The organism is Bradyrhizobium sp. CCBAU 11357 (assembly GCF_028128865.1).
Lineage (GTDB): Bacteria > Pseudomonadota > Alphaproteobacteria > Rhizobiales > Xanthobacteraceae > Bradyrhizobium.
Window position 1 is genome coordinate 339,281 of the sequence record NZ_LBJW01000111.1, and the last position, 56,788, is coordinate 396,068.

A 56,788-nucleotide genomic window follows, 5' to 3' on the forward strand; every position below is an offset into this window, starting at 1 on the left:
TTGTAGAGGCGGTCGGAATTGAGCGAACGCGTCAGCGTCTTGCCGCCCTTCTCGAAATCGGCCGACAGCGTGCCGTTCATCAGGCCGAGCGTGTTGCGGTAGACCAGCACCTTGTCCTCGGCATCGACCGCGGCGACCGAGTCCTCCATGTCCAGAATGGTGGAGACCGCGGCCTCCATGATCATGTCGGCGACGCCGGCGGGATCGTCCTTGCCGATCGCGCTGCTGCGGTCGATCTTCACCTCGATATGCAGGCCGTTGTTGACGAGCAGCACGGCGCTCGGCGCGGCGGCATCGCCCTGGAAGCCGGCGAATTGTGCGGCGTGCTTCAGCGCGGTGGCGTTGCCGCTCTTCAGCTTCACTGCGAGCTGGCCGGCGACGACGCTATAGCCAGTGACGTCGGTGTGGCTGCCGGTCGCGAGCGGCACGGCGTTATCGAGGAACGCCTTGGCCTTGGCGATCACCTTGTCGCCGCGCGCCTTGTTGTAGCCCTTGCCGCTCTCGGATGGGTCGTGCGGGATTGCATCGGTGCCGTAGAAGGCGTCATAGAGCGAGCCCCAGCGCGCATTCGCCGCGTTCAGCGCGTAGCGCGCATTGGTGAGCGGCACGACGAGCTGCGGGCCGCAGATCTTGCCGATCTCCTCGTCGACATTGGCGGTCTCGACCTTCTGCGTCGCCGGCTCCGGCACGAGATAGCCGATCTCCTTCAGGAAGGCGGTGTAGGCATCGAGGTCGAACGCCTTGCCCTTGTTGGCGCGGTGCCAGTCGTCGATCTTGGCCTGCAGATTGTCGCGAAACGCGAGCAGCTCGCGGTTCTTCGGTCCCAGCTCCTTGATGATGCCGGCAAGCCCGGCCCAGAACGCATCCGGCGCGATCCCCGTTTTCGGGGCGGCTTCCTTGGCGATGAAGTCAAACAGAACAGGGGCGATCTTCAATCCGTGGGCGTCGACGCGTTTCATGATGGGCTTTCTTGTTGGAAATGGCTGTTTTTGGCTGCTTTTGACCCGACAGCAGCAAAATGCGCCCACGCGGGGCGGCTTTCCGGACCTATTAGCCCCAAAATCAGGGCGGTGAGAAGACCCCCGGGAGCTTGTCAAAATGTCAAGAGGAAGTGGGAGAAGCCCCACGCACCGGTGTCATTCCCCGCGAAAGCGGGGAATCCAGTACGCCGCGGCTTCTCCGTATCCCAACGCTGTCTCTGGAATACTGGGTCGCCCGGTCCCGGCTTCGCCAAGGATACGCCGAGACCTGCACGGACACTCGGCACTCCGAAGCGTAGCGAAGGCGGCAAGCCGGGCGACGACAGCGGGGACTAGGCCGGCCTCAAATATTCGCAGCGAGGTCCACGAGTTCGTCGAACAGCACGCCTGATGTCTTCAGCATCTGCTCGATCTCGTCAGCCGCCTCGGCCACGGTCCGCTTCGACGTGTCGATCACGAGCTCGGCAGCCTCAGGCTTCTCGTAATCGTTGCCAATGCCGGTGAACGAGGCGAGCGCGCCGGCGCGGGCTTTCTTGTAATGGCCCTTGGGATCGCGCTCCTCGCACACTTCGGCCGGCGTCGCGACATGGATCTCGCGGAACGCGGTATCGGCGATGCGGCGCGCGGCGGCGCGATCTTCGCGCGCGGGCGAGACCGCCGCGACGATCGCGATGTGGCCGTTGCGGGCGAGATGCGTCGCGACCTCGGCGAGGCGGCGAATGTTCTCGCTGCGATCGGTGGCGGAGAAGCCGAGATCGCTGTTGAGCCCGGCGCGCAGCGTGTCGCCGTCGAGCAGGATCGGCGAGCCGCCATTGGTGAAGAGACGCCGCTCCAGCGCCCGCGCCAGCGTCGACTTGCCGGAGGCGGGCAGGCCGGTGAGCCAGACCACGGCACCGTTATGGCGGTAGCGCGCCGAGCGCTCGTCGCTGCGGAGCGCCGATTCCACCGGCACGATGTCGACCGGCACGGCACGCTGGCCGGCATCGACCGACAGCACCAGGCCGCCGCCGGCGATGCGTCCGGACACCTCGATCACGAGGCGGCCGGTGCGCGGATTTTCGGTGTAGGGATCGGTCGCGATCGCATTGGACAGGGAGATGTCGATCTCGCCGACATGGTTGCGGCCGATCGCCTTGTTCTCGCTGCTCGAGAGCTCACCGGGATCGACCGCCTTCTCGATCGCGACAACGGTGGCGCGGCTTTCCTTCGGTCCGCAGCGCACCAAAAGCTGGTCGCCCTTGGCGAGCGGCTTGTCGTGCAGCCAGAAAATGCGCGCGCGCAGCCGCCGCGTCTCGCGCGGGGCGCTGCCTACATGCGCGATGATGTCGCCGCGCTCGATGAACAATTCGCGGTCGAGCGTGATGCCGACCGAGCGGCCGGCGCCTTGCCGGCTGGCGACCGGCGTCACCGGCCAGCTCTCGACCGTCTTGATCTTCGCGATCTTGCCCGCGGGCATGATCACGATCTCGTCGCCGGCAATCAGGCTGCCGGATTCGATGCGGCCGGCGACGATGCGACGGTCGTCGAACTTGTAGATCGCCTGCACCGGCAGCCGCAGCGCCAGCGCTTCCAGCGGACGCGCCGGCTCGAGGCGATCGAGCGCCTCGACCACGGTCGGTCCCTTGTACCAGCCGATGCGGTCGGTACGCTCGGCGACGCCGTCGCCATCGCGCGCGGAAATCGGGATTACGGCCGTGGGCGTCACGCCGAGGCCGTTCAGATGCGCGGAAATCTCGTCGCTGATGTCCTTGAAGCGTGCGGCGGAGAAATCGACGCGGTCCATCTTGTTGACGACGACGGCGACCTGCTTCACGCCGAGCAGATGCAGGAGATAGCCGTGCCGCCTGGTCTGGTCACGCACGCCCTCCAGCGCGTCGATGATCAGCACCGCACCGTCGGCCTGCGAGGCGCCGGTGATCATGTTGCGCAGGAATTCGGCGTGGCCGGGCGCGTCGATCAGCACGATGTCGCGCGAGTTGGTGCGGAAGCGGATCTGCGTGGTGTCGATGGTGATGCCCTGGTCGCGCTCGGTCTGCAGCGCGTCGAGCAGGAACGACCATTCGAACGGCATGCCGCGCCGCGCGCTGACGGCTTTGAGCATTTCGAGCTTGCCGTCGGGCAGGCTGCCGGTTTCATGCAGGAGGCGGCCGACCAGCGTCGACTTGCCGTGGTCGACATGGCCGACGATGACGATGCGCACTTGCGGACGCGTGGTGCCGTTCGGGGTCGCAGGCGAAGCGGGAGTGACGATCATGTTCATAGCCGCAAAGCGTCCTTGATCAGAGATAGCCGGCGACGCGCAGACGCTCGAAGGCGTCCTCGGTCTCGTGGTCGAGCGCGCGCCCGGCGCGCTCCGGCACCTTGGTCTGCTCGAGCTCGATCAGGATCTCGTCGATGCTGGACGCCGTCGAATTCACGGGGTTGGTGATGTCCTGATCGCCGAGCGAGCGATAGCGCTTGCCGTCCTTGGCGAGGTACAGGGGGATGATCGGAATGTTCTCGCGCTTGGTGTAGGCCCAGATATCGGCCTCGGTCCAATGCAGGATCGGATGGATGCGCAAATGCGCGCCTTGCGGCGGCGAGGCGTTGAAATGATCCCAGAACTCCGGCGGCTGGTCGCGCACGTCCCAGTTGCCTTCGACCCCGCGCGGCGAGAACACGCGCTCCTTGGCGCGGGTCGCTTCCTCGTCGCGACGGATGCCGGCGATCAGGCCGTCGAAGCCATACTTCGCGAGCGCCATCTTGAGGCCCTCGGTCTTGCGCGCGGCGGAACGGGCGGCCGGCGGCAGCGTCGGGTCGACCGCATCGATCGGCGGGCAGGGCTCGACGCGCAGATCGAGATCCCATTCCTTCCCGTAATGATCGCGGAAGCGATACATCTCCGGAAACTTCTTGCCGGTGTCGACGTGAAGGGCCGGGAACGGCATCTTGCCGAAGAAGGCTTTCCGCGCCAGCCAGATCATGACGTTGGAGTCCTTGCCGAGGGACCACAACAGGGCAATCTTCTTCAGCCGGGCAAAGGCCTCACGGAAGATGTAGATACTCTGCGCTTCGAGCTGGTCGAGATGATCCATGCTCGGGGCGGTCAGCCCGACTGGAATTTGCTCGGAAATGGGCGCGCGAAAGTTCTGCCCATCTGCACCGGAATCCGTCCTGAGAAGATGCATCTCTGCCACTTTGCGTTTGGAGGCGAAAATTCTATAGTTGCGGTGCAGAAGAGAAGAAAAAAATTTCTCTTTGCGCGCTCGAAACGAGACATATATAGAAAATAATTCCAGTCAACCCCGTTTGTGGGGAAGCGAGTATCGCATGCGGTTCTTGCCGGTGTTTCTCGATCTCAAGGCCGGCCCGGTGGTTCTCATCGGCGCGGGCGAGCTTTTGCGTGCCAAGCTGCGCGTGCTCGCCGCTGCCGGCGCGCGGCTGCGCGTGCATGCGATCGACGGCAATCATGACCTCGGCCTGGACACCGAAGATGCGGCGCGCATCGAGATCGCGGCGAGCGATCCGCTCACGGCCGATCTTTCAGGCGTCATCGCTGTCGTCTGCGCGGGTGCGGGCGATGTCGGTGTGGCCATGTCGGCTCGCGCCAAGTCGCTCGGCCTTCCCGTCAACGTCATGGACGACCTCGAGCATTCCAGCTTCATCTTTCCGGCCATCGTCGATCGCGGCGATGTCGTGGTCGCGGTCGGCACCGGCGGCTCCTCCCCGGTGGTGGCGCGGCGCGTGCGCGAGAAGATCGAGGCGCTGCTGCCGGCCCGCATCGGCGAACTCGCCGAGTTCATCGGCACCTTCCGCAAGTCCATCAACGAGCGCATCGCCGAGTTTCCGCTGCGCCGCCGCTTCTGGGAGCGCGTCATCGACGGTCCGATCGGCGCTGCCGTACTCGCCGGCCGCAAGAGCGAAGCGGACGCATCGCTCAAGGCGATCTCCGATCCCGCCGCATTTGCCCGCGCCGACAAGCCGGAAGGCTCGGTCGCGCTGGTCGGCGCCGGCCCCGGCGATCCGGATCTGCTCACCATCAAGGCGCTGCGCGCGCTGCAGGACGCCGACATCGTCTTCCATGACGAACTGGTCTCGCCCGAGATTCTCGATCGCATTCGCCGCGACACCACGCGCGTTGCGGTCGGCCGCCGCGTCGGCAAGCCCGGCATCGGCCAGGACGCCATCAACAGGCGCATGATCGAGGCCGCGCAATCGGGCCAGCGCGTCGTGCGGCTGAAGGGCGGCGATCCCTTCGTGTTCGGCCGCGGCGGCGAAGAAGTGGAAGCGCTGCGCGCCGCCGGCGTCGCCTATTCGATCATTCCCGGCATCACTGCAGGCCTAGGCGCCGCCGCCGATTTCGAGGTGCCGCTCACCTACCGTCACGAAGCGACCCGCATCACCTTTCTCACCGCGCACAAGTCGCGCGATGCCGAGAACGTCGATTGGTCGACGCTGACCGACACGAAGATGACCGTCGTGGTCTACATGGGCGTGACCGCAGCGCACGCCGTGCGCGCCGGCCTGTTCGCGGCCGGTCGCTCGCCGGAGACGCCGGTCGGCGTGTTCGCCCGCGTCACGCGGGCCGATGCGCAAGGCGCGATCGGCACGCTGCGCGACCTGCCGGAACTGGTGCGGCGGATCCATGGCGGTCCCGCCATCCTCATCATCGGCGACGTGGTCCGGCATGCCGGCTCGCTTCGCCGCCAGACTCCCAAGCAAATCATCTCTGACCTATTGGATGCAGCTGAATGACCTCCCCGCTCGAACAGAAGAAGATCAAGATCGCCGGCCCCTCGGTCGTGACCGCCAACCGCACCTGGGACGGCATCGTGGTCTACCGTACCGCCGCCAAGAGCTGGTCCGCCGAGCTGTCGGAAGCCGCCATCGTGCGCAACTCCGACGAGGCCAAGGCGTTGCTTGCGGAAGCCGTGGCCGATGACGTCGGCGCCATCGGCCCCTATATCGCGCCGGTGGAGATCGGCGACGATGGCAAGGTCCTGCCCGGCAATCTGCGCGAACAGATTCGCCGCACCGGCGTCACAATCGGACAGCCGGCCCAGGTTTAAGGCACGCACTTATGTATGCTTACGACGAAATCGACCGCACGCTCGTCAACGAGCGCGTCTCGGAGTTCCGCGACCAGGTGAAGCGGCGCCTGTCCGGCGAGCTCACCGAGGACGAGTTCAAGATCCTGCGGCTCCAGAACGGCGTCTATCTGCAGCTGCACGCCTACATGTTCCGCGTCGCGATTCCCTACGGCACGCTGGCGACGAACCAGATGCGGGCGCTCGCCCACGTCGCGCGCAAATACGACCGCGGTTATGGCCACTTCACCACGCGGCAGAACATCCAGTTCAACTGGATCAAGCTCGCCGAGCTGCCGGACGCGCTCGAAGACCTCGCCAAGGTCGGCATCCATGCGATGCAGACCTCCGGCAACAACATGCGCAACGTCACCTCGGATCAGTGGGCCGGCGTCGCGCCGGGCGAGATCGAGGACCCGCGCATCTGGTCTGAGCTGATCCGCCAGCACACCACGCTGCATCCGGAATTCTCGTTCCTGCCGCGCAAGTTCAAGATCGCGATCACCGCCTCGGACCACGACCGCGCCGCGGTCAAGATCCACGACATCGGCCTCCGCCTGATCAAGAACGAGAAGGGCGAGACCGGCTTCGAGGTGCTGGTCGGCGGCGGTCTCGGCCGCACGCCGTTCATCGCCAAGACCATCAAGCACTTCGTGCACGGACGCGACATCCTCAGCTACATCGAGGCGATCTTGCGCGTCTACAACCAGTACGGCCGCCGCGACAACATCTACAAGGCGCGCATCAAGATCCTGGTGCACGAGCTCGGCATCGAGAAATTCTCGCGCGAGGTCGAGGACGAGTGGCAGCACATTCGCAACTCCTCGCTCCAGATCGACGACGAGGTGATCGAGGACATCCGCTCGCGCTTCACCTATCCTCCTTACGAGAAGCTGCCGCACATGCCGGACGAGCTGCGCCAGGCCGCGGCCGATCCGGACTTCGAGGCGTGGCGCAAGAACTCGGTGGCGCCGCACAAGGTGCAGGGCTATTCGATCGTCACGATCTCGCTGAAGCCGACCGGCGGGCCTCCGGGCGATGCCACGGCCGAGCAGATGGATGCGCTGGCCGATCTCGCCGACAAATATTCCTTCGGCGAGATCCGCGTCGGCCATGAGCAGAACCTGGCGCTGCCGCACGTCGCCAAGCGCGATTTGCCGGCGCTGTGGAAGGCGCTCGACAAGCTCGGGCTCGCGACGCCCAACGTCAATCTGATCACCGACATCATCGCCTGCCCGGGGCTCGATTATTGCTCGCTGGCGAATGCGCGCTCGATCCCGATCGCGCAGGAGCTGACGCGGCGCTTCGCCAATCACGAGCTGGCCAACCTGATCGGCCGTCTCCACATCAACATCTCCGGCTGCATCAATGCCTGCGGCCATCACCATGTCGGCCATATCGGCATTCTCGGCGTCGAGAAGAACGGCGAGGAGGTTTACCAGATCACCATCGGCGGCCGTGCGGACGAGAATGCCGCGCTCGGCACCCTGATCGGTCCCGGCGTGAAGTTCGACGAGGTCGCCGACGTGGTCGAGGACATCGTGGAAGCTTATCTCGCGCTGCGCGAGCGGCCGGAAGAGCTGTTCATGGACACGGTAAAGCGCCTCGGCGTCGAACCCTTCAAGGAGCGCGTCTATGCCACTCGTTAACGGCGGAAAGATCGTCGATGACAGCTTTCTCAAGCTCGCCGTCGACACGCCGCTGCCCGAGGGTGGCGACATCCTGGTGCCCGCCGAGCGCTTCCTTGGCGAGGCCGAAGGCTTGCTCAAGCGTTCCGGGAAGGTCGGCGTGATCTGGCCCAACAGTCGCGACATCGCCGAGCTCGTGCCGTATCTCGGCAAGATCGCCGCCGTCGCGCTGGTGTTCCCGACCTTCCGTGACGGACGGGCCTACAGCCAGGCGCGGCTGCTGCGCGAACGCTACAATTACCGCGGCGAATTGCGCGCGACCGGTCAGGTGCTGCGCGACCAGTTCGTGTTCATGCTGCGGGCCGGCTTCGATGCCTTCGAGGTCAAGAAGCAGGCCGACGCCGAAGCCTTCATGCAGACCGCCAAGCGCTATTCGGTGTTCTACCAGCCGACCGGCGATGGCCGCATCACCGCGCTCCACCGGCGCATGCAGCTGCGCCACTCCGAAGGGGTTGGCACGTGAACGCGATCGCGCCACAGGTTTCGCCCGTGTCTGCGCTGCCTTCGGCGGACGAGCTCGATCGCGCCCTGCGCGATGCCTCGCCCGCGGAGGTCATTGCCGCGGCGCTGAAAACGGTCGGGCGCGAGAAGCTTGCGCTGGTGTCCTCCTTCGGCACGGAATCGGCGACGCTGTTGAAGGTGATGGCGGACGTCGATCCGGCGATCCCCGTGATCTTTCTCGACACCGGCTGGCTGTTCGAGGAGACGCTGGCCTATCGCGATACGCTGATTGCGACGCTGGGCCTGACGGACGTTCGCTCGATCAAGCCCGCCGAGGAGACGCTGTCGCGCGACGATCCCGACCGCGACCTCTGGTTCTCCGATCCCGACGCCTGCTGCCGCATCCGCAAGGTCGAGCCGCTGGCGCGTGCGCTGAAACCGTTCGACGCCTGGCTCAACGGCCGCAAGCGCTTCCAGGGCAATGCGCGCGCCGACATTCCGGTCGTGGAGGACGACGGCGCGCGGCTGAAGTTCAATCCCTTCGCCAACGTCTCGCGCGAGGAGATCGAGGCGATCTTCTCCCGCGCCAAATTGCCGCGACATCCTCTGGCTGCGTCAGGATTCCTGTCGGTTGGGTGTATGCCTTGCACCAGCCGAACGGCCGAGGGCGAGGATGCACGCGCCGGTCGCTGGCGTGGCAGGGCCAAGACGGAATGCGGCATCCACACGATGAAGACTTCGTAGCACAGTCACGCTGCCACGCTGCGAACAAGAAAATCAGGTTCCGTTGACACAAGAGCGTTTCGCCACGAGTTATGCCTGCCGGTCGATGACGCCGATGTCGTCGAGGTGAATGGAGATGGACATGATGCGCCGTATCGTTCCGCTCGCCGCGGGATTGCTCGCGACGGGGTTCTGGGCAGGCTCGGCTCTGGCCGCTGACATCAATTTGCTGAACGTGTCGTACGATCCGACGCGTGAGCTCTATGTCGAGTTCAACAAGGCGTTCGCGACCGCCTATCAGAAGGAAACCGGCAAGAGCGTCGAGATCAAGCAGTCGCACGGCGGCAGCGGCTCGCAGGCACGCGCGGTGATCGACGGCTTGCAGGCCGATGTGGTGACGCTTGCGCTCGCCTATGACATCGACGCGATCGCGAACAAGGGTCTCACCGCGGCGGATTGGCAGAAGCGGCTGCCGCAGAATTCATCACCCTATACCTCGACCATCGTCTTCCTGGTGCGCAAGGGCAATCCCAAGGGCATCAAGGACTGGGACGATCTGCTCAAGCCGGGCGTTGCCGTCATCACGCCGAACCCGAAGACATCGGGAGGCGCGCGCTGGAATTATCTGGCCGCCTGGGGCTTTGCGCAGAAGAAGTACGGCTCGACCGACAAGGCCAAGGACTTCATTGGAAAGCTCTACCAGCAGGTGCCGGTCCTGGATACCGGCGCGCGGGGCGCCACTGTGACCTTTGTCGAGCGCGGCGTCGGCGACGTGCTGCTCGCTTGGGAGAACGAGGCTTATCTTGCGCTCAAGGAGTTTGGGCCCGAAAAATTCCAGATCATCGCACCGCCGCAGTCGATCCTCGCGGAGCCGCCTGTGGCGATCGTGGACAAGGTTGCCGACAAAAAGGGCACCCGCAACGCGGCCGACGCCTACCTTCAATACTGGTACACCAAGGAAGGGCAGGAGATCGCCGCGCGCAATTTCTACCGTCCGCGCGATGCCGAGACCGCCAAAAAGTACGAAAATTCCTTCGCCAAGGTCGAGCTGTTCACGATCGACGACGTCTTCGGCGGCTGGACCAAGGCACAGAAGGAACATTTTGCAGACGGCGGCGTTTTCGATCAGATTTACAAGAACTGATCGGGCGCTGTCGTAGAGGCTTTAGCAGGGGGCCTGGTGAGCGCACTCGCAGCACGACGCCGGACATTGCCGGGCTTCGGTCTCACCATGGGACTGACGCTTTCCTGGCTGTCCGTGATCATCCTGATTCCGCTCGCCGGCCTGTTCCTGAGATCGCTCGAGCTCAGCCCCGAGCAGTTCTGGAACATCCTCTCCAGCCGCCGCACCCTGAACGCGCTCCGCGTTTCGTTCGGCCTCGCCTTTGCGGCGGCCTGCGTCAATCTGGTGATGGGCAGCATCATCGTCTGGGCACTGGTGCGCTACCGCTTCCCCGGCCGTCGCATCTTCGATGCCATCGTCGACGTGCCGTTTGCGCTGCCGACGGCGGTGGCCGGCGTCGCGCTGACGGCGCTGTTCGCCGAGAAAGGTTGGCTGGGAGCGCCGCTCGCCGCGCTCGGTATCAAGGTGGCGTTCACGCCGGTCGGCATCTTCGTCGCCATGATCTTCATCGGCATTCCGTTCGTGGTCCGCACCGTGCAGCCGGTGCTCCAGGATCTCGATCCAGAAATCGAGGAGGCTGCGGGCAGCTTGGGGGCCAGCCGCTGGCAGACCATCGTCCGCGTGATCCTGCCCTCGCTCGCGCCGGCGCTGCTCACGGGCCTCGCGCTCGCGTTCGCCCGCGCGGTCGGTGAATACGGCTCGGTGATCTTCATCGCCGGCAATCTGCCCAACGTCTCCGAGATCGCGCCGCTCTTGATCGTGATACGCCTGTCCGAATTCCGCTACGCCGATGCGACCGCGATCGCGGTGGTCATGCTGGTCGTCTCCTTCGTCATCATCTTCACGGTCAATCGGCTCCAGCGCTGGGCGCGGAGCCGGATTCCGGCGCGCTGAGGGCGGATCATGACGATGCAGATCGCAGATTCCGTGTCGCTCTCGGCCTCCGACTCGAAGGCACGCGCTCACGCGGCGGCAGCGCGGAACAATTTGCGCACCGAGCCGCGCGCCGTCCGTATCGCCATCATCACGCTGGCGGTGCTGTTTCTCACCGTCTTCGTCGTGCTGCCGCTCGTCGTCGTGTTCGCGCAGGCGTTTTCCCGGGGCATCCTCGCCTATTTCGCCGCGCTCGCCGAGCCGGAGGCGATGGCGGCGATCAAGCTGACGTTGATCGTCGCGGCGATTTCCGTCGGACTCAATCTGGTGTTCGGCCTCGTCGCCGCCTGGGCGATTGCGAAATTCGAGTTCCCGGGCAAGACCTTCCTGATCACGCTGATCGACCTGCCGTTCTCGGTCAGCCCGGTGATCTCGGGCCTCGTCTTCGTGCTGCTGTTCGGCGCGCAAGGCTTTTTCGGCAGCTGGCTGCGCGAGCACGACATCCAGATCCTGTTCGCCGTGCCGGGCATCGCGCTCGCCACCACCTTCGTGACCTTCCCCTTCGTGGCGCGCGCGCTGATTCCCCTGATGCAGGAGCAGGGCACGCAGGAGGAGGAGGCGGCGATCTCGCTCGGGGCCTCCGGCCTGCAGACCTTCTTCCGCGTCACCCTGCCCAACATCAAATGGGGCGTGCTCTACGGCGTCCTGCTCTGCAACGCGCGCGCGATGGGCGAGTTCGGTGCGGTCTCCGTCGTCTCCGGCCACATCCGCGGCGAGACCAACACCATGCCGCTTTTGGTCGAGATCCTCTACAACGAATACCAGTTCGTCGCCGCTTTCGCGATCGCCTCGCTGCTCGCAATGCTTGCGCTGATCACGCTCATCGCAAAAACAATTCTCGAACGTCATCTCGACGAAGGACAAGACGCCAGTGACGATTGAAGTCAGGAATCTCGTCAAGAAATTCGGCAGCTTTGCCGCTCTCGACGGCGTCGACCTCAAGGTCGACAACGGCGAATTGCTGGCTCTGCTCGGCCCCTCCGGATCCGGCAAGACCACCTTGCTGCGGATCATCGCCGGCCTCGACTGGCCGGACTCGGGTGAAGTCTTCTTCAACGGTGAGGACGCGCTGGCGCAAGGCGCCCGCGAGCGCCACGTCGGCTTCGTCTTCCAGCACTATGCGCTGTTCCGCCACATGACGGTGTTCGAGAACGTTGCCTTCGGCCTCCGCGTGCAGCCGCGCGCGGTCCGGAAGGACGAGGCTGCGATCCGCTCGCGGGTCAAGGAACTGCTCGATCTGGTGCAGCTCGATTGGCTCGCCGATCGCTATCCCAGCCAGCTCTCCGGCGGCCAGCGCCAGCGCATCGCGCTCGCCCGCGCGCTCGCGATCGAGCCGCGCATCCTCCTGCTCGACGAGCCCTTTGGCGCGCTGGATGCCAAGGTCCGGAAAGAGCTGCGCAAATGGTTGCGCTCGCTGCATCACGAGATCAACGTCACCTCGATCTTCGTCACCCACGACCAGGAGGAGGCGCTGGAAGTCGCCAACCGCGTCGTGGTGATGGACAAGGGCCGGATCGAGCAGGTCGGCTCACCTGACGATGTCTACGAAACGCCGGCGAGCGCCTTCGTTCACGGCTTCATCGGCGAGTCCATCGAGTTGCCGGTCCAGGTCGAGGGCGGCGTGATCAGGCTTGGCGACCGGCCGCTTCAGCTCGCCGCGGAGGGCCTGACGCCTGGCGCGTCAAAGCTGTTCGTACGGCGACATGACATGCTGGTCGGCCCGCCCGGCAGCGGGGCCTTCGAGGGCGCGGTCCAGCATGTCCGCAATTTCGGCCCGGTGCAGCGGGCGGAGGTGGCCCTGTCCGGCGGCGAGACCATCGAGATCGACGCCCCCCGCGACAAGGAACTGCGCGCCGGCGACACGATCGGTCTCAATCCGCGTCGCTACCGGATATTTGCGGGCTAGGTCTACCGTCATTCCCCCCCGGAATGACGGCTCAAATTCTCTTCAATATTCACCTTTCAGCCATTGTTGGTATGCAACAACGGCCCCTCATTTGGGGGCCCCGATTCATGCGCGCTGCGGCCGCAATTCTCATCATGTTGCTGCTCGCCGGCTGCGCCGGCAACGAAGCACCGGTCCAGCAGCCGTCGATGTATGCCGACATGGCGGTCCCGGGCTCGAAGCTCGACGTCCAGGCGGCTGCGATCATGATCTCGCAATACCGCCAGAACAACGGGCTCGGCACGGTCGTGGTCGACCCGGATTTGACCAGGCTCGCCGAATCCCAGTCGGGCGCCATGGCGGCGGCCAACAAGATGGACCACGACGTCCGCGCGCCGCTGGCCAAGCGTCTGGCCTCTGGCGCCTATCCTGCCACCGTGGCGGTCGAGAACATTTCGGCCGGCTATCATACGCTGGCGGAAGCGTTTTCCGGCTGGCGCGACTCGCCTCCGCACCGCGCCAACATGCTCAAGGGCGGTGTCACAAAATTAGGCATCGCGGCGAGCTATGCTCCAGGCACCAAGTACAAGGTGTTCTGGACCATGATCCTGGCCTCGACGGAGCCGCGATAAGCCAGACTTGATCCCGGGATGCATTGACGCCGCGGCGGAGTGTCGCCACGGTGGCCAGCCTTTTGCTATTGTTCCCATATGACCGATCATAGCCCGGAATCCGCCAGCGTCCCCGCGAATGCACAACGCGTCCTGGTCCTCCAGGGCGGCGGCGCGCTCGGCTCCTACCAGGCCGGCGCCTTTCAGGCGCTGTGCGGCTACGGCTTCGATCCGGAATGGGTGGCCGGCATCTCGATCGGCGCGGTCAACGCCGCCATCATCGCCGGCAACGAGGGTCGCACCCGCGTCGAGCGGCTCAAGGAATTCTGGGAAATGGTGTCGGCCCCGGTGCCGTGGAAGCCGGTCGGCAAGAGCGACCACAGCCGCGAGCTGTTCAATTCGACCAGTGCTGCGCTGATCGCGACGTTCGGCGTCCCCGGCTTCTTCACGCCGCGCATTCCGCCGGCGCCGCTGTGGCCGCCGGGGCATCCCGAAGCCGAAAGCTATTACGACACCGCGCCGCTGAAGAAGACGCTGGAGCGTCTCGTCGATTTCGACCGCATCAACGATCTGAAGTCACGCCTTTCGGTCGGCGCGGTCGGCGTCACCTCGGGCAATTTCAAATATTTCGACAATTACGAGTTCAAGAAGCTCGGCAAGAAGATCGGCCCCGAGCACATCATGGCCTCCGGCGCGCTGCCGCCGGGCTTTCCCTCCGTCGTCATCGACGGCGAGCATTATTGGGACGGCGGCATCGCCTCCAACACCCCGCTCGACTATGTGCTCGATGCCGAGGTCGCACGCGACATGCTGATCTTCCAGGTCGATTTGTTTTCCGCGCGCGGCGACCTGCCGAACTCGCTGCTGGAGGCCGCCGAGCGCGAGAAGGACATCCGCTATTCCAGCCGCACGCGGATGAACACCGACAAGAACAAGCAGCTGCACAACGCCCGGAGGGCCGTGCGCGATCTGATCGGCAAATTGCCGGACTATCTCAAGAACGATCCTTCCGTCGAATTCCTGGCGAAAGTGTCGCGCGAAAGCACCGTCACCGTGGTGCATCTGATCTATCGCAGCAAGAACTACGAATCCTCGTCCAAGGACTACGATTTCTCGCACGTCGCCATGGTCGAGCATTGGGAAGCCGGCGTGCGCGACGTGCACCTGTCGATGCGCCACAAGGATTGGCTGGAGCGGCCGCAGTCCGGCGAGACCATGGTGACCTACGATCTCACGGGGGACGTCACCGCGCCCCCGGCAAAAAGGAGTGAATAGAATGGGTACTCTGTCAGGCAAGAACGCCGTCGTGACCGGATCGACCAGCGGCATCGGGCTCGCTTACGCACGCGCCTTCGCCGCCGCCGGTGCCAATGTCGTCATCAATGGTTTCGGCGCGCCGGAGGACATCGAGAAGGAGCGCGCCAAGATCGAGTCCGATTTCGGCGTGAAGGCGGTCTACTCGCCCGCCGACATGACCAAGCCCGCCGAGATCGCCGGCATGATCGCGCTCGGCGAGAAGACGTTCGGCTCCGTCGACATCCTCGTCAACAATGCCGGCATCCAGTTCGTCTCGCCGATCGAGGAATTCCCGCCGGAGAAGTGGGACCAGATCATCGCGATCAATCTGTCCTCGGCCTTCCACGCCATCCGCGCCGCGGTGCCCGGCATGAAGAAGAAGGGTTGGGGCCGCATCATCAACACGGCGTCGGCGCACTCGCTGGTCGCCTCGCCGTTCAAGTCGGCTTACGTCTCGGCCAAGCACGGCATCGCCGGCCTCACCAAGACCGTGGCGCTGGAAGTGGCGACCCACAAGATCACCTGCAACTGCATTAGTCCGGGCTATGTCTGGACCCCGCTGGTCGAGAAGCAGATCCCCGACACCATGAAGGCGCGCAATCTGACGCGCGAGCAGGTCATCAACGATGTCCTGCTCGATGCACAGCCGACCAAGGAGTTCGTCACCTCCGAGCAGGTCGCCGCGCTCGCGCTGTTCCTGTGCAGCGACGACGCCGCCCAGATCACCGGCACCAACCTCTCGATCGACGGCGGCTGGACCGCGGAGTAAGAGGCGAGGCCGTAGGGTGGGCAAAGGCGCGTAAGCGCCGTGCCCACCATCCTCCGCAATCGAGAGAAGTGGTGGGCATACTTGCACTTTGCCCACCCTGCGAGAGCGAGTCGGCAGCCTCCGCTCAATGCGTCCAGACCAGCGCCGCGAATGCCGACGAGAGGTTCAGCTCCGCGAACATGATTTTGCCGATGCCCGCGACCAGCGTCAGCGGCACTGGTGTTTCACCTTCTTCCCGCGCTACTGCGAAACAACCGTTCTCAGGTCCGAGGCGAAGTATATTGCCTTCTCGGCTCGTTCAGTCCCGCGAGGGGCCGCCGTGACGTGTGGCGGATATGGATGATATGAATGACCTCGCCACTGACGCGGTAAAATATCCGAAGGGGATAGCGGACGACCGTTACCGCGCGGACCTGGGAACGTTGTGTCACCCGTGGCGATGAGAAAGGCGCACCCCGGACGCGCTCGATGACGTCAGCGAATCTTCGTCCGATGGCGTCGGCGACCGCTGGGCTGGCGTTGCTTGCGTAATAGGTTGCAATATCTTCGAGGTCAGCAAGCGCCTCTCGGGTCCAGACGACCTTCATCCGCGCTTGAATTTCGCGAAGACCTCTGCGACCTCGGCATCCGTAGCGAACTCGCCGCGATCTATGGAGGCTAACGCAGCGTCGATGCTTCGCAGTTCTTCCTGTGTCGCCACATATTCGCCGCCGAGCAGTTCGCTCTCGATTTCGCTGGCAATCGCAACCAACTCGTTCTGGGCCTCTTCGGGCCAAGTCTGGGCACGTTCCAGAAGATCTCGCAGATCGCTTGCAGCCATGCCCGACTATATCAGGTGCCGAAGAGCTTTCCAATCATCTATAGCCGATGGCTAGCGTCCGAACGCCAGCACGTGCAGCCCCAGCCGCTGCCGGACGATCCAGAACAGCAGCACGGTCTCGAAGCTCAGTGAGATCGAGGTCGCAGCCGCCGCGCCGTGGCCGCCGTAGCGCGGCACCAGCGCGATGCAGAGCACGACATTCATCACGAAGGCCAGCGCGTAGGCCAGCGCGCAGATCCTCTGCTGGCCGAGCATGTTGAGCAGCCGCTCCACCGGGCCGATGGCGGCGCGGACCACGAGGCCGATCGCGGCCACGAACATGATGTCGTAGCCGATCATGAATTGCGGTCCGAACAGCCACAGCAGCGGCTTACCGAGCGCGAGCAGCACGATGGTCGCGGCCAGCGACGGCCAGAACGTCCAGTTGATGGCGTGCGCGACGTAAGCCGACAGGCGCGCCTTGTCGCCGCTGGCATTGTATTCGGCGAAACGATGCGCCGTCGTCGCCGACATCGCGTAATGGATGAACGAGACCAGCGCCAGCGTCTTCACCACGGCGAAATAGACGCCGACCTCGTCCGAGGGACGGAATTGCTGCAGCACCAGCACGTCGGTGTAGGACAGCAGCAGGTAGAAGCTCTCGACCAGCAGGATCGGCAGCGAGACGGCGAGCCAGCCCTTGACGTCATAGACCTTCGGTCCCGGTGTGATGTGATCGGCGAGCTTGCGGTTCAGCACCGCCATCTGCCCGGCCATCGCGATCCACACCGCGCCCAGGCTCGCCAACATCGCGGCGACCGCGCCGAGGTGATAGCCGAGCAGAAAGGCGAGCGCTGTGATGCCGATGATCAGTGCCTGGCGGATGATGAATTGCGGCATCAGGCCGAGTTGCATCCAGTCGTGCGAGCGCGCGATGCCGTCCTGGGTGTTGGCGACGACGAAGGCGGGAAGCGTCATGCAGCCGATATAGAGCGGCAGCACCTCGGCCGGATCGATCCAGGGCGACAGCAATTTGACGATGCCGGCAAGGCCGAGCGACACCAGCGTGGACACGGCAAAGGTCAGCCAGCGGCTGCCGGAGAGGAAACCGCGCAGCAGCGCCTGCGCGCCGCTGGCGCGGTACTCCGGAATGATTTTTTGCGCCGAGGCCGAGATGCCGAAATCCATCATGCTGCCGAGCAGCAGCACCCAGGTCCAGACATAGACGTAGATGCCGTAATCGGACGTACCCATCCAGCGCGCGAGCAGCACCTGCGAGACATAAGCGAGGCCGGCGCTGATGACGCGGATGACGAAGATGGTGCCGGCGAGCTGCCGCGTCAGCGACGCCTCGCTCGATCCGCCCGCGAGCTTGGCGCGCAGCCGCGCAATCAGGCCGGCCGGTCCGGTCGTTGCGGGTGGTGCATCCATCACGGCCAATTCGAAGAATCCCCAGGGCGACCTGCAGCGGCAGGTGAGGGATTAGCAACCATTCGTTAAGATTCGGTTGGGCGGGGTGCCGTAACCCCAAACGCGGTGTCGTTCGCGGACAAGCGCGCCTCAAGCGCGCGCCGATCTGGGACCCATAACCCCAGGGAGAAGTTGTTGCGTGCTGGCAACTCCGAATCTTCGCCAAACCACTCCCTGTGGTGATGGGTCCCGGGCTCGCGCTTCGCGCGCCCCGGGACGACAGCTGAATGTGGAACGCCAGCAGAGCAACGTACTCGCGTTGACCGGGCCTCACTCCAAATTCGTATTGAACTCGTACGCCTTCTCCGGCCCGACCAGCGTGAACTTCAGCGCGGCGCCCTCGGGCTTGGCGCCCGGCGGCAGTCCGTCGAGCTCGAACGAGAAGCGCATCACCCCCGGCGGGCTATGCGGTGCCGGCGCCGGAATCGGCAGCGCCCAATCGGGTGTCGGGCCTTCCACGAACAGATTGACCTTGCGGCTGTCGGGCGTCACCACGTCGACCACCACGTTCTTGGGCCCGTCACGCTTGACGTCGCGAATGGTGAGCGGATTGGGATCGCCGATATTGGCGGGCTTCGGCACGGTGTCGAGCGCGGCACGCAAGTTCGCATCCTCGGTCGAGGCGACGCTGTTGAAGCCGAGCTCGGCGCTGGCCTCCACCGGAATGCAGAGCTTCTCGCACACCGCGTAGTTGATCTCCGCGCGCAAGGTCACCGGCTTGTCCGCAGCCTTGGCGACGATGCGCAGGGGCAGCACGACCTGGTCGCGATAGCCGATCGAATGGCCGCCCGCGCCGTCGTCGAATTTCAGCGGTGCCGGCCACATCACCGTCACCGCTTCGACATTATCGGACTTCGAGAAGTCGAACCGGGGTGGAACGCCGGAATCGCCGGGCGACCGCCAGTAGGTCTTCCAGCCGGGCTGGAGCTGGAAGGCAATACCGCCGAGCAAAACCGCGCCGCTGCGCGATCCCGCCAGCAGCCGCACCGCGGAATGTCCGTCGCGCTGCCAAGGCGAGGCGTCATCGGCACGGGCGGCGATGGCCAACGCCGACGCGAGCAGGGTTGTTGCGACGCCAATCGCCGCACGCAGGGGAACTCTCGTAAGCATAGCACGTCTTTACAGGGTGGCCCCGGGCCAAACCATTGAATTGCGTGTGATGGATGCACTTGAATCAAGTCGCCGCAAGCCTTGATTTGACAGCCGCCCGGCCCGACATCAGGATAGGAATTGAAACCGGAGTGCTTGAGCGATGGCTCCCACAGGCAAGAGGACGGGCGAAAGCACCCGCAGCTCGGGCGCCGCGTTGCCCAGTTCCGGCTATCTCGACGGCCGGCTCCTGATCGCAATGCCCGTGATGGGCGATTCCCGCTTCGAGCGCTCGGTGATCTATCTCTGCGCCCATTCGGCGGAAGGTGCGATGGGCATCATCGTGAACCATCCCGCCGGCAGCATCGATTTCCCCGAGCTCTTGCAGCAGCTCGGCATCATCAAGAAGGGCGAGCACATCAAGCTGCCGGAGAACGCCGAAAGCATGAAGGTGCTGCGCGGCGGCCCGGTCGACACCGGCCGTGGCTTCGTGCTGCATTCCAGCGACTTCTACATCGAGAACGCGACGCTGCGGATCGATGACGGCGTCTGCCTGACCGCGACGGTCGACATCCTGCGCGCCATCGCCAACGGCTCCGGCCCCAAGCACGCCATCCTCGCGCTCGGCTATGCCGGCTGGGCGCCGGGCCAGCTCGAGACGGAGATCCAGAGCAACGGCTGGCTGCATTGCGATGCGGATGCGGATCTGATCTTCGGCGACGACGTCGACGACAAGTACAACCGCGCCCTGCAGAAGATCGGCATCGATCCCGGCATGCTCTCGAACGAGGCCGGGCACGCGTAGCTGGTGGAGTGCTTCGCACAGCTCTCACCCATCGTCATTGCGAGCGAAGCGAAGCAATCCAGAATTCTCCACGGAGGCAGTCTGGATTGCTTCGTCGCTTCGCTCCTCGCAATGACGACAGCGCCTACTCCGCCGCCTGCTGCTGCACCGTCGGCTCGGTGCCCGCCACCGTCGCGCGGCGCATGTCGCGGGGCTGGGACTGGTCGTAGCGGCGGACGCGGTGCATGGTCTGGCGGTTGTCCCACATCACGAGGTCATGCAGCTTCCATTTGTGCACGTAGACGAACTCAGGCTGCGTGGCGTGCTCGTTCAGATCGCGCAGCAACAGCCGCCCCTCGGGCACGCTCATGCCGACGATCTTGCCGGCATGCGATGACAGATACAGCGACTTGCGGCGATGCACGGGATGCGTGCGCACCAGCCGCTGCAGCACCGGCTTGAACATATGCTTCTCTTCGTCGGTGTATTCGGTGAAGCCGAGCGATCCCCGCGAATACATCAGCGAATGCTCGCAGACGAGGTCCTCGATCTCCGCCTTGGTCTCGTCGTCGAGCGCGTCATAGGCCGCGCGCATGTCGGCGAATTCGGTGTTGCCGCCCTTCGGGTTCACCACGCGCGCCGACAGCAGCGAGAACTTTGCGGGGATGGGGCGGAAGGAGCTGTCGGAGTGCCACAGGCAATTGCCGAGGTTGAACAGATTGGCGCGGCTGTCCTTCGGCAGCGGCTTGCCGTCCTTGCCGAGGTTGGAGACGTCGTTCAGGCCCGAGGTGAGGCGGTGTTCATCCGCCTTGGTGATGTTGCCGCCGCGCGCTTCCTCGCGCTGGCCGAAGTTCAGCGCGAACGCCATCTGCTGCTCGTCGGTGATGTCCTGATCGTGGAAGACGAGCACGGCGTACTTGTCCATGGCGGCCTCGATCTCGCGCGCCTCATCCGGCGTGAGCGGCTTGCGCAGATCGAGGCCGGATACCTCGCCGACGAAATGTTTCTGAAGCTGCCGGATGGCGATGGTCATGGCGTTCCTCCCGCATCGACGAGCGGTTTCCCCGCTCTGTTGTGGAAAAAATGACTCCCGCATCCGGCGATGTCAACGCGCCGCGCGCATGGCTCTCACGCGTTCCGCGCCATCAGCCCGCCGTCGACCGGGATCACCGCGCCGGTGAGGAAGGACGCCGCGGGCAGGCACAGGCTCAGCGTCATATGCGCGACCTCTTCAGGGTCGCCGTAACGGCCGAGTGCGGTGCGGCGCTTGGCGTAGATGGTCTTGTGCTCCTCCGGGATGCGGTCCGTGATTCCCGTGCGGATCGGTCCGGGACAGATGCAGTTGACGGTGATGCCCTCGCGGCCGAGCTCCACCGCCAGCGAGCGGGTGAGGCTCACAACGCCACCCTTCGCGGCCGAGTACGGGCTGTGCAAGGCGGTGGCGCCGAGCGCCTCGGTCGAGGCGATGTTGACGATGCGCGGGCTCTTCGACTTGCGCAAGTGGGGCAGCGCCGCGCGGATGATGCGTGGATGCGCCGTCAGCATCACGGCGATCCCCTTCGCCCAGGCGTCCTCGTAGGCCTCATCGTCGATCGCGACACGCACCGAGATGCCGGCATTGTTGACGACGATGTCGAGCCCGCCGAAATGCGCGGCGACATCGCCGACCACACGCTTGATCTCGTCGCCGTCGGCGACATCGAGCTTCCACGCCCGTGCCGCGCCACCGCTCGCCGCAATCTCCCTGGCGACGTCCTGCGCGCCATGCTCGGCGAAATCCGAGACGGCGACATTCGCACCTTCGCTAGCGAATACGCGCGCGGTGGCGCGCCCCATGCCGCTGGCCGCGCCGGTGACGAGCACGGTGAGGCCCTTCACGGACCGGCTGAGCTCCCTGAAGTCGGACATGCTGTTTCCTCGCGCCGAGCTGGTTCTTGTTATGATTGACAAGGCTGGCATCGATCCGCAGACAGGTCAAACAAGCAGACAACAACAGGGGAGGCCGAGAATGGCAAACGAGCTCGATTTCTCAGGCAAGCAGGTGCTGGTGGTCGGCGGTTCCAGCGGCATCGGCAACGGCATCGCGCAGGCCTTTCGCGCCAAGGGCGCTTCTGTCGCGGTCTGCGGCACGCGTGCTCACGCAGCGGAATATTCAGCCGAGGAAGGCTCCGATCTCGAAGGTCTTGCTTACGCGCAGCTCGATGTCGGCAATCCCAATGCGATCGAAGCATTCAAGCCATCGTTCGAACGTCTCGACATCCTGGTGCTCGCGCAGGGCGCGGTGATCTACCGCCGCGGCGAATTCGAGATGGCGGGTTTCCGCAAGGTCGTCGAGGTCAATCTGATGAGCCTGATGGCCTGTGCGACGCGCTTTCATTCCATGTTGCGGGACGCGAAGGGCGCGCTGATCATCGTGTCCTCGACCGCGGCCTATCATTCCACCATGGGCAATCCCGCCTACAATGCCTCGAAGACCGGTGCGGTCGGATTGACGCGGACGCTTGGCGAGGCCTGGGCCGAGGACGGCATCCGCGTCAACGGCATCGCGCCAGGGCTCGTCGACACCAAGATGACGAAGGTGACGACCGACAATCCGAAGCGGCTGGAAGGCGCGCTCGCCCGCATCCCGCTGCGGCGATTGGGCACGCCGGCCGACATGGCGGGCGCGGCGCTGTTCCTGGCCTCGCCGCTGTCGTCCTACATCATCGGCCAGACGCTGGTCGTCGATGGCGGCCTGATTCTGTAGGAGAGCCTAAGGAACCGCGCTGCGTCTGATCGGTTACTTCGGCTGACCACCGAGGAGGATCATCATGGACACGGATCGGATTGTTGGATCGGCGAAGGAATATGCCGGACGCGCGGAAGGCGCGATCGGCGACATGGCAGGCGATGCCAAGACTCAGGCATCGGGCAAGGCGCGGGAAGCCGCGGGCACGGTGCAAAATCTCTACGGCCAGGCCAAGGATGCCGTGCGCGAGGCCACGGACACTGCCGCGGGCTATGCCAAGGATGCCTATGAGAACAGTGGCGAGACTTTCCGCGACGGCTCGAAGGCCATCGCGCAGAAGGTGCAGGACAACCCGCTCGGCGCGCTGCTGGTTGCCGGCGGCATCGGCTTCGCGCTGGCGCTTCTGATGTCGCGTCCCGCCCGTCGCCCGCCGTCACGCTGGCGCTATTACGGCTGATTGTCGTGCGTCATTCCGGGGCGCGCCTCTTGGCGCGAGCCCGGAATCCATTCATCAACATTGCCGGTGGCACGATGGATTCCGGGTTCGCGCTATGCGCGCCCCGGAATGACATCTGAAATCGTCAGAGACGATTACCGGAACATCTCGGCCGAGCGGCCAACGTTGCCCGGCGGACGCGGGACCCCAGGATTGGGATTCGGATTGCGCGGTCCGGGCGCAGGCGCCAGCTGGCGTGGGGCCGGCGGGGGCTGCGGCGAGCCGAAGCCGAAGAAATCCCGGAATGAGGGCGTTGCCTGGGCCGGCTGTTGTGGCGGGAGCTGCGGCTTCTTCGGCGCGAGCTTTGGTGGCGTGATCGCGACGGCCGCGCCCGGTGCGCCCTGAGCCGCCCCGCCGTCCGGCGTCGTTGCCGCCATCGGCGTATCGCCCTTGGCCTGCTCGCGGCCGACTTCCCGGCGCGGCCAGGCATAATCGTCGGCACGGCCGGCGGGAGCTGCCAGCGGTTCACCCTTCACCATGGTCTTTGCCGCGAGCGCATCGACGGCGGCGGGACGCGTGCCTGGTCCGCCCAGCAATTGATCGGTCGAGATCGAGGCTGCAACCAGCGGCACGATCGGCCCGGCCAGCGGCCTCGGCGCGGGCTTGCCCGGCTCGGCGCTGGTGTCGGGCGTCGCAGGCTCGCTCGGCAGCGCGATCGGGCCGGAGCGTCCGGCAAGCAGGCGCGTGATCTCGCGCTCGACATAATGCGCGAGTTTTCGTGCGCCCGGCTTCGTGAAGTAGACGCCGTCGGAGCTGCGGAGCTGGCGGATCTGGCCTTCGAAGTCCGGGCCCTTCTGCAGGAAGCGGCCGGCCTCGTCGACGAAGCCGTCCCAGACGTCGACATAGGTGATGCCGGCCTTGGCGGCGCCCTCACGGTAGAGCGAATCCAGGAACAGCGTATCCGCGGTGCCCTTCGGTCCGCGAACTGCGGGCAGGCCGACCCAGAGCACGGGCACGCCCTTGGCCTTGAGCACGCCCGCGAGCTCCTCGATCTTCTTGCCGTAGAGCTCGACCCAGCGCTCGTCGCGGAATTCATAGAGGCCGTTCGGGTTGCGCGCGGTCTTTTCCGGCGCGGCCGCCGGCGTGTCGGCGTTGTCGGCGTCGTCCTGCGGCAGGTCGGCATCGGCAGGCTTGTCGTCCGGCTTGGCGGCGGTGTCGGGCTTGGCATCGCCGGGCTTCGCCGGTGGCTTGGCGCGCGCACCCTTGTCGTTCTTCTTGTCCTTGTCTTTTTCCGCGGCTGCCTTGTCGGATTTGTCGGCGGCCGGCTCGCGGATCGCGACGCGGTCGTTGAGGCCGAGCATGACGACGATCACGTCGGGCTTCTCGGTCTCGAGAATGCCCTTGGCCGCCGCGGCCCAGTCCGCGGGCTCGCCCTTGGGCTGGTACTTGATCAGGCCGGACGTGGTCTTGTGCTTGCGGATAACGCCCATGTCGGGCTGCTCGGCGTAGGCGTCTTCGAGGCCATAGGCGAGCCAGTCGGCCATGGCATCACCGATCACCAGCACGTTCTTCTCAGGAATGGTGTCGCGCTTGGCCGGTGCCGGCGCGCGCGAAAAATCCTGGCGCGGCGCTTGCTGCGGCTGCTGCTGGAATGGTGCGAAGAAGTCGCCGCCGAACCAGCCGCCACCTCCGCCGCCCCGGGGTGGCGGTGGTGGGGCCGAACGCTGCGGCGGGCCGCCGAAGCCGGGGAAGTTGAAGAACTGTGCCGAAGCCGGTGCAGCCACCGATACCAGGATCGCAAGCGCCGTCCCCAGCGCGATCAGCGGGCCGGTCTCGGTCAGCGCCTTGAACAGGGACTTCTTCGACATGCGATCTCGGGCACGCGCAATGGGGGATCGGAGCTAGCTCGATATAATAACGGAATCAGGCGCCAAACGGGCAAATTCCATCGCAGATTCTTGTCCATAGACCGGGGAACACCAGTCCCGGTCAAGGTTATCAGCCAAAATCCGCCTTCAAGGTTACTTCAGGCGCGATTTTTACCGCCCGCGCAGCCGGTCCAGCACGTCGGACGAGGCAAAACCGTCGGCGGGGGCCCCGATCGAGGCCTGGAAGTTGCGCAAGGCCTCCCTGGTCATGCCGCCGAACTGGCCGTCCGGGGTGCCCTTGTAGAAGCCGCGCTGGGCCAGCAGTTGCTGCAGCTCCAGCCGCTCGGTCCGTGACAGCTCGCGCTCCTGGCGCGGCCAGGGCTGCACGAAAGGCTGTCCCCCGCGCAGCCGGTCGGCGAAATGGCCGATCGCCAGGGCATAGGCTTCGGCCGGGTTGTACTTCATGATGACGCGGTAATTCTGCAGCATCAGAAAGCCCGGTCCCTGCGCGCCGGCCGGCGCCAGCAGGTAAGCTTTCTCCGCCGGCTGCGGAAAGGGCTGGTTGTTCGGACGCTTGAGCCCGAGCTTCTCCCATTGCGCGATCGGCATCGCCTTGGCGCGGTCGGCCAGCATATAGTTGAAGCCTTGCGGCACCACGACCTCAAAGCCCCAGGTCTGGCCGGGCTGCCAGCCGTCCTTCTTCAGATTGTTGGCGGTCGACGCAATCAGGTCCGTTGGATTGTCGACGACGTCGCGCCGGCCGTCGCCGTCTCCGTCCACCGCGAAGCGCTTGAACGCGGTCGGCATGAACTGGGTCGGGCCGAAGGCGCCGGCCCAGGAGCCGCGCAGCTGCTCCGGACGCAGATCGCCGCGGTTGAGGATCTCCAGCGCGGAGAGGAATTCGTCCTTGAAATAGGCCTGGCGGCGGCCGATGCAGGCGAGCGTCGCGGTCGATTGCAGCACGCTGCGGTCGCCCATCTGCGTCGAGTAATTGGACTCGATGCCCCAGATCGAGGCGATGATGGTGCGGTCGACACCGGTGGCTTTCTCAGTCGCGTCGAACTGCGCCTTGTATTTGGCGAGGACCTCGCGGCCTTTGGCGAGGCGGTTGTCGTTCACCAGGATGTCGAGATAGTCCCAGATCGACTTGGTGAATTCCGGCTGCGAGTCCATGAGGTCCATGATGCGCAGGTCGGGCGAGAGTCCGGCGGTGAAGCGCTGAAAGTTCTCCTGCGTGACGCCGCGCCGTGCAGCATCGGGCCACATCGCAGCGACGCAATTGTTGAAGTTGCCGGCGGCCTCGCGGATCGCGGCGGCCGTCATCAAGGGATGGCCGGAGGCGCCGTCCTCGCCGCTCCAGGGCAATGCTCCCGTCGGCGCGCCGCTCGGGCCAGGTGTGGGTTGCGCCGGTGCCGGGTTCGATCCCGAGAAGATGCCGCCGAACAGGTTGGACAGGCCGTTCTGCGCCTGCGCGTCCGCGCCGGCCGGCAGCAGCAAAGCGGCCGCAACGACTGCGCCGCCAGCCCGTCTCGCCAGTCCTGCCATTGATTGCATCATATCCCACCCGTCGGCCTGAAAACCCGCCACAGGAGGCCTGGTTAGCGTTGCCAATAGCTTAACAAAGGTGAAATTTTGGTGACGGCCTTTTTCTTAACTCTGTCGGGGCGAGGCCCCACATCCGCCTTTGTTGGCGGCTGCAAACAGGCTAGCAAGAATGCCATTGCTCCCGTCCCATGTGCCCCAAGGTATTCGATCGATCCCATGAAGATTCGCAAAGCTGTATTCCCCGTCGCCGGCCTCGGCACCCGCGTTCTGCCTGCCACCAAGGCAATGCCGAAGGAAATGCTGACCATCGTCGACAAGCCGCTGATCCAGTACGTCTATGACGAGGCGAAGGAAGCCGGCATCGAGCACTTCGTCTTCGTCACCGGCCGCAACAAGGCTGTCATCGAGGATCATTTCGACCGGATGTTCGAGCTCGACGCGACGCTGGCCGCACGCGGCAAGAAAGCCGAGCAGGACATCCTGGCGCAGAACCAGCCGGAAGCCGGCGCGGTCAGCTTCACCCGGCAGCAGGCGCCGCTCGGCCTCGGCCACGCGGTCTGGTGCGCGCGCGACATCGTCGGCAACGAGCCGTTCGCCGTGGTGCTGCCGGACGAACTCGTGCTCAACACGCCCGGCTGCCTGAAGCAGATGATCGAGATGGCGTCCTCGCTCGGCGAAAAATCCAATCTGGTCGCGGTCGAGGCGGTGCCCGATCATCTGACCCACCAATACGGCATCTGCGGCGTCGGCAAGCGCAACGGCAAGATGTTCGAGGTCGACGGCATGGTCGAGAAGCCGGCCAAGGGCACGGCGCCGTCCAACCTCTCGATCACCGGCCGCTACATCCTGCAGCCGGAGATCTTCAAGATCCTGGAGACCCAGGAGCGCGGCGCCGGCGGCGAGATCCAGCTCACCGACGCCATGATCGGGCTTGCCAAGACGCAGAAATTCTACGGCGTCGAGTTCGAGGGCGAGCGCCATGATTGCGGCTCCAAGCCCGGCTTCCTGCGCGCCAACATCGCCTACGGCTTGAAGCGCCCGGAATTGCGCGACGGCCTGATCGCGGAGATGAAGAAGTATCTGGGGCAGTAGTTCCCGGCGTCATCTCTCTGCTCGTCATTGCGAGGAGCGAAGCGACGAAGCAATCCAGACTGTCTCCGCGGAGGGATTCTGGATTGCTTCGCTTCGCTCGCAATGACGACGGCGAGGGAGTTTCTCACGCCACCAGCGACAGCTGCGGGAGGCTCGCGACCACCGACTGGTTGCGCCCGCCGGCCTTGGCGGCGTAGAGCGCCTTGTCGGCGGCGGCAACCAGCAGCGCCCAGTCCATGCCGGCGGCGGGGACGAGGCTGGCGATGCCGCAGGACACCGTCGACATCGCCTGATCGTCGGACCAGCCCTGCACCTTGTGGCGGATCGTCTCCGCCACCTTGAAGGCATCGGCGGCCGAGGTGTTCGGCAGCAGCACGGCGAATTCCTCGCCGCCATAGCGCGCCGCGCAGTCGCCGGCGCGGCTCACCGAATCGGAAATGCAGATGGCGATGCCGACCAGCACCTGGTCGCCGGCCTGGTGGCCGAAGGTGTCGTTGTAGGCCTTGAAGTGATCGGCATCGATCATGAGCAGCGCGATCGGCGCCTTCTGGCGCATGGCGCGCCGCCATTCGACGTCGATGACGGAATCGAACTTGCGGCGGTTCTTCAGGCCCGTGAGCGCGTCCGTCGTCGCCAACTCCTCGAGCTTGCGCTCGGCCTCGGCGCGCCGGCCGATCTCGCGCGCCAGCACGAGCGTCGATCCCAGCACGAACAGCGCGAGCGCCAGCACCACGGCGCCGATGCGGATCGCCTCCTTCTGCCAGAGCGCGAACACCGCGGCCAAAGGCTTGCCGGCGACCACGAACAGCGGACCATTGTTCTTGCTGCGGACATAGAGTCGCGGCGTCGGATCGACCGGGCCCTGTCCCGAATAGGAGGCGCCGACCCTGAGATTGTCGGCCTTCCAGTTCTGGCGGTCGTTCAGGTTCGTGCCGATGACGTCGAGATCGAATGGCCGCCGCATGATGATGGTGCGGTCGCGCTTGAGCACGGTGATGGTGTCGTCGGGGTCGAGGTTGAGCCGATCGAACAATTCGTGGAAATAGCTGAAGCGGATCGAGCCGGCGACGACGCCCATGAAGCCGCCGTCCGCGTCGCTGATGCGCCGGCTCAACACGATCGAGTAGGCGCCGCGAAACAGCATGGGACGGCTGATGAACAGCTCCGCGCCGGGATTGTCCCGGTGAACCCTGAAATAGTCTTCCTCGCTGCGGTCCTCCGGCAGCGGATCGAGCGTGGAGGCGTCGATGGTCAGCCGGCCCTCGGCGTCGAACACCTGGATGGCGCCGAAATGCCTGGCGGTGGTTGCGTGGTCGAACAGGATCAGGTGACGGATCGGCTTCGAGACCGTCGCGAGCTCGGGCAGCAGCATGTTGCTGGCGACCGCCTTCAGCGACAAATCGTAGATCTCGACGTTGCGGCTGACGTCGGACTCGATCGTGGTCGCAAGGTTCTCCAACGTCTGGCGGGCGAGCGCCTCCTCGCCGCGGCGCATGTCGAGCATGACGTTGACGCAAATGGCTGAAAAGCCGATCACCGTCACCACGGACGAGATGATCAGCAGCTTCGCCGAAATCCGCCACGGCCGGCGGGCCGCAACGTCGCGCCATCCAGAGAACATTGTTCGCTCCTGTCCATAGTGGATGCGCCCGAAAGCTTGCGTAGTGTTTAAGCCGCGACGGCGCTGCTGCAATGAGTTAAGAATCGGTTTATGCGGCTGACGGTTTTGAGCAGGCCTGATCTTCGGCCCCGGACGAGAGGACGAGTGTGAACGACTACGACGCGTTGCGCGATTATCTGCTGCGGCAGAAGCAGGAGGAGCTCGTGCTGAGCTTCGAGCAGATCGAGGAGATCATCGGCGCGGCGCTGCCGCGCGCGGCCCAGCGTGCCTCATGGTGGGACAGCCTGCGCAGCCCCGACATCCAGATGCCGCAACGCGAAGCCTGCCTCGCCGCCGGCTTCGTGGCAACGCGCATGCCCGACGGCCAGAGCGTGAGATTCAGGAAGCAGAAGGGTGAGCGGCGGCGATAGTATCGTAGGGTGGGCAAAGCGAAGCGTGCCCACCACTTCTGCTGCCGTGGTGCAAGGATGGTGGGCACGGCGCAAGTGCGCCTTTGCCCACCCTACGATATCGGACTCGCGGAGCAATCAGCTCGCAGCTTCCAGCCGCACTTCCGTGAGCAGCCGCATCGCCGCGTCGGCATCCATCGGCTCGCCGAAGGCAAAACCTTGCGCGTATTCGCAGCCCATCTGGTAGAGCTCGACGGCGTCCGAATCCGTCTCGGCGCCTTCGGCGACGACGTCCATGCCGAGATCGTGCGCGAGCGCGATGATCGACTTCAGGATCACGGGACGGGTGCCGCGGCTGCTGGTGCGCACGAAGGACTGGTCGATCTTGATGGTGTCGAACGGGAAGCGCTGCAGATAGGCCAGCGAGGAATGGCCGGTGCCGAAATCGTCGAGCGACAGCCCGGTGCCGAGCTCGCGGATCCGGGTCAGCATCTGGGCTGCGTGCTCCGGATTCTCCATCACCAGCGATTCCGTCAGCTCGAGCTTGAGCGTGCCGCGCGCCACCGAGGAGCGCGACAGCACGGTGCGGATGTCGTGGATCAAATCGTGGCGCAGCAGCTGCCGTGACGAGACGTTGACGGAGGCGAAGATCGGCTCGCGCGAGCGCATCGCGCGTTGCCACACCGAAAGCTGCTTGGCGGTCTGGTCGAGCACGAACATGCCGAGGTCGACGATCAGGCCGGTCTCCTCCGCAATCGAGATGAACTCCGAGGGCGCCATGCGCCCAAGCTTCGGATGATCCCAGCGCGCCAGCGCCTCGAAGCCGGCGACGGAGCGATCCTCCAGTCGCACGATCGGCTGGTACAGGATCGTGATCTCCTGGCGCTCGATGGCGCGCCGCAATTCGCTCTCCAGCGTCAGGCGGTCGGTCTTCCGCGCGCGCATCGCCGGCTTGTAGACGTCGATGCGGTCGCCGCCGATGCGCTTGGAATGATACATCGCCAGCTCGGCATCCTTGATGATCTCGTCCGTGAGCTGGGTTTGCGGATCGGACAGCGCGAGGCCGATCGATGCGGTGAGGAAGATCTCGCGGTCGTTGAAGGCGATCGGCGCGCGGATGGTCTTGCGGATCGTCTCGGCAAAAGCGGTGATGCGCGCCGGGTCCTGCTCCGAGAGCAGGATCAGGCCGAACTGATCGCCGGCCATGCGGGCCAGCGTGTCCTGCGGCTTCAGGATGCGGGTGAGGCGGCGCGCCAAAGTGAGCAGGATGGAATCGCCGACCGCGATCCCGACGGAATCGTTGACCTGCTTGAAGCGGTCGAGGTCGATCACCATCAGCGTCGGCCGCAGCGTCGGCATGGTCTTGGCGAAATGCGCGACCGCACCGAGCCGGTCCATGAACAGCTTGCGGTTGGGCAGGCCGGTGAGGTTGTCATGCACGGAATCGTGCAGCAGGCGTTCTTCCGCGTTGCGCAGCTCGGTGACGTCGGTGAGCGTGCCGACCACGCGCGAGACCTCGCCGTCCGAGCCGACCACCGGGCGCGCCTTGAGCGCGAACCACATGAAATGGCCGTCCGGCGTGCGCAGGCGGAAATCCTGCACCAGACGGCCGCGGCGCTGGTCGAGCACGCTGTCGAGCGCGGCGCGGAAACGGTCCTGGTCGAGCGGATGCAGCACCTCGAGCCAGGACGCCGCCGGGCCTTCCAGCGTGCCGCGCTTCAGTCCCAGCAGGGCTTCGGTCTCGGGGCTGGTGAACACCTTGTCGGCCGAGACGTCCCAGTCCCAGATCAGGTCGCCGGAGCCGGCCAGCGCCAGGGCGCGCCGCTCGATATCGGAGACGACGCCCGTGCTGGCACCGCCGCCGGCAAAGGCATGCTGCATCACCGTGAAGCCGATCAGCATCACGATCAGCACAAGGCCGCCGAGCAGCGCTGGGCCGACGATGTCGTTGGTGACGGAGCCCGCCACCGTCATGCCTGCCGCCACCACCCAGACCACGAGGAGGAACCAGGTCGGGATCAAGAGCACGGCGCGGTCGAAGCCGTGGGTGGAGAGATAGACGATCAGCGCGAAACCGGCGAAGGCGATCAGCACCAGCGAGATGCGCGCGATGCCGGAGGCCACCGCCGGGTCGAATAGCGCGAGCGCCACCAGCGAGCCGAGGAAGGCGAGCCAGCCGACCGTGATGTGCGAATAGCGCACGTGCCAGCGGCTGAGATTGAGATAGGCGAACAGGAACACCAAGAGCGTCGCCGCCAGGATCGCCTCACCCGCCGCGCGCCAGATGCGCTCGGCGTTATTCGACATGTCGAGCACCTTGCCCCAGAAGCCGAAATCGACGCCGATATAGACCAGCACCGCCCAGGCCAGCGCCGCCGCGGCCGGGAACATGATGCTGCCCTTCACCACGAACAGGATGGTCAGCACCAGCGCGAGCAATCCGGAGATGCCGATCACGATGCCCTGGTACAGCGTGAACGAGTTGACCTTGTCCTTGTAGGCTTCGGGCTCCCACAGATAGAGCTGCGGCAGCTTGTCGGTGCGCAGCTCCGCGACGAAGGTGACGACGGCGCCGGGGTCGAGCGTGATGCGGAACACGTCGGCGGTGGCGCTCTCCTGCCGTTCCGGCCGGTCGCCGATCGAGGGCGTGATGGTCGCGATGCGCGACAGGCCGAGGTCGGGCCACAGCAATCCCGAGGAGACGATGCGGTAATGCGGGGCGACGATCAGGCGGTCGAGCTGGTCGTCGGTGTTGTTGGCGAGCGCGAACACCACCCAGTTCTGCCCGCCCTCGCGGGCGCGCACCTCGATGCGGCGGACGATGCCGTCGGTGCCGGGCGCGGTGGAGACCTGGATGCGATCGGCATCGCTGCGCTGATGCTCGAGCACGCTGGTGAGGTCGATCGCGGGCGCGTCGCTACGGACGCTGACGGCGTCGAGCGCGCGCGCGGGATACGCGGCGACGAGAATCATGAGGCCCAGCGCGATGGGCGCGAGGCACCTGATCAGACGCAAGGTCAGTTCTCCGCGTTCGACGCAAACTCGTCAGTGCAAGGCGAATCTAGAAGGCGATTTCAGACCGAACCGATGTGGTTCGGTGCGTCGCGATAGATGCCACGAAAGCGAGGAAAATCAAAGGGTTTCCGGCTTGCCCTGTGGGCCGGCGGCCTAGGCCTCCAACACAATTTTGCCAATATGTGCGCTGGTTTCCATGCGCCGGTGGGCGTCTGCCGCCTTTTCCAGCGGGAAAGTGCTGTCCATCACCGGCTTGATGCGGCCTTCGCGCAAAAGCGGCATCACTTTCTGCTCGATCGCGGCCACCATCGCGGCCTTGTCCGCATTACTACGGGGGCGCAAGGTCGAGCCGGTATGGGTCAGGCGCTTGACCATGACCTTGGCGATGTTGACGCTGACCTTGGGGCCGTTGAGGGTCGCGATCTGGACGATGCGCCCGTCCACCGCGGCGGCATCATAGTTGCGGTCGACATAGTCGCCGGCGACCATGTCGAGGATCAGGTTGACGCCGACGTTGTTGGTCTCAGCCTTGATCACGGCAACGAAGTCTTCGCTCTTGTAGTTGATGGCGCGGTCGGCACCCAGCTTGAGGCAGGCATCGATCTTGTCCTGCGATCCCACGGTGACGAACACTTTTGCACCGAAGGCTTTCGCAAGTTGGATCGCCATGGTGCCGATGCCGGAGGAGCCGCCATGGATCAGCAGCGTCTCGCCGGCCTTGAGGCCGCCGCGCTCGAACACGTTGTGCCAGACCGTCATCAGGGTTTCCGGCAGCGCTCCGGCTTCCTTGATCGACAGCGCCGGCGGCACGCTCATCGCCTGGGCATCCTGCGCGATGCAGTACTGCGCATAGCCGCCGCCGGCGACGAGCGACATCACCTTGTCGCCAATCTTGTGCCGCTTGGCATTGCTGCCGACCGCGACGACTTCGCCGGCGATCTCGAGGCCGGGCAGGTCGCTGGCGCCGGGCGGCGGCGGATAGGCGCCGGAGCGCTGCGCCACGTCGGGCCGGTTGACGCCGGCAGCCATCACCTTGACCAGGATCTCGTCGGGACCGGGCTGCGGAACGCTGCGTTGCTCCGGCACCAGCACCTCCGGCCCGCCGGGCTTGGAGATGGCGACCACGGTCATTTGCGCGGGCAGCTTGTCCATGATGTGTCCTTGAGCAAAGGTGCGGGAGGAAACGAGGCCCTTGCTTAGCCAGCGCGGTGCAGGCTGGCAACCGCTTAGGCCGTGTGGTCCGGTCCGCGGACGAGAGGAGGAACGACGATGCCGATGGAAGACGACGACCGCCCGCGCAAGAAGATCAGCCATGAGATTGGACAGGACCTCTCACTCTTGTCAGTGGAGGAACTGACCGAGCGTGTCGCGCTGCTCAAGACCGAGATCGCAAGACTGGAAGAAGCCGCCACCAAGAAGCGCGCCTCGCGCGATGCGGCGAACAGCATTTTCAAGTCGTAGCAGTCGCCACAGAACCGACTGTCGTCCCGGAGGCGTGGGCCGAACTTTCTCCGCCTCGTCATTCCGGGGCGGCGCGTCAGCGCCGAGCCCGGAATCAATAGCCACAGGCCGTTGAGACGGGCACGCTGATCGTGGCCGGCTACTCCATCCGCCTGTGGTTATGGATTCTCAGATGCGCAATTGCGCATCGTAGCTCGCGACGTCGTCGCGCCCCGGAATGACGGCCAGAGTTTTGTTCCGCACTTCATTCGGCCACTGGCCGACATGGCTAACGAAATCCCAAAAAATTAGCTCGTTTACTTCGGATTAAGCTTTCGGGTTTATGACTGGAACTGTCCTCGTTTGGACACCGAGTGGCTCCTGTCCACTCTGTTTGACGCCTCCCTGTTATCAACTTTCAAAGCCGCCGGTCTCCGGCGGCTCTTTTTTTGCTTCCGCTCCCGCTGTCTAGCATCCCCGTCCGGTTGCATTCCGAAGGATTGACCCGCGGAAACCATATCCGCGCTTGTCACTGGACTCCGCCTCTCGCCCGCGCAATGATTTGTTCATCATAAGCCGGCGCCAAAGCCGGGCAGTCAAACAGTTGCGTAAGAGGCGTTAACCATGGAACGTTTGCAGGCCGAAGGCGCTCTCGTTCAGCTCAGCGAGCGATTCACCAATTCTGCGGCGTTCGGCAGCCTGTTCCGGGAGGGCATGGACCTCGTCGAGGAGACCGCCGCCTATCTCGACGGCGCCGGCCGCGTCGAGGCCAAGGCCCTCGACCGCGCCGTCAGCCTCACCTACGCGACCGAGAGCATGCGCCTCACCACGCGCCTGATGCAGCTCGCCTCCTGGCTGCTGCTGCACCGCGCGGTGAAGGAAGGCGAGATGACGCTGAGCCAGGCCAACCGCGAGAAGACCAAGGTCAAGCTCACCGCCGCCGATCCCGGCCCGGCCGACACCATCGAGAAGCTGCCGGCGCAGCTTCAGGACCTGATCAATCGCTCGATGAGCCTGCAGACCCGCGTCCGCCGCCTCGACAGCACGATCCACACCCCGCCGGCCGAGCAGGCCGCGATCGGCAATCCGCTGGTGCCGCATCTCAACGCACTGAAGGCCGCGTTCGAGCGGTAGGTCTCACCGGTGCCGTAGGGCGGGGCAAAGGCGCAAGGCGCCGTGCCCACCATCTCCCTTCTTGGGATCACAATAGAGGTCGTGGGCACGCTTCGCTTTGCCCACCCTACGAGTCCTCGGCCTTGGCCGACGACCAGCCCCAAAACAAAAACGCCCCCGGTCTCCCGGGGGCGTTTCCATGTCCAGCCCTGCGGCCGGCTCAATCCTTCTTGAGGAAGCCCGAAAACTTCTTCTGGAAGCGCGAGACGCGGCCGCCGCGGTCCATGATCTGGGCGTTGCCGCCGGTCCAGGCCGGGTGCGACTTCGGGTCGATGTCGAGGTTCAGCGTGTCGCCTTCCTTGCCCCAGGTGGAGCGGGTCAGGTACTCGATTCCGTCGGTCATGACGACCTTAATCGTATGATAATTCGGATGAATTTCGGCTTTCATGGCAATTCCTCGGCGCTCCGGCGCCTTCTTGGGTGGCTCGCGAATGACGGATTTGGCCGGCTCTATACCTCACGAAACCCGGCAAAACAAGCCATGCTGCCGCGGTGAACCGGGGGTTTGCCCTAAGGGACTTCCCGGATTTGCCACTACTGTTGCACCGGCCTATTGGGAGCAAACGAATGCAATGGGTCGGATCTCATGAGCGCAGTGGAACGGCTTGATGACCAATATGTCGATCAGCCCGCAATGAACGCCGCGGACACCCCCTCGATCGAGGCCGAGCTGATCGAAGCGCCGGCCAAGGGCCGCGCCAAGCTGCGGCCGCTGCTCGCGCTCGCGCCCTATGTGATCCGCTATCGCGGCCGGGCGGCGCTGGCCTTCGTCGCGCTCACGATCGCAGCGCTGACCACGCTGCTGGTGCCGGTCGCGGTGCGCAGGATGATCGATTTCGGCCTGACGCCCGAGGGCATCGAGCTGATCAACAGCTACTTCTCGGTGATGCTCGCGGTCGTTGCCGTGCTCGCGATCGCGAGCGCCGCGCGCTACTACCTCGTGATGACCATCGGCGAACGCATCGTCGCCGATCTCCGGCGCGACGTCTTCGCCCATCTGTTGTCGCTCTCCCCCGCCTTCTTCGATTCCGCGCGCAGCGGCGAGTTGATCTCGCGCCTCACCGCCGACACCACCCAGCTGAAATCGGCCGTCGGCGCCTCCGTCTCGATTGCGCTGCGCAACCTGATGATGTTCCTCGGCGCGACGGCGATGATGGTGATCACGAGCCCGAAGCTCTCCGGCTTCGTGCTGCTCGCCATTCCCCTGATCGTGCTGCCGCTGGTGGCGTTCGGGCGCTGGGTGCGGCGCCTGTCGCGCAACGCGCAGGACACGCTCGCCGATGCCTCCGCCTATGCGGGCGAATTGGTCGGCGCGATCCGCACCGTGCAGGCCTATACCAGCGAGAGCTTCGCCGAGAAGCGTTTCGGCGGCGAGGTCGAGCAGGCCTATGAAGCCGCGCGCACCTCGACCCAGGCCCGCGCCGTGCTGACGGCGATCATCATCTTCATCGTGTTCGCAAGCGTGGTCGCCATCCTCTGGATCGGCTCGCATGACGTGCTCACCGGCGCGATCACGCCGGGCCGGCTCGGCCAGTTCGTGCTGTATGCGGTGTTCGCCGCAGCCGGCCTTGGCCAGCTGAGCGAGGTCTGGGGCGAGGTCTCGGCGGCATCCGGCGCGGCCGAGCGCCTGTTCGAGATCCTCCACGTCCAGCCCGAGATTGCCGTGCCTGCGGCGCCGCTTGCGCTGCCGGTGCCGGCGCGCGGCGAGGTCGGCTTCGACCGGGTCAGCTTCGCCTATCCGGCACGCGCCGACGTCAAGGTGCTCGACGCCGTGTCGTTCACCGTGCGCCCCGGCGAGAAGGTCGCGATCGTCGGTCCCTCCGGCGCCGGCAAGAGCACCATCTTTCATCTGCTGCTGCGCTTCTACGATCCGCGCAGCGGGACGATCTCGCTCGACGGCGTCCCGGTCAAGTCCGCCGACCCCGCAGATTTCCGTGCGCGAATCGCACTGGTGCCGCAGGAATCCGTGGTGTTCGCCGCGAGCGCCCGCGAGAACATCCGCTTCGGCCGGCCCGATGCGACCGATGCCGAGGTCGAGCGCGCCGCCGAGCTCGCCCATGCCGCCGAATTCATCCGCCGCCTGCCCGAAGGTTTCGAGACGGCGCTCGGCGAGCGCGGCGTGACGCTGTCCGGCGGCCAGCGCCAGCGCATCGCGATCGCGCGCGCCATCCTGCGCGACGCGCCGTTGCTGCTGCTGGACGAAGCCACCTCCGCGCTCGACGCCGAAAGCGAGACGCTGGTGCAGACCGCGCTGGAAGAGCTGATGCGCCACCGCACCACGCTGGTGATCGCCCATCGCCTCGCCACCGTGCTCTCCTGCGACCGCATCCTGGTGATGGACCAGGGCAAGATCGTCGAGCAGGGCACGCATGCCGAGCTCGTCGCCGCGAACGGGCTCTATGCCAGGCTGGCGAGGCTGCAGTTCGAAGGGGCGTGAGGCGTCGCCTCACTCTCGCAATGACGTGTGGAGGGAGCTTCGCCTTACCGGCACTTCGGCGACAGCGCCGGCACGTTCGGCCAGGGCCAGTTCTTCCAGCTGCCGTCCGCTTCGACGCAGGCTGATGCCCCAGGGCCGTTCGTCTGCGCAGGGGCGCTTGATGTCGCAAAGCGCTGGTCGACATAGGTCGTCGACACATAGCCGGCGACGATGACGCCCAGCATCACCGAGGACCCCTTGGCCAGCTCGCTCAGCTTCATCGATCGTCTCCATCGGCAATGCCTTGAGACAACGAATAACCGGCGCCTTGGGATCCCCGATGTGACAGGCCTCACGCCCGCCACACCATCTTCAGCACCGGCCGGCCCGAGGTCGGGTTCACGTCGTCGCCGGCATGGGCAAAGCCGTTGCGCTCGTAGAAGCGGATGGCGCGGGCATTGTCCTTGTTGACGAGCAGCGTGACGCCCGACGGTGACAGGCGCTTGGCCTCGTCCACCAGCAGCCTTGCCGCATCCGAGCCCCAATGCGCGGGATCGACCACGAGCTGGTCGAGATAGCCTTCGCCGTCGATGGTGACGAAACCGATCAGCGCACCGTCCTGTTCCGCCACCACGATTTGAGCCTTCGGCACCAGATCCTTGCACCAGCGCTCGCGCCACCAGTCCAGCCGCGCCGCGAAGTCGATCTGCGGATAGGCCTGCTGCCAGGTGCGATGCCAGAGGTCGATCGCGGCGGCCTCGTCGGAGGCCGCGTAGGGGCGGAGGTGGAGCGCGCTCACTACCGCTCCGTCAGTTTCAGCTCGATGCGGCGGTTGCGCTTGTAGGCCTCTTCCGTGTTGCCGGTATCGAGCGGCTGGAATTCGCCGAAGCCGGCGGCGACGAGGCGCTGGGCGGGCACGCCGAGCGAGACCAGATATTGCACCACCGAGATCGAGCGCGCCGCCGACAAATCCCAGTTCGACCTGAAGTTCGCGCCACTGACGGGACGCACGTCGGTATGGCCGTCGACGCGCAGCACCCAGGGAATGTCGCTCGGGATCTTCTTGTCGAGCTCGATCAGCGCGGCCGCCAAGGTGTCGAGCTCGGCGCGGCCCTCGGGCAGCAGCACCGCCTGGCCGGTGTCGAAGAACACTTCGGACTGGAACACGAAGCGGTCGCCGACGATGCGGATGTCGGGGCGGTTGCCGAGGATGGCGCGCAGCCGGCCGAAGAATTCCGAACGGTAGCGCGACAATTCCTGCACGCGCTGCGCCAGGGCGACGTTCAGGCGAGAGCCCAGGTCGGCGATGCGGTTCTGCGATTCCTTGTCGCGCTTCTCGGAGGCATCGAGCGCTTCTTCCAGCGCCGCCAATTGCCGGCGCAGCGCACTGATCTGCTGGTTCAATACCTCGATCTGCGCCAGCGCCCGCGCCGAGACCGCCTTTTCGGAATCCAGCGCCTTGCCGAGCTCGGCGGTCTTGCCTTGCGCGTCGTTGCCGGCGGCAGCTAAGCCGTCATAGAGCCCCTTGATGCGGTCGCGCTCGGTTTCGGCCGAGGCGAGGCCCGCCTTCAATTGCGAGACCTGGTCGTCGAGCGTGAGCTTGCCGAGCTTCTCCAGCGACAACAGCTCGTTGAGCTGGGCGATCTTGGCGTTGAGCTGCTCCAGCGCCTTGTCCTTGCCGGTGACCTCCTGCGACAGGAAGAACTGCACCACCAGGAACACCGACAGCAGGAACACGATAGACAGCACCAGCGTCGACAGCGCATCGACGAAGCCGGGCCAATAATTGAAGGCGCCTTCGCTGCGGCGGCCGCGCGCTAGTGCCATGCTGTTGATCTCCACTCTCGTGTCCCGGACGCGCTGCAGCGTGCAACGCTGCTGCGCAGAGCCGGGACCCATATTGTCCCTGACGCTGGGACCGGCTCAGCGACGCATCATTTCATGCTGCGTCGCGTCCGGGGCACGATACCGTCTCAACTCTTCTCGGGCTGCCGCGCGATCCGCTCCAACAGGCGGCGGATCTCGCGGTTCTGCTCGCCCTGGCCGTCGGCCCATTCGCGGATCATCTGCTGCTCGGTGCGCATGTGCGAGACCAGCGCCTGGATCGCTTCGGCAAGGCTCGCCATCGCCGCCGTGGTGCCGCGGCCGGCGCTGCCTTCCTCGAACACGGAACGCAGGCGTTCGACCGCGGCCTGAAGCTCCCCGCTGGCGACTCCGCCGCCGGAGGCGGCGGCGGGCACCTCGCCATTGCCGTATTCGCGCACGGTGGTGGCGAGCCAGTCTTCGAGGTCGGTGTAGAACCGGTTCTGCGCCTGGCTCGATTGCAGATCGAGGAAGCCGAGGATCAGCGAGCCGGCGAGGCCGAACAGCGAGCTGGAGAACGAGATGCCCATGCCGCCGAGCGGGGCGGCGAGGCCCTCCTTCAGCGTGTCGAACAGCGCCCCGGAATCGCTACCGACCTTGAGCCCGTCGATCACCTTGCCGACCGAGCCGACCGTCTCGATCAGGCCCCAGAAGGTGCCGAGCAGGCCGAGGAACACCAGCAGGCCGGTCATGTAGCGGGAGATGTCGCGGGCCTCGTCCAGGCGGGTCGCGATCGAATCGAGCAGGTGCCGCATGGTGGTCTGGGTGATGGTCATCCGCCCCGAGCGCTCCCCGCCCAGGATCGCCGCCATCGGCGCCAGCAGCTTGGGGTGACGGGACGGCGCCAGGCCGGGATCGGCGACGCGGAAATTGTTGACCCAGGAGACCTCGGGATAGAGCCGGATGACCTGGCGGAAGGACAGGATGATGCCGATGAACAGCACCGCCCCGATCAGGGCGTTGAGCCCGGGATTGGCGAAGAAGGCCTGGATGATCTGCTTGTAGAGCACCACGCCCACCAGCGTGCACAGCACCAGGAAGACCAGCATCCGCACCAGGAAGACGCTGGGCGAGGACAGTTTCGTGTACTCGATGTCCATGGTGGATCGGGAAGTGCCAGACCGCATGCCGGTATCATCCGTTACGTAAGCTTGCTTGCGGCGCGCACTATGGCACAGCGCCGGCCCAAAAAAAGCGCCGGATGCGCCGATTTCGGGGACAGCTCGGGGAACCCGGACCGGAAGCGGCGCTTTGATAAGCAGGTCTCTGCAGAAGTTCGCCATTCGGGGGGGCGCATGAGCGTCGTTTCCGCGATCATCGGGACTGCCGAGCGTGTGCCGCTGCCGGACGTGGTGATCCGCGCCGCGATCCAGCGCCTGTGCTCCCGCATGGCGACGCGCCTGTCCGCCCTGGGCGCCGGCGACGATGCCGCCTTTGCCGGCCGGATGATGCTGCGGCCGATCGCCGAGGGTACAGGTGCCGGGCATGACCAGGTGCCTGCCGCCTTCTTCGCTGATTTGCTCGGCCCCAACCGTAAATTCTCCTCCTGCTTCTACAAGACCGGCGCGACCACCTTGCGGGAGGCGGAGGAGGAGGCGCTGCGCCAGACCGTCGAGCATGCCGGCCTGGCCGACGGCCAGGCCATCCTCGAGCTCGGCTGCGGCTGGGGCTCGCTGTCCCTGTGGATGGCGCGGCAGTTTCCGCACGCCAGGGTGACGGCGGTCGCGACCTCACAGGCGCAACGCGCTTATGTCGAGGAGGAGGCGCGGCTGCGCGGATTGCTCAATCTGCGCGTGGTCACGGCCGACATGAACGTGTTCGCGCCCGAGGGGCAGTTCGACCGCATCGTCTCGGTCGAGATGTTCGAGCAGATGAGCAACTGGCGCAAGCTGATGACGCGCGCGCGGTCATGGCTCACGCCGGAGGGGCGGTTCTTCATGCACGTCGTTACCCACCGTTCCGGCTCGCATTTGCTTGACCCCGCCGATCGCGACGACTGGATCGCGCAGCACCTCTATACAGGCGGGCTGATGCCGAGCCATCACCTCGTCAGGCAGTTCGACGATATCTTCGCGGTCGAGAAGGAATGGTGCTGGAGCGGGACGCATTACCAGCGCACCGCCAACGACTGGCTCGCCAATTTTGATGCGCATCGCGAGGCCATCGAGGCCGCCTTGCGCAGGGTCTATGGCGAGGAGGCCGCTCTCTGGATCCGTCGCTGGCGCTGGTTCCTGCTCGCGACATCGGGCCTGTTCGGTTACGCCGATGGAACCGAATGGGGCGTCAGCCACTACCGGATGAAGGCCGCCGAGTAATTGCGATGTTCCGTCGCAGCACGCGCCGGTGGACCCCGACTCACAATCAAGTGACACCGTAAAAGCCTTCTGATCTCAGCAGCATAAGCTGTGTGACAATGAGCCGCCCGCGCCATGCGTTGCATCGCAGCAGATGCATTCTATTTTGGCGGCATCAGTCGCGTGTAAAAGGTCCAGAACGGGCCGCGCGCGAGCACGATCAGTTTCAACAACATCGGGGCACCCCACTTCATGTCCGGACTTCGCGCGCGATCGGCATGCGTTGCAATGATGCTCGCGGCCCTTGCGCCGCTTCTGGCAGGCTGCGACGAATCCAGCTCCGCGGTGTCCGCCGCCCAGCCGCCCGCCCCTGACGTCAGCATCGTCGTCGTCAAGCCGCAGGCGCGCGCCGTGGTGCGCGAGCTGCCGGGCCGCATTGCGCCGACGCGGGTCTCCGACGTGCGGCCGCGCGTGTCCGGCATCGTGGTCGAGCGCCTGTTCCGCCAGGGCAGCGAGGTGAAGGCCGGCGATCCGCTCTACCGCATTGATCCGCGCCCGTTCGAGGTCGAGGTGATGGCGAATGAGGCCGCGCTGGCCAAGTCCGAAGCCGCATTGATGCAGGCCCGGCAGCAGGCGCATCGTATCGCCACCCTGACCAGGGATCGCGCCGCCCCCGAAGCCGAGAACGAGAAGGCGATCGCGGGCGAACGCCAGGCCCATGCCGAGGTCGAGGGCCGCAAGGCCGAGCTCGCGCGGGCCAAGCTCAATCTCGACTATGCCACCGTGCGCGCGCCGATCGACGGCGTGGTCGGTGCGGCCCTCGTCAGCGAGGGCGCGCTCGCCGTGCAGAACGAGACCAATCTCGCTACCATCCAGCAGCTCGATCCGATCTATGCCGACTTCACCCAGTCGGTGACCGAGCTCAACCAGCTCCGCCGTGCCTTTGAGACCGGCGACCTCGAGCGCATCGCCGCCGATGCCGCCAAGGTGCGCCTGGTGCTCGACGACAACACCATCTATTCGCTCGACGGCAAGCTGCTGTTCTCCGACGCCAAGGTCGACGCCCACACCGGGCAGGTGACGTTGCGCGGCGAGTTCCGCAATCCCAAGCGCGAGCTGCTGCCGGGAATGTACGTCCGCGTCCGCATCGATCAGGGTCTCGATTCCGACGCGATCGCGGTGCCGCAGCAGGCGATCCAGCGCAACGGCGGCGGCGGCAGCGAGGTGTTCGTCGTCAAGGACGACAACCACATCGCGGTGCAGCCGGTGCGCACCGGATCGGTGCAGGACGGCCTCTGGTTCGTCACCGAAGGCCTGAAGGCCGGCGACAAGGTCGTGGTCGAAGGCTTCCAGAAATTCGCGGCCGGCGACAAGGTCCAGCCGCAATCCTGGTCCGAGGCGGACGCGACCGCGGACAACCGGCACGCCCTCAAGCTCACGCGGTAACGCGTTCGCGCAGCAAGTGTTGTCCTCATCCTGAGGAGCCCGCTGGAAGCGGGCGTCTCGAAGGATGGCCGCGGGAGAGAGCCCGGGCCTTCATGGTTCCCGCGGCGATGCGCAGCATCGTCCGGAGCGCGCGTTCCGCGCTCCTCACCATGAGGATCTAACGAAACAACGAGGATAAACGGCCAATGCCGAGTTTCTTCATCGACAGGCCGATCTTCGCCTGGGTGGTTGCGCTGTTCATCTGCTTGATCGGTGCGATCGCGGTGCCGCTGCTGCCGATCGCGCAATATCCGATCATCGCCCCGCCCTCGATCTCGGTCTCGACCAGCTATCCCGGCGCCTCGCCGGAAAACCTCTACAACAGCGTCACGCGGCTGATCGAGGAGGAGCTCAACGGCGCCGCCAACATCCTCAATTTCGAATCAACCAGCGACTCGCTCGGCCAGGTCGAGATCATCGCCAATTTCCAGCCGGGCACCGATACCAGCGCCGCCTCGGTCGAGGTGCAGAACCGCATCAAGCGCGTCGAGGCGCGCCTGCCGCGCGCGGTGATGCAGCAGGGCATCCTGATCGAGGAAGCCTCCAGTGCGGTGCTGCAGATCATCACGCTGAACTCGACCGACGGCAGCCTGGATGAAGTCGGCCTCGGCGACTTCATGATCCGCAACGTGCTCGGCGAGATCCGCCGCATTCCCGGCGTCGGCCGCGCCACGCTCTATTCGACCGAGCGCAGTCTTCGTGTCTGGGTCGATCCCGCAAAACTCGTCGGCTACGGGCTGACCGCCGACGACGTCAACAAGGCCATCACCGCGCAGAACGCGCAGGTCGCTTCCGGCAGCATCGGCGCCGAGCCGTCGACGTCGAGCCAGCGCACCTCGGCGCTGGTGCTGGTCAAGGGCCAGCTGTCGTCGCCGGACGAGTTCGGCGCCATCATCCTGCGCGCCAATGCCGACGGCTCGACCGTGCGCCTGCGCGACGTCGCGCGCATCGAGGTCGGCGGCCTCAGCTATCAGTTCAACACGCGTCTCGACGGCAAGCCGACCGCCGGTCTTTCGGTGCTGATGTCGCCGACCGGCAATGCGCTGGCCACCGCGAGTGCGGTCGAAGCCAAGATGAAGGAGCTGTCGCGCTTCTTCCCGGCCAACATCAGCTACGAGATCCCCTACAACATCACGCCCGTGGTCGAAGCCTCGATCAAGAAGGTGCTGTCGACCCTGGTCGAAGCCGTGGTGCTGGTGTTCGTGGTGATGTTCTTATTTCTGCAGAACATCCGCTACACCATCATTCCGACCATCGTGGTGCCGGTGGCGTTGCTGGGCGCCTGCTCCACGCTGCTGCTCGCCGGCTACTCCATCAACATGCTCTCGATGTTCGGCATGGTGCTCGCGGTCGGCATCCTCGTCGACGATGCCATCGTCGTGGTCGAGAACGTCGAGCGCATCATGGCCGAGGAGGGCCTGCCGCCGAAGGAAGCGACGCGGAAAGCCATGTCGCAGATCACCGGAGCCATCATCGGCATCACCCTGGTGCTGATGGCGGTGTTCGTGCCGATGGCGTTTTTCCCGGGCTCGGTCGGCATCATCTACCGCCAGTTCTCGGTGACCATGGTCGCCGCGATCGGCTTCTCCGCGTTCCTGGCGCTGTCGTTGACGCCGGCGCTGTGTGCGACCCTGCTCAAGCCCGTCGAGGCCGGTCACGGTCATGCGAAGAGAGGCGTGTTCGGCTGGTTCAACCGCATGCTCGAAGGCGGCAAGGAGCGCTATTCGCGCACGGTCGGCTTCTCGCTGAACCGCACCGGCCGCCTGATGCTGGTCTATGCCGCGCTGCTGGTCGGCCTGTCCTGGGCCTTCGTCAACCTGCCCGGCGGCTTCCTGCCGGTCGACGACCAGGGCTTCGTCACCACCGACGTGCAGACGCCATCGGATTCGTCCTATGCCCGCACCGAGGCCGTGATCGAGAAGGTGGAGAAATATCTGGCACAGCGGCCGGGCGTCGACAACGTGACCTTCCTCACCGGCTTCAGCTTCTCCGGCCAGGGCATGAACACCGCGCAGGCCTTCATCACCTTGAAGGACTGGTCGGAGCGCGGGCCTAACGATTCCGCTGCTGCGATCGTCAACGACATCAACCGCGACCTGGGCTCGTCGATCCGCGACGCAAAGATCTCGGCGCTGCAGCCGCCGCCGATCGACAATCTCGGCAACTCGTCCGGCTTCTCGTTCCGCCTGCAGGACCGCGGCCAGAAGGGCTATCAGCAATTGATGCGCGCCGCCGACCAGCTGATCGCGGAGGCCAATGCCAGCCCGGTGCTGCAGAAGGTCTATATCGAAGGCCTGCCCGAGGCGGGGGTGGTCAATCTCATGATCGACCGCGAGAAGGCCGGCGCGTTCGGCGTCACCTTCGAGGACATCAACAACACCATCTCGACCAATCTCGGCTCGAACTACATCAACGACTTCCCGAACCGCGGCCGCATGCAGCGCGTCGTGGTGCAGGCGGACGCGCGCGACCGCATGCGGACCGAGGACATCCTCAATTACAACGTCAAGAACAGCCGCGGCCAGCTGGTGCCGTTCTCGTCCTTTGCGACGGTGGAATGGGCGCGCGGCCCGACGCAGATCGCCGGCTTCAACTATTATCCGGCGGTGCGCATCTCCGGTGAAGCCAGGCCCGGCTTCACCTCGGGCGACGCCATTTCGGAAATGGAGCGGCTTGCCGGCCGCCTGCCGCGCGGCTTCGGCTATGAATGGACCGGACAGTCGCTGCAGGAAAAGCTGTCGGGCTCGCAGGCGCCGTTCCTGCTCGCACTGTCGGTGTTCGTGGTGTTCCTGTGCCTCGCCGCGCTCTACGAGAGCTGGACCATTCCGCTCGCGGTGCTGCTCACCGTGCCGCTCGGCATCGTCGGCGCGGTCGCGGCTGCGACGCTGCGGAGCCTGCCCAACGACGTCTATTTCACCGTCGGCCTGATCACCATCATCGGCCTTGCGGCCAAGGACGCGATCCTGATCATCGAGTTCGCGAAAGACCTGCGGAAAGAAGGCAAGCCGCTGGTCGAAGCCACCATCGAAGCCTGCCGCCTGCGCTTCCGCCCGATCCTGATGACCGGCCTCGCCTTCATCTGCGGCGTGCTGCCGATGGCTATCGCCCACGGCGCCGGCGGCGCCAGCCAGCAGGCGCTCGGCTCAGTCGTGATGGGCGGCATGATCGCGGTCGTGATCCTGGCACTGTTGATGGTGCCGGTGTTCTTCGTCTCGGTGCAGCGCGTGCTGGCGGGCGATAGGGAGAAGAAGGGCGCGAAGGAGGGTGAGGCGTACGGGCCGCCTGAGCCAGCAAGCGCCGGCCGCTGACATTTCTCTCCGTCATTCCGGGGCGCGCGTAGCGCGAGCCCGGAATCCATCGTGCCACCATTGATGCGGCTCAATGGATTCCGGGCACGCGCCAGGAGGCGCGCCCCGGAATGACGAGCGGAGCTTGCCTTCTCGGCTTCGTCGATCCAGACTGCATCCCTGGATTGAAAGCATGTGCAATTCGCGCCACGACTGCACAGCCAGCCTGCCGATTGAGAGCACCTGATGCGTCCGACCGATATTGCGATCTCGAACTATCGCTCGATCCGGCGGCTCTCCCTACCAATCCACCCCCTGTCCGTCTTCGTGGGGGAAAATGGCGTCGGCAAATCCAATCTCTACAAGTCCCTGTCGCTGTTGCGCGACGCGGCGACCGGGCGGATCACGCGCACGATCGCCGAGGAGGGCGGTCTGAATTCAGTTTGCTGGTCAGGCATCCGCAAACGGGGCGAGGATGGACGACTGCGATTATCGGCCAGATTCGATCGCTTGAAATATTCCATTGAGATCGGATTTCCCAGCCCGGTTGCGGCAGCGTTTGCCGGCGAGCCGATGATCAAGGAAGAGAGTATCGAGGCGACGCAGGGCAAACGAACGGTTCTGCTGATGGAGCGGAAGAATTCGCTCGTCAGCCTCCGCAGCGACAGCGGCGCATGGAGCAGCCACAAGGATGCTGTGCTGCCGTCGGAGCCGGCGCTTGCGGGCTTCTTCAACGGCAAGGAATGCCCTGAAATCGATTTGATCAGAAGCGCAATGCTGGGCTGGCGTTTCTATCACGACTTTCGCACCGATCCGGCGTCACCGATACGAAAGCCTTGCCTCGCGATCACGACGCCCTCGCTCAGTGCCGATGGAAGCGACCTGGCCGCGGCCCTGGCGACACTCTATACCATCAGGGAAGACGCAACCGACTTGCAGGACGCGATCCAGGATGCCTTCCCGGGCGCAGAGCTCCGCGCGTGGGAAAGAAACGGCTCGTGTGAATTCGATCTGCAACTCGAGGATATGCCGCGTCCGTTTGGGGCGCATGAACTGTCCGACGGCACGCTGAAATACATTTGCCTGCTCGCCGTGTTCATGGGCTATCGGCTGCCACCGTTCATCGCGCTGAACGAACCAGAAACCAGCCTGCATCCGTCGCTGCTGGCGCCGTTGGCCCGGCTGATCGTCAAGGCATCGGGCCGGGCCGACATCTGGATCGTCACCCACTCGGAGCAGTTGATGAAGGCCTTGCGAAACGAGAGCTCGGTCCCGCTTCGCCGGGTGATCAAGTCAAAAGGCGCCACCATGATCGAGGGCCTGACCCTCGGCGGTGAGTACCGGGACGAGGAGTCCGACGATGACAACGCTTGATCGCTGCGGGTCGAGCCAACGCAAGTCAAGCCGTAAGGCAACCTGTCATGCCCCGCGAAGGCGGGGCATCCAGTACGCCGACGGCCTACCGATCAATCGCAGCCGTCTCGGAATACTGGATCGCCCGGTCAAGCCGGGCGATGACGGCGGAGTGTAAGGGGCGGCCGTCGCGCTACGCCGGCTTCCGCAAAATCTTCACCAGCTCCCCGTGCACGTACTCATTGCCGCACACGACGTGCCCCGTGACCAGCGGGTCCCCCGGCGTCGCAATGTCGCTCACCGTCCCCCCCGCTTCGCGCACCATCAGCATACCGGCGGCGATGTCCCAGGATTGCAAATCGCGCTCCCAATAGCCGTCGAGGCGGCCGGCGGCGACGAAGGCGAGATCGAGCGAGGCGGCGCCGAAGCGGCGGAGGCCGGCGACGCGGTCCTGGATCGCGGTCATCTCGCGGCGGAATTCCTCGTGATCGCCGCGGCCGATATGGGGCAGGCCGCAGGCCACCACGCATTCATTGAGCTGGCGGCGGCCGGCGACGCGCAGGCGCTGGTCGTTGAGGAAGGCGCCCTTGCCGCGCTCGGCGATGTAGAGCTCGTCATTGGCGGGGTTGTAGATCACGCCGGCGATCACGGTGCCTTCGCGGGCGAGGCCGATCGAGATGGCGAATTGCGGGATGCCGTGCAGGAAGTTGGTGGTGCCGTCCAAGGGATCGACGATCCAGGTGTGGCTCTTGTCGGTGCCCTCGCGCTGTCCCCCTTCCTCGCCGATGAAGCCGTAGCCGGGGCGGGCCTTGGCGAGGTCCTGGTAGAGGATCTCCTCGGCGCGCTTGTCGGCGAGCGAGACGAAATTGGCCGGCCCCTTCAACGAGACCTGGAGATGCTCGATCTCGCCGAGATCGCGCTTGAGGCTGCGGCCGGCGCGGCGCGCCGCCTTGACCATGACGTTGATAGTGGCGGAATACAGCATGTGCTTCTGGTCTTGATCGGGAGAGGGGCGCGGAAAAACGCCTGTTTGGGGGACTGGGTGCCCCGTGAGGGGCCCCGCGTCAAGTCATTTGGACCCGAGCCACTTCCTGGCGGCGGCCTCGGCCTTGGCGCGGTCATCGGCCGGCAGATCGGAGAGCTGCTTGTCGAGCTCGGGGTCGCCCTTGCCTGATGTCTTGGCCACCAGGTGCCATTTGAAGCCCTCGATCTTGTCCATGGGCGTGCCCACGCCGTTGATCAGCACCCATGCGAGGCGGTTCTGCGCGATCGCGCTGCCCTGGCGGGAGGCCTTGCGGAGCAGGGCGACGGCGGCCGGCTGGTTCTTCGGCGTGCCGGTGCCGTTGAACATCGCGATGGCATATTCGACCTCGGCATCGACATTGTCGGCGAGCGAGGCGGCCTGCAGGAGCCGCACCGCGCGTTCGGGGTCCTTCGGCACGCCGGTGCCTTCCTTGTAGAAGGTCGCGAGCGCGTATTGCGCTTCGGGCAGGCCTGCATCGGCGGCCTGGCGCAGCAGCTCCGCCGAACGCCTGATGTCCTGCGGCAGCGTCTGGCCGTCCAGGTAGAGCAAAGCGAGGTTGTAGGCCGCCTTGGGCTCGCCGAGCTTGGCGGCGGAAGCCATCAGCCTGACCGCCTCGCTTTTGTCGACCGGGCCGCCGCGGCCGGAGATGCGCAGCATGGCGAGCGCGAACATCGCCTCGCGATCGCCGGCATCGGCGGCGCGCTTGTACCACTCGGCCGCTTTCGCGTAATCGCGCCGGATGCCCATGGCGTTGGAATAGAGCTCGCCGAGCATGGTCATCGCCTTGGCATCGCCGGCTTGCGCGCGCATCATGGCGAGCTCGAACGCGGTCTTGTACTGGCCGCGCTGATACGCGCCGAACACGAGGTCGACGTTGGGATCGTCGGGCGGCGGCGCGGGGATCACGGTTGCCGGCTTGGGCGAGGCGGACGGCTTGGGAGATGGCGAGGGTTTCGGCGCCGGCGCTGCCTCCTTCTTCTTGGCAGGGGCGGGCGGCTTCGGCTTCTGCTTCTCTGCCGGTGCGCTCGGCGTCGTCGCCGGCGGGGTGATCTGCAGCTGCGCGGTCGCGGGCCCTGTCAGCAGCAGCGTGGCCAGCATGGTGATGCACGGGAGCTTCATGTCGGGCGCTAGCCGTGCTCCTGGCTCGCAGGATTTTGGCTCGCAGGATTTTGGCCGGCCAGCGCCGTCGCATGCGCCTTCTTGATCGCGGCATCGACCTCGATCAGTGCGGCCTTGGGCCCGCGCGGGTCGGCCCAGATGAAGTCGCCGACCAGCACGAAATCGGCGCCGCTACGGGCGAAATCGTGGGCTTCTTCCAGCGAGGTGGCAAAGCCGACGCAGGGCGGCTCGAACAGCTCGGCCCACCAGTCGAGCCGTTCCGCGATCGCCTGGGCGGAGGGCCGCTGGCCTTTCGCATCGGGCTCGCCGAACAGCACGTAATCCGCGCCCATCTCGCCCGCATCCATGGAATGGTGTCGCGTCGTCAGCCCGCCGACACCGGCGATGCGATCTGGCTTGAGCGACGGCAGCGCCTCCTTCATCGCGGCGATGCCGGGCAGGTGTGCGCCGTCGGCGCCGCCGCGCGCGACGATATCGGGATGGCCGTCGACGAGGAGTGCCGCGCCCGCCTTCTGCACCGGCGGCGCCAATGCCTTGACGCGCGAGGTCATGCTGCGCTGATCGGTTTCCTTCAGCCGCAGCAGCACGGCGGCGACGTCGGCGGACGCGATCAGCTCGGGCAGCTGTGCGACCAGCGTTGCGGGATCATCGACGACGGGCGTCGCGAGATAGAGACGCGGCGCCGGGCGCGGCGGAAGCGGTTTGTTCGACAAGGTCTACGCTGCCTTCTGTTCCAGGCTGCTTTGCCATTCGCCCTTGGAGGCGAGGCCGTTCATGCGCGCGCGATGGCTAAAGGCGCGCTGGCCGGCCGCGACGTTCTCAGGCCTCCCGGACCAGGCCTTCTGCGGCGCGGCCTGCAGCGCGCGGCCATAGGAGAAGGTCAGGCCCCAGGGCAGCGGACCGAGCTTGTGCATGGCGTTGAGATGCGCGGTCGCCTCCTCGTCCGACTGGCCGCCGGAGAGGAAGGCGATGCCGGGCACCGCCGCCGGCACGCAGGCCTTCAGCAGCCGTATCGTCTTCTCCGCGACCTCCTCGACGGAGGCCTGCTTTGCGCATTTCTTGCCAGAGATCGCCATGTTCGGCTTCAGCACCATGCCTTCGAGCGCGACGCGCTGGACGCGCAATTCCTGAAACGTCTTGTTGAGCACGCGCTGGGTGACGTCATAGCAGCGGTCGATGTCGTGGTCGCCGTCCATCAGCACCTCAGGCTCGACGATCGGCACGATCTGCGCCGCCTGGCACAGCGCGGCATAGCGCGCCAGCGCGTGGGCGTTGACGCTGATCGCGGTCATCGAGGGGATGCCGCTGCCGATGTCGATCACCGCGCGCCATTTGGCGAAGCGTGCGCCGCGCTCGTAATATTTCTTCAGGCGCTCGGCGAGCTTGTCGAGCCCGACGGTGACGAGCTCACCCGGGCACATCGGTAAGCCTTGCGTGCCTTCGTCGACCTTGATGCCGGGAATGGCGCCAGCCTGCTCGATCAGCTTGACCAGCGGCGTGCCGTCCTTGGCATTCTGCCAGATCGTCTCGTCATAGAGGATCACGCCGGAGATGTATTGGCTCATGGCGTCCTTGGAGCGAAACAGCATCTCGCGATAGTCGCGGCGGTTCTCTTCCGTCGATTCCACGCCGATTGCGTCAAAGCGCTTCTTGATGGTGCCGGAGGATTCGTCGGCGGCAAGGATGCCCTTGCCCGGCGCGACCATGGCGGTCGCGATTCTGTTGAGCTCAGTCAGATTCATCGAGAGGTCCTCCCAAAACGATTCTGCCCTTGCCCGTGAAAATAGACCGTTCTCGGGCAATTGCCGAGTTATCGTTCGTCGCAGGGTAAAGGGTCTTTCTGTCATTCCGGGATGCGCCGAAAGGCGCAGGCCCGGAATCCATAACCCCAGGCTGTGGTTATGGATTCCGGGCCCACGCTTCGCGTGTCCGGGAATGACGGGAGGATATGACGGAGGCCTTACGCCACCTTCGGGTCCAGCTCGCCCTTGGCATAGCGCTTGGCCATCTCGGCGGTGGTCAGCACCTTCTTGATCTTGGAGGCCTGGCCTGCGGTGTTGAACTCCTGCAGGCGCTGCTTGCACAGCTTGGTCATCGCCTCCATCGCCGGCTTCAGGTACTTGCGCGGATCGAACTCTTCCGGGTTGTCCTTCAGCACTTTGCGGATCTGGCCGGTCATGGCCATGCGGTTGTCGGTGTCGATGTTGATCTTGCGCACGCCGTTCTTGATGCCGCGCTGGATCTCGGCCACCGGCACGCCCCAGGTCGGCTTCATCTTGCCGCCATAGGCGTTGATGATGTCCTGCAGGTCCTGCGGCACCGAGGAAGAGCCGTGCATGACGAGATGCGTGTTCGGCAGCTTGCGGTGGATCTCCTCGATCACGTTCATGGCGAGGATGTCGCCGTCGGGCTTGCGGGTGAATTTGTAAGCACCGTGCGAGGTGCCCATTGCGATCGCGAGCGCGTCGACCTTGGTCTCCTGCACGAACTTCACGGCCTCGTCCGGATTGGTCAGCAGCTGGTCGTGGCTGAGCTTGCCTTCGGCGCCGTGGCCGTCTTCCTTGTCGCCCATGCCGGTTTCGAGCGAGCCGAGCACCCCGAGCTCGCCCTCGACCGAGATGCCGCCGAGATGGGCCATGTCGGTCACGGTCTTGGTGACGCCGACATTGTAGCCCCAGTCGCCGGGGGTCTTGCCGTCGGCCTTGAGCGAGCCGTCCATCATCACCGAGGTGAAGCCGGCCTGGATCGCGGTCATGCAGGTCGCCGGCTCGTTGCCGTGGTCGAGATGCACGCAGACCGGAATGTGCGGATAGATTTCGGTCACCGCGTCCATCATGTGCTTGAGCATGACGTCGTTGGCGTAGGAGCGCGCACCGCGCGAGGCCTGGATGATGACGGGCGCATCGACCTGGTTGGCCGCGTCCATGATCGCCAGCGCCTGCTCCATGTTGTTGATGTTGAAGGCCGGTACGCCGTAATCGTTCTCCGCCGCGTGGTCGAGCAATTGACGTAACGTGATCCGAGCCATCTGTCTTTGTCTCCCGTTGGGGCCTGCAAGGGCCGCTTGATTACTTGCTACGCAGAACTTCAACGCCGGGCAGGGGCTTGCCTTCCATCCATTCAAGGAACGCGCCACCGGCCGTCGACACATAGGTGAAGTCACCGGCCACATGGGCCTGATTGAGCGCTGCGACGGTGTCGCCGCCGCCCGCGATCGAGATCAGCTTCTTGGCCTTGGTGCGCTCGGCTGCGTGCTTGGCGGCCGCGACCGTGCCGCGGTCGAACGGCTGCATCTCGAACGCGCCCAGCGGCCCGTTCCAGACCAGCGTCGCCGCATCGTCGATCGCGGCGTGGACGCGCGCAATCGATTGCGGGCCGACGTCGAGGATCATGCCGTCGGCCGGGATCGCATCGAGGCCATAGGCATGCGACGGCGCGTTGGCGGCGAAGTGATAGGCGACGGTGGCGTCGACGGGGAGGATGATGGCGCAATTGGCGGCTTCAGCCTTCTCCATGATGCGCAGCGCGGTCGGTGCGAGATCCTTCTCGGCCAGCGACTTGCCGACCGCGACGCCCTGTGCGTGCAGGAAGGTGTTGGCCATGCCGCCGCCGATCACCAGCGCATCGACCTTGTTCACGAGATTTTCGAGCAGGTCGATCTTGGTCGAGACCTTGGCGCCGCCGATGATGGCGATGACAGGCTTGGTCGGCGAGCCCAGCGCCTTCTCCAGCGCGTCCAGCTCGGCCTGCATGGTGCGGCCGGCATAGGCCGGCAGCTTGTGGCCGAGGCCTTCGGTCGAGGCGTGGGCGCGGTGCGCGGCCGAGAACGCGTCATTGACCCAGATGTCGCCGAGCTTAGCGAGCTCCGCGACGAAGGCGGGATCGTTCTTTTCCTCTTCCTTGTGGAAGCGGGTGTTTTCGAGACAGAGAATGTCGCCGTCGTTCAGGGCTGCAACCGCCTTGGCCGCGGGCTCGCCGATGCAATCCTCGGCAAACGCAACGGGCTTCTTCACCACCTTCGCCAGCGCCTCGGCAACGGGCCTCAGCGAGTCCTTGGCGTCGCGGCCCTTCGGCCGGCCGAAATGCGCGAGCAGGATGACCTTGCCGCCCTTGTCCGCGATCTCGGTGATGGTCGGCGCAACGCGCTCGAGCCGGGTGGCGTCGGTGACGCGCCCGTTCTCCATGGGCACGTTGAGGTCGACGCGCAGCAGCACGCGCTTGCCCTTCACGTCGACGTCATCGAGGGTACGGAATTTGTTGGTCATCGGAGGCCCTTGTCCCGGGCGCATAGCGGCGCGGAGTGCCGCTGTGCAGAACCGGGACCCACGTTGCGGCGAGTCCCGCGGTTAAGATGGGTCCCGGCTCTGCGGAGCAGCGCAAGCGCGCTGCGCCGCGTCCGGGACACGAAGACCTTGGCTTAGATCACCTTCGCCAGCGCGACGGCGGTGTCCGCCATGCGGTTCGAGAAGCCCCACTCGTTGTCGTACCAGGACATCACGCGTACCAGCGTGCCGTTCTGCACCTTGGTCTGGTCCTCGTGGAAGGTCGAGGAGTGCGGGTCGTGGTTGAAGTCGATCGAGACGTTGGGCGCGCTGGTGTAGCCGAGGATGCCCTTGAGCTGCTGCTCGCTGGCGCGCTTCATCGCCGCGTTGACTTCCTTGGCGTCGGTTGAGCGCTTGGCGACGATCTTGAGGTCGACGACCGAGACGTTCGGGGTCGGCACGCGGATCGCGACGCCGTCGAGCTTGCCCTTCAGCTCGGGCAGCACGAGGCCGATCGCTTTCGCGGCACCGGTCGAGGTCGGGATCATCGACATCGCAGCGGCGCGGCCGCGGTAGAGATCCTTGTGCAGCGTGTCCAGCGTCGGCTGGTCGCCGGTATAGGCGTGGATCGTGGTCATGAAGCCGGTCTCGATGCCGACGAGATCGTTCAGCACCTTGGCGACCGGCGCGAGGCAGTTGGTGGTGCAGCTGCCGTTGGAGACGACCAGATGATCCTTGGTCAGCGTGTCGTGGTTGACGCCGTAGACGATGGTGGCGTCGGCGCCGTCGGCGGGCGCGGAAACCAGCACGCGCTTGGCGCCGGCGGTCAGATGCGCGCTGGCCTTGTCCTTCGAGGTGAAGATGCCGGTGCATTCCAGCGCGATGTCGACGCCGAGTTCCTTCCAGGGCAGCTTCGAGGGATCGCGCTCGGCGGTCACCTTGATCTTGCCGTTGCCGAGGCTGATGGAATCGCCGTCGACGGTGACGGTGCCGGGGAAGCGGCCATGGACGCTGTCGAAGCGGAGGAGATGGGCGTTGGTCTCGACCGGGCCGAGGTCGTTGATGCCGACGACCTCGATGTCCTTGCGGCCTGACTCGGCGATAGCCCGCAGGACGTTGCGGCCGATGCGGCCAAAACCGTTAATTCCGACGCGGACTACCATGTTTCGTCTCCTTCAATGACCGTTGTCATCCCGCACAACGCGCTATACGCGCCTGCGAGGGTTTTTTAGGGGCGGACGCCCGGTTCGGCCGGGCGGTGCTTGATCATATGAGAGATTAGGTAGTCCTTTTTTGCGGCAAGCTCAACTCTCAGGAAACGCGCTTCAGCACAGCGTTAACCGCGGCCTCGGCGGTAATGCCGAAATGCTTGTAAAGCTCCTTGGCAGGGCCGCTTTCGCCGAACGAATGCATGCCGATGAATTCGCCATCCTGGCCGATCACGGCATCCCAGCCCCAGCGAACCGCGGCCTCGATCGCAATCTTCACCGGCGCGTTGCCGATGATGGCGGCGCGCTTCGCCTCTGGTTGCGCTAACAACAGCTCGAGCGAGGGAACGGAGACAACGCGCGAGGCGACGCCGCGTTCCGCCAGCTGCTTCTGGGCCGCGACCGCGATCTCGACCTCGGAGCCGGAGGCGAACAGCGTCGCCTTGGCTTCGCCCTGGGCGGCGACCAGTTCATAGGCACCGGCCGCGCAAGGGTTATCGTTCGGTGCGGTGGTCCGCAGCTGCGGCAGGTTCTGCCGCGTCAGCGCCAGCACGGTCGGGCCGTCGACGCGGTTGAGCGCGAGCTCCCAGCACTCGGCGACCTCCATGGCATCGCAGGGACGGAACACGCGCATGTTGGGAATGGCTCTGAGCGCAGCGAGATGCTCGACCGGCTGATGGGTCGGGCCGTCTTCGCCGAGGCCGATCGAGTCATGGGTCATGACGTAAACGACGCCGGAGCCCATCAAGGCGGCAAGGCGCATTGCAGGCCGCGCGTAATCGGTGAACACCAGGAAGGTCGCGCCGTTCGGCGCGAAGCCGCCATGCAGGAAAATTCCGTTCATCGCGGCGGCCATGCCATGCTCGCGGATGCCGTAATGGATGAAGCGGCCCTTCGGCGTCTTGGCCGAGAAGGCGGTCGCCGATTTCGCCTTGTTGTTGTTGGAGCCGGTGAGGTCGGCCGAGCCGGCGAGGAATTCCATCGGCATGGCGCCGGCGATGACTTCGATCACGGCTTCCGAGGATTTGCGGGTTGCCGCGGTCATCGGCTTTTCCAGCAGCTCCTTCTTGTAAGCGCGCACGGCCTTGGCGAGCGAAGCGGGACGCTCATGACGCAGGCGGCGCTCGAACTCGGCGCGCTTGCGGCTGCCGAGCTCGCCGAGGCGTGCTTCCCATTCCTGTCGCGCCGCCGCGCCGCGGCTGCCGGCTGCGCGCCACGCCTTCAGCACGTCGTCGGCGACCGCGAACGGCTCGAGCGAGATGCCGAGATTTTCCTTGGCGGCCTTGAGCTCGTCGGCGCCGAGCGCCTCGCCGTGCACCTTCGACGTGCCTTGCTTGTGCGGCGCGCCGAAGCCGATCGTGGTGCGGCAGGCGATCAGCGTCGGCTTGCTGGATTTTTGCGCGCGGGTGATCGCAGCCGCGATCGCGGCCTGGTCCTGGCCGTCGATCTTCTCGGCAGCCCAGCCCGCGGACTTGAAGCGCTTCACCTGATCGACGGAATCGGCGATCGAGGT

The 56,788-nt window shown here is 65.5% G+C and carries 51 protein-coding genes (2 of these 51 cut by a window edge); 24 read left to right on the top strand and 27 right to left on the bottom strand.

Annotation, left to right across the window (positions count from 1 at the left end):
* The 3 genes from XI05_RS33660 to cysD form a co-directional block, all read right to left on the bottom strand.
* A protein-coding gene (locus XI05_RS33660) for a malate synthase G (RefSeq protein WP_271509994.1) crosses the window boundary here: on the bottom strand, positions 1–959 show its 5' end (the start). The gene continues 1,207 nt to the left of window position 1, outside the view; 959 of the gene's 2,166 nt are visible here — the first part of the coding sequence; it begins with the start codon at positions 957–959; its stop codon lies off the left edge, out of view.
* A 364-nt stretch (positions 960–1,323) separates the two neighbouring features.
* The gene (gene cysC, locus XI05_RS33665; protein ID WP_271509996.1) at positions 1,324–3,240 is read right to left on the bottom strand and encodes an adenylyl-sulfate kinase; all 1,917 of its coding nucleotides are present in this window, start codon (positions 3,238–3,240) and stop codon (positions 1,324–1,326) included.
* Positions 3,241–3,259: 19 nt separating this feature from the next.
* On the bottom strand, positions 3,260–4,054 hold the full coding sequence (gene cysD, locus XI05_RS33670; protein WP_271509998.1) for a sulfate adenylyltransferase subunit CysD: 795 nt from the start codon (positions 4,052–4,054) through the stop codon (positions 3,260–3,262).
* Positions 4,055–4,289: 235 nt separating this feature from the next.
* Between cysD and cysG the strand changes: the two genes are divergently transcribed.
* The 12 genes from cysG (at position 4,290) to XI05_RS33730 (ending at position 15,515) form a co-directional block, all read left to right on the top strand.
* Positions 4,290–5,714: a siroheme synthase CysG gene (gene cysG / locus XI05_RS33675; protein WP_271509999.1), complete on the top strand. Its 1,425-nt coding sequence runs from the start codon at positions 4,290–4,292 to the stop codon at positions 5,712–5,714.
* On the top strand, positions 5,711–6,028 hold the full coding sequence (locus XI05_RS33680; protein WP_172784881.1) for a DUF2849 domain-containing protein: 318 nt from the start codon (positions 5,711–5,713) through the stop codon (positions 6,026–6,028). The genes cysG and XI05_RS33680 overlap by 4 nt, the downstream gene beginning before the upstream one ends.
* An 11-nt stretch (positions 6,029–6,039) precedes the next feature.
* Positions 6,040–7,695: a nitrite/sulfite reductase gene (locus tag XI05_RS33685; protein ID WP_271510001.1), complete on the top strand. Its 1,656-nt coding sequence runs from the start codon at positions 6,040–6,042 to the stop codon at positions 7,693–7,695.
* Positions 7,682–8,197 (top strand): DUF934 domain-containing protein, encoded by a 516-nt coding sequence (locus XI05_RS33690; protein WP_271510003.1) that lies wholly within the window; start codon positions 7,682–7,684, stop codon positions 8,195–8,197. Before XI05_RS33685 ends, XI05_RS33690 begins: the two co-directional genes overlap by 14 nt.
* Positions 8,194–8,919, top strand: a complete 726-nt coding sequence (locus XI05_RS33695; RefSeq protein ID WP_271510005.1) for a phosphoadenylyl-sulfate reductase — start codon at positions 8,194–8,196, stop codon at positions 8,917–8,919. The genes XI05_RS33690 and XI05_RS33695 overlap by 4 nt, the downstream gene beginning before the upstream one ends.
* A gap of 115 nt (positions 8,920–9,034) precedes the next feature.
* A complete protein-coding gene (locus XI05_RS33700) occupies positions 9,035–10,042 on the top strand; it encodes a sulfate ABC transporter substrate-binding protein (RefSeq protein WP_373569517.1) in 1,008 nt (335 codons plus the stop codon).
* A 36-nt stretch (positions 10,043–10,078) separates the two neighbouring features.
* Complete coding sequence (cysT, locus tag XI05_RS33705; RefSeq protein ID WP_172784876.1) at positions 10,079–10,915, top strand: sulfate ABC transporter permease subunit CysT; 837 nt, start codon at positions 10,079–10,081, stop codon at positions 10,913–10,915.
* 9 nt (positions 10,916–10,924) lie between these two features.
* On the top strand, positions 10,925–11,836 hold the full coding sequence (cysW, locus tag XI05_RS33710; RefSeq protein WP_172784875.1) for a sulfate ABC transporter permease subunit CysW: 912 nt from the start codon (positions 10,925–10,927) through the stop codon (positions 11,834–11,836).
* Positions 11,826–12,860 carry a sulfate/molybdate ABC transporter ATP-binding protein gene (locus XI05_RS33715; protein WP_271510006.1) on the top strand — a complete coding sequence of 345 codons (1,035 nt, stop codon included), beginning with the start codon at positions 11,826–11,828 and terminating at the stop codon, positions 12,858–12,860. Before cysW ends, XI05_RS33715 begins: the two co-directional genes overlap by 11 nt.
* 107 nt (positions 12,861–12,967) lie before the next feature.
* Positions 12,968–13,471, top strand: a complete 504-nt coding sequence (locus XI05_RS33720) for a CAP domain-containing protein (protein WP_212254186.1) — start codon at positions 12,968–12,970, stop codon at positions 13,469–13,471.
* 78 nt (positions 13,472–13,549) lie between these two features.
* The gene (locus tag XI05_RS33725) at positions 13,550–14,725 is read left to right on the top strand and encodes a patatin-like phospholipase family protein (RefSeq protein WP_271510007.1); all 1,176 of its coding nucleotides are present in this window, start codon (positions 13,550–13,552) and stop codon (positions 14,723–14,725) included.
* A 1-nt stretch (position 14,726) separates the two neighbouring features.
* Positions 14,727–15,515 carry a 3-hydroxybutyrate dehydrogenase gene (locus tag XI05_RS33730; RefSeq protein WP_212254188.1) on the top strand — a complete coding sequence of 263 codons (789 nt, stop codon included), beginning with the start codon at positions 14,727–14,729 and terminating at the stop codon, positions 15,513–15,515.
* 260 nt (positions 15,516–15,775) lie between these two features.
* Here XI05_RS33730 and XI05_RS33735 read toward each other — a convergent pair whose 3' ends face one another.
* From XI05_RS33735 to XI05_RS33750, 4 genes are all read right to left on the bottom strand, one after another.
* Positions 15,776–16,102 (bottom strand): type II toxin-antitoxin system RelE/ParE family toxin, encoded by a 327-nt coding sequence (locus XI05_RS33735; RefSeq protein WP_271510008.1) that lies wholly within the window; start codon positions 16,100–16,102, stop codon positions 15,776–15,778.
* The gene (locus tag XI05_RS33740) at positions 16,099–16,335 is read right to left on the bottom strand and encodes a hypothetical protein (protein WP_271510009.1); all 237 of its coding nucleotides are present in this window, start codon (positions 16,333–16,335) and stop codon (positions 16,099–16,101) included. Before XI05_RS33740 ends, XI05_RS33735 begins: the two co-directional genes overlap by 4 nt.
* 51 nt (positions 16,336–16,386) lie before the next feature.
* Positions 16,387–17,745 (bottom strand): flippase, encoded by a 1,359-nt coding sequence (locus tag XI05_RS33745; protein ID WP_271510010.1) that lies wholly within the window; start codon positions 17,743–17,745, stop codon positions 16,387–16,389.
* 309 nt (positions 17,746–18,054) lie between these two features.
* Complete coding sequence (locus XI05_RS33750; protein ID WP_271510011.1) at positions 18,055–18,894, bottom strand: protein-disulfide reductase DsbD domain-containing protein; 840 nt, start codon at positions 18,892–18,894, stop codon at positions 18,055–18,057.
* 142 nt (positions 18,895–19,036) lie between these two features.
* On the opposite strand from XI05_RS33750, the gene XI05_RS33755 reads away from it, so the two are divergent.
* Complete coding sequence (locus tag XI05_RS33755) at positions 19,037–19,678, top strand: YqgE/AlgH family protein (RefSeq protein ID WP_172784868.1); 642 nt, start codon at positions 19,037–19,039, stop codon at positions 19,676–19,678.
* Between the two features lie 124 nt (positions 19,679–19,802).
* On the opposite strand, the gene XI05_RS33760 is transcribed toward XI05_RS33755, so the two are convergent.
* The gene (locus tag XI05_RS33760) at positions 19,803–20,690 is read right to left on the bottom strand and encodes a TauD/TfdA dioxygenase family protein (RefSeq protein ID WP_271510013.1); all 888 of its coding nucleotides are present in this window, start codon (positions 20,688–20,690) and stop codon (positions 19,803–19,805) included.
* 95 nt (positions 20,691–20,785) lie between these two features.
* A complete protein-coding gene (locus XI05_RS33765; protein WP_271510015.1) occupies positions 20,786–21,565 on the bottom strand; it encodes an SDR family NAD(P)-dependent oxidoreductase in 780 nt (259 codons plus the stop codon).
* 100 nt (positions 21,566–21,665) lie between these two features.
* Between XI05_RS33765 and XI05_RS33770 the strand changes: the two genes are divergently transcribed.
* Positions 21,666–22,403 carry an SDR family NAD(P)-dependent oxidoreductase gene (locus XI05_RS33770; protein WP_271510018.1) on the top strand — a complete coding sequence of 246 codons (738 nt, stop codon included), beginning with the start codon at positions 21,666–21,668 and terminating at the stop codon, positions 22,401–22,403.
* Between the two features lie 64 nt (positions 22,404–22,467).
* A complete protein-coding gene (locus XI05_RS33775; RefSeq protein ID WP_172784864.1) occupies positions 22,468–22,842 on the top strand; it encodes a CsbD family protein in 375 nt (124 codons plus the stop codon).
* A 134-nt stretch (positions 22,843–22,976) separates the two neighbouring features.
* On the opposite strand, the gene XI05_RS33780 is transcribed toward XI05_RS33775, so the two are convergent.
* Together XI05_RS33780 and XI05_RS33785 are read right to left on the bottom strand one after the other, a co-directional pair.
* Positions 22,977–24,689, bottom strand: a complete 1,713-nt coding sequence (locus XI05_RS33780) for an SGNH/GDSL hydrolase family protein (protein ID WP_271510020.1) — start codon at positions 24,687–24,689, stop codon at positions 22,977–22,979.
* A gap of 171 nt (positions 24,690–24,860) precedes the next feature.
* A complete protein-coding gene (locus XI05_RS33785; RefSeq protein WP_271510022.1) occupies positions 24,861–26,243 on the bottom strand; it encodes a lytic murein transglycosylase in 1,383 nt (460 codons plus the stop codon).
* A 207-nt stretch (positions 26,244–26,450) separates the two neighbouring features.
* Here XI05_RS33785 and XI05_RS33790 point away from each other — a divergent pair, with 207 nt between their 5' ends.
* Positions 26,451–27,326: a UTP--glucose-1-phosphate uridylyltransferase gene (locus XI05_RS33790; RefSeq protein ID WP_172784861.1), complete on the top strand. Its 876-nt coding sequence runs from the start codon at positions 26,451–26,453 to the stop codon at positions 27,324–27,326.
* Between the two features lie 124 nt (positions 27,327–27,450).
* Here XI05_RS33790 and XI05_RS33795 read toward each other — a convergent pair whose 3' ends face one another.
* Complete coding sequence (locus XI05_RS33795; protein WP_271510024.1) at positions 27,451–28,947, bottom strand: sensor domain-containing diguanylate cyclase; 1,497 nt, start codon at positions 28,945–28,947, stop codon at positions 27,451–27,453.
* Positions 28,948–29,093: 146 nt separating this feature from the next.
* Between XI05_RS33795 and XI05_RS33800 the strand changes: the two genes are divergently transcribed.
* Positions 29,094–29,357 carry a DUF7662 domain-containing protein gene (locus tag XI05_RS33800; protein ID WP_035998268.1) on the top strand — a complete coding sequence of 88 codons (264 nt, stop codon included), beginning with the start codon at positions 29,094–29,096 and terminating at the stop codon, positions 29,355–29,357.
* Between the two features lie 117 nt (positions 29,358–29,474).
* On the opposite strand, the gene XI05_RS33805 is transcribed toward XI05_RS33800, so the two are convergent.
* Both XI05_RS33805 and XI05_RS33810 read right to left on the bottom strand, forming a co-directional pair.
* Positions 29,475–32,351 carry an EAL domain-containing protein gene (locus XI05_RS33805; protein WP_271510026.1) on the bottom strand — a complete coding sequence of 959 codons (2,877 nt, stop codon included), beginning with the start codon at positions 32,349–32,351 and terminating at the stop codon, positions 29,475–29,477.
* Positions 32,352–32,504: 153 nt separating this feature from the next.
* Complete coding sequence (locus XI05_RS33810) at positions 32,505–33,503, bottom strand: NAD(P)H-quinone oxidoreductase (RefSeq protein WP_271510028.1); 999 nt, start codon at positions 33,501–33,503, stop codon at positions 32,505–32,507.
* Positions 33,504–33,620: 117 nt separating this feature from the next.
* On the opposite strand from XI05_RS33810, the gene XI05_RS33815 reads away from it, so the two are divergent.
* Positions 33,621–33,812 carry a DUF1192 domain-containing protein gene (locus XI05_RS33815; RefSeq protein ID WP_172784857.1) on the top strand — a complete coding sequence of 64 codons (192 nt, stop codon included), beginning with the start codon at positions 33,621–33,623 and terminating at the stop codon, positions 33,810–33,812.
* A gap of 603 nt (positions 33,813–34,415) precedes the next feature.
* Positions 34,416–34,925: a protease adaptor protein RcdA gene (rcdA, locus tag XI05_RS33820; protein ID WP_271510030.1), complete on the top strand. Its 510-nt coding sequence runs from the start codon at positions 34,416–34,418 to the stop codon at positions 34,923–34,925.
* A 199-nt stretch (positions 34,926–35,124) separates the two neighbouring features.
* Here the strand turns inward: rcdA and rpmE are convergent, their stop codons facing one another.
* Positions 35,125–35,352, bottom strand: coding sequence for a 50S ribosomal protein L31 (gene rpmE / locus XI05_RS33825; RefSeq protein ID WP_271510032.1), 228 nt, complete (start codon positions 35,350–35,352; stop codon positions 35,125–35,127).
* Positions 35,353–35,550: 198 nt separating this feature from the next.
* Between rpmE and XI05_RS33830 the strand changes: the two genes are divergently transcribed.
* Entirely contained in the window at positions 35,551–37,401 is a 1,851-nt protein-coding gene (locus XI05_RS33830) for an ABC transporter ATP-binding protein/permease (protein ID WP_271510034.1), read from the top strand.
* A 44-nt stretch (positions 37,402–37,445) separates the two neighbouring features.
* Here XI05_RS33830 and XI05_RS33835 read toward each other — a convergent pair whose 3' ends face one another.
* From XI05_RS33835 to XI05_RS33850, 4 genes are all read right to left on the bottom strand, one after another.
* Positions 37,446–37,661, bottom strand: a complete 216-nt coding sequence (locus tag XI05_RS33835; RefSeq protein ID WP_271510036.1) for a hypothetical protein — start codon at positions 37,659–37,661, stop codon at positions 37,446–37,448.
* A gap of 71 nt (positions 37,662–37,732) precedes the next feature.
* Positions 37,733–38,179, bottom strand: a complete 447-nt coding sequence (locus XI05_RS33840; RefSeq protein WP_271510037.1) for a GNAT family N-acetyltransferase — start codon at positions 38,177–38,179, stop codon at positions 37,733–37,735.
* On the bottom strand, positions 38,179–39,207 hold the full coding sequence (locus XI05_RS33845; RefSeq protein WP_271510038.1) for a peptidoglycan -binding protein: 1,029 nt from the start codon (positions 39,205–39,207) through the stop codon (positions 38,179–38,181). The genes XI05_RS33840 and XI05_RS33845 overlap by 1 nt, the downstream gene beginning before the upstream one ends.
* A gap of 146 nt (positions 39,208–39,353) precedes the next feature.
* Positions 39,354–40,370 carry a flagellar motor protein MotA gene (locus XI05_RS33850; protein ID WP_271510039.1) on the bottom strand — a complete coding sequence of 339 codons (1,017 nt, stop codon included), beginning with the start codon at positions 40,368–40,370 and terminating at the stop codon, positions 39,354–39,356.
* A gap of 168 nt (positions 40,371–40,538) precedes the next feature.
* Between XI05_RS33850 and XI05_RS33855 the strand changes: the two genes are divergently transcribed.
* The 4 genes from XI05_RS33855 to XI05_RS33870 all read left to right on the top strand — a co-directional run bounded on the left by XI05_RS33855 (position 40,539) and on the right by XI05_RS33870 (position 47,683).
* The gene (locus XI05_RS33855; RefSeq protein WP_271510040.1) at positions 40,539–41,558 is read left to right on the top strand and encodes an SAM-dependent methyltransferase; all 1,020 of its coding nucleotides are present in this window, start codon (positions 40,539–40,541) and stop codon (positions 41,556–41,558) included.
* Positions 41,559–41,789: 231 nt separating this feature from the next.
* Complete coding sequence (locus tag XI05_RS33860) at positions 41,790–42,983, top strand: efflux RND transporter periplasmic adaptor subunit (protein WP_271510041.1); 1,194 nt, start codon at positions 41,790–41,792, stop codon at positions 42,981–42,983.
* 185 nt (positions 42,984–43,168) lie between these two features.
* On the top strand, positions 43,169–46,330 hold the full coding sequence (locus XI05_RS33865) for a multidrug efflux RND transporter permease subunit (protein WP_271510042.1): 3,162 nt from the start codon (positions 43,169–43,171) through the stop codon (positions 46,328–46,330).
* Positions 46,331–46,555: 225 nt separating this feature from the next.
* Entirely contained in the window at positions 46,556–47,683 is a 1,128-nt protein-coding gene (locus XI05_RS33870) for an AAA family ATPase (protein WP_271510044.1), read from the top strand.
* A 172-nt stretch (positions 47,684–47,855) separates the two neighbouring features.
* Here XI05_RS33870 and XI05_RS33875 read toward each other — a convergent pair whose 3' ends face one another.
* The 8 genes from XI05_RS33875 to tkt form a co-directional block, all read right to left on the bottom strand.
* Positions 47,856–48,647, bottom strand: a complete 792-nt coding sequence (locus XI05_RS33875; protein ID WP_271510046.1) for an inositol monophosphatase family protein — start codon at positions 48,645–48,647, stop codon at positions 47,856–47,858.
* An 84-nt stretch (positions 48,648–48,731) separates the two neighbouring features.
* Complete coding sequence (locus XI05_RS33880; protein ID WP_271510048.1) at positions 48,732–49,805, bottom strand: tetratricopeptide repeat protein; 1,074 nt, start codon at positions 49,803–49,805, stop codon at positions 48,732–48,734.
* Positions 49,806–49,813: 8 nt separating this feature from the next.
* The gene (locus XI05_RS33885) at positions 49,814–50,518 is read right to left on the bottom strand and encodes a thiamine phosphate synthase (protein WP_271510050.1); all 705 of its coding nucleotides are present in this window, start codon (positions 50,516–50,518) and stop codon (positions 49,814–49,816) included.
* A 3-nt stretch (positions 50,519–50,521) separates the two neighbouring features.
* Complete coding sequence (locus XI05_RS33890) at positions 50,522–51,547, bottom strand: class I fructose-bisphosphate aldolase (protein WP_271510053.1); 1,026 nt, start codon at positions 51,545–51,547, stop codon at positions 50,522–50,524.
* Positions 51,548–51,765: 218 nt separating this feature from the next.
* Positions 51,766–52,833 carry a class II fructose-bisphosphate aldolase gene (gene fba / locus XI05_RS33895; protein ID WP_025034030.1) on the bottom strand — a complete coding sequence of 356 codons (1,068 nt, stop codon included), beginning with the start codon at positions 52,831–52,833 and terminating at the stop codon, positions 51,766–51,768.
* Between the two features lie 40 nt (positions 52,834–52,873).
* Entirely contained in the window at positions 52,874–54,070 is a 1,197-nt protein-coding gene (locus XI05_RS33900) for a phosphoglycerate kinase (RefSeq protein ID WP_271510055.1), read from the bottom strand.
* A gap of 152 nt (positions 54,071–54,222) precedes the next feature.
* Entirely contained in the window at positions 54,223–55,230 is a 1,008-nt protein-coding gene (gene gap, locus XI05_RS33905) for a type I glyceraldehyde-3-phosphate dehydrogenase (RefSeq protein ID WP_271510057.1), read from the bottom strand.
* A 148-nt stretch (positions 55,231–55,378) separates the two neighbouring features.
* Positions 55,379–56,788, bottom strand: the 3' portion of a protein-coding gene (gene tkt, locus XI05_RS33910; protein WP_271510059.1) for a transketolase. 576 nt of this gene lie beyond the right edge of the window; the window shows 1,410 of its 1,986 coding nt (coding positions 577–1,986); the start codon falls outside the window, past its right edge; it ends in the stop codon at positions 55,379–55,381.

Bases quoted from the DNA above. Each gene is read 5' to 3' on its own strand.
- XI05_RS33850 (WP_271510039.1), bottom strand. From the start codon at position 40,370: ATGCGGTCTGGCACTTCCCGATCCACCATGGACATCGAGTACACGAAA.
- XI05_RS33875 (WP_271510046.1), bottom strand. From the start codon at position 48,647: ATGCTGTATTCCGCCACTATCAACGTCATGGTCAAGGCGGCGCGCCGC.
- rcdA (WP_271510030.1), top strand. From the start codon at position 34,416: ATGGAACGTTTGCAGGCCGAAGGCGCTCTCGTTCAGCTCAGCGAGCGA.
- XI05_RS33745 (WP_271510010.1), bottom strand. From the start codon at position 17,745: ATGGATGCACCACCCGCAACGACCGGACCGGCCGGCCTGATTGCGCGG.
- XI05_RS33815 (WP_172784857.1), top strand. From the start codon at position 33,621: ATGCCGATGGAAGACGACGACCGCCCGCGCAAGAAGATCAGCCATGAG.
- XI05_RS33725 (WP_271510007.1), top strand. From the start codon at position 13,550: ATGACCGATCATAGCCCGGAATCCGCCAGCGTCCCCGCGAATGCACAA.
- XI05_RS33845 (WP_271510038.1), bottom strand. From the start codon at position 39,207: ATGGCACTAGCGCGCGGCCGCCGCAGCGAAGGCGCCTTCAATTATTGG.
- XI05_RS33890 (WP_271510053.1), bottom strand. From the start codon at position 51,547: ATGAATCTGACTGAGCTCAACAGAATCGCGACCGCCATGGTCGCGCCG.
- XI05_RS33855 (WP_271510040.1), top strand. From the start codon at position 40,539: ATGAGCGTCGTTTCCGCGATCATCGGGACTGCCGAGCGTGTGCCGCTG.
- XI05_RS33860 (WP_271510041.1), top strand. From the start codon at position 41,790: ATGTCCGGACTTCGCGCGCGATCGGCATGCGTTGCAATGATGCTCGCG.
- cysG (WP_271509999.1), top strand. From the start codon at position 4,290: ATGCGGTTCTTGCCGGTGTTTCTCGATCTCAAGGCCGGCCCGGTGGTT.
- XI05_RS33810 (WP_271510028.1), bottom strand. From the start codon at position 33,503: ATGGACAAGCTGCCCGCGCAAATGACCGTGGTCGCCATCTCCAAGCCC.
- cysC (WP_271509996.1), bottom strand. From the start codon at position 3,240: ATGAACATGATCGTCACTCCCGCTTCGCCTGCGACCCCGAACGGCACC.
- rpmE (WP_271510032.1), bottom strand. From the start codon at position 35,352: ATGAAAGCCGAAATTCATCCGAATTATCATACGATTAAGGTCGTCATG.
- XI05_RS33900 (WP_271510055.1), bottom strand. From the start codon at position 54,070: ATGACCAACAAATTCCGTACCCTCGATGACGTCGACGTGAAGGGCAAG.
- fba (WP_025034030.1), bottom strand. From the start codon at position 52,833: ATGGCTCGGATCACGTTACGTCAATTGCTCGACCACGCGGCGGAGAAC.
- cysW (WP_172784875.1), top strand. From the start codon at position 10,925: ATGACGATGCAGATCGCAGATTCCGTGTCGCTCTCGGCCTCCGACTCG.
- XI05_RS33780 (WP_271510020.1), bottom strand. From the start codon at position 24,689: ATGTCGAAGAAGTCCCTGTTCAAGGCGCTGACCGAGACCGGCCCGCTG.
- XI05_RS33765 (WP_271510015.1), bottom strand. From the start codon at position 21,565: ATGTCCGACTTCAGGGAGCTCAGCCGGTCCGTGAAGGGCCTCACCGTG.
- XI05_RS33690 (WP_271510003.1), top strand. From the start codon at position 7,682: ATGCCACTCGTTAACGGCGGAAAGATCGTCGATGACAGCTTTCTCAAG.
- XI05_RS33785 (WP_271510022.1), bottom strand. From the start codon at position 26,243: ATGCAATCAATGGCAGGACTGGCGAGACGGGCTGGCGGCGCAGTCGTT.
- XI05_RS33750 (WP_271510011.1), bottom strand. From the start codon at position 18,894: ATGCTTACGAGAGTTCCCCTGCGTGCGGCGATTGGCGTCGCAACAACC.
- XI05_RS33775 (WP_172784864.1), top strand. From the start codon at position 22,468: ATGGACACGGATCGGATTGTTGGATCGGCGAAGGAATATGCCGGACGC.
- XI05_RS33730 (WP_212254188.1), top strand. From the start codon at position 14,727: ATGGGTACTCTGTCAGGCAAGAACGCCGTCGTGACCGGATCGACCAGC.
- XI05_RS33755 (WP_172784868.1), top strand. From the start codon at position 19,037: ATGGCTCCCACAGGCAAGAGGACGGGCGAAAGCACCCGCAGCTCGGGC.
- XI05_RS33870 (WP_271510044.1), top strand. From the start codon at position 46,556: ATGCGTCCGACCGATATTGCGATCTCGAACTATCGCTCGATCCGGCGG.
- XI05_RS33735 (WP_271510008.1), bottom strand. From the start codon at position 16,102: ATGAAGGTCGTCTGGACCCGAGAGGCGCTTGCTGACCTCGAAGATATT.
- XI05_RS33680 (WP_172784881.1), top strand. From the start codon at position 5,711: ATGACCTCCCCGCTCGAACAGAAGAAGATCAAGATCGCCGGCCCCTCG.
- XI05_RS33760 (WP_271510013.1), bottom strand. From the start codon at position 20,690: ATGACCATCGCCATCCGGCAGCTTCAGAAACATTTCGTCGGCGAGGTA.
- XI05_RS33880 (WP_271510048.1), bottom strand. From the start codon at position 49,805: ATGAAGCTCCCGTGCATCACCATGCTGGCCACGCTGCTGCTGACAGGG.
- XI05_RS33685 (WP_271510001.1), top strand. From the start codon at position 6,040: ATGTATGCTTACGACGAAATCGACCGCACGCTCGTCAACGAGCGCGTC.
- XI05_RS33795 (WP_271510024.1), bottom strand. From the start codon at position 28,947: ATGTTCTCTGGATGGCGCGACGTTGCGGCCCGCCGGCCGTGGCGGATT.
- XI05_RS33865 (WP_271510042.1), top strand. From the start codon at position 43,169: ATGCCGAGTTTCTTCATCGACAGGCCGATCTTCGCCTGGGTGGTTGCG.
- XI05_RS33790 (WP_172784861.1), top strand. From the start codon at position 26,451: ATGAAGATTCGCAAAGCTGTATTCCCCGTCGCCGGCCTCGGCACCCGC.
- gap (WP_271510057.1), bottom strand. From the start codon at position 55,230: ATGGTAGTCCGCGTCGGAATTAACGGTTTTGGCCGCATCGGCCGCAAC.
- XI05_RS33770 (WP_271510018.1), top strand. From the start codon at position 21,666: ATGGCAAACGAGCTCGATTTCTCAGGCAAGCAGGTGCTGGTGGTCGGC.
- XI05_RS33700 (WP_373569517.1), top strand. From the start codon at position 9,035: ATGGACATGATGCGCCGTATCGTTCCGCTCGCCGCGGGATTGCTCGCG.
- XI05_RS33830 (WP_271510034.1), top strand. From the start codon at position 35,551: ATGAGCGCAGTGGAACGGCTTGATGACCAATATGTCGATCAGCCCGCA.
- cysD (WP_271509998.1), bottom strand. From the start codon at position 4,054: ATGGATCATCTCGACCAGCTCGAAGCGCAGAGTATCTACATCTTCCGT.
- XI05_RS33835 (WP_271510036.1), bottom strand. From the start codon at position 37,661: ATGAAGCTGAGCGAGCTGGCCAAGGGGTCCTCGGTGATGCTGGGCGTC.
- XI05_RS33740 (WP_271510009.1), bottom strand. From the start codon at position 16,335: ATGGCTGCAAGCGATCTGCGAGATCTTCTGGAACGTGCCCAGACTTGG.
- XI05_RS33720 (WP_212254186.1), top strand. From the start codon at position 12,968: ATGCGCGCTGCGGCCGCAATTCTCATCATGTTGCTGCTCGCCGGCTGC.